64 protein-coding genes, 1 tRNA gene and 1 riboswitch (2 of these 66 running past the window's edge) are annotated in these 56420 nt (G+C 30.7%); of the genes, 39 read left to right on the top strand and 26 right to left on the bottom strand.

Annotation, left to right across the window (positions count from 1 at the left end):
- The 7 genes from E4J94_RS08915 to E4J94_RS08885 all read left to right on the top strand — a co-directional run.
- Positions 1 to 794: the 3' portion of a S66 peptidase family protein gene (locus E4J94_RS08915; RefSeq protein WP_135835465.1), read on the top strand. It extends 145 nt beyond the left edge of the window; only the last 794 of its 939 coding nucleotides appear in the window; its start codon lies beyond the left edge, outside the window; the stop codon is at positions 792 to 794.
- A gap of 4 nt (positions 795 to 798) precedes the next feature.
- The gene (gene upp / locus E4J94_RS08910) at positions 799 to 1434 is read left to right on the top strand and encodes a uracil phosphoribosyltransferase (RefSeq protein WP_135835464.1); all 636 of its coding nucleotides are present in this window, start codon (positions 799 to 801) and stop codon (positions 1432 to 1434) included.
- Between the two features lie 10 nt (positions 1435 to 1444).
- Positions 1445 to 1810 carry a YraN family protein gene (locus E4J94_RS08905; RefSeq protein WP_135835463.1) on the top strand — a complete coding sequence of 122 codons (366 nt, stop codon included), beginning with the start codon at positions 1445 to 1447 and terminating at the stop codon, positions 1808 to 1810.
- An 8-nt stretch (positions 1811 to 1818) separates the two neighbouring features.
- A complete protein-coding gene (locus E4J94_RS08900) occupies positions 1819 to 2484 on the top strand; it encodes a DedA family protein (protein WP_185145636.1) in 666 nt (221 codons plus the stop codon).
- A 56-nt stretch (positions 2485 to 2540) separates the two neighbouring features.
- Positions 2541 to 3176: a VTT domain-containing protein gene (locus tag E4J94_RS08895; protein ID WP_135835462.1), complete on the top strand. Its 636-nt coding sequence runs from the start codon at positions 2541 to 2543 to the stop codon at positions 3174 to 3176.
- Positions 3177 to 3336: 160 nt separating this feature from the next.
- Entirely contained in the window at positions 3337 to 3858 is a 522-nt protein-coding gene (locus E4J94_RS08890; RefSeq protein ID WP_135835461.1) for a DUF4833 domain-containing protein, read from the top strand.
- A 44-nt stretch (positions 3859 to 3902) separates the two neighbouring features.
- Positions 3903 to 5027, top strand: a complete 1125-nt coding sequence (locus tag E4J94_RS08885; RefSeq protein WP_135835460.1) for an N-acetyltransferase — start codon at positions 3903 to 3905, stop codon at positions 5025 to 5027.
- 42 nt (positions 5028 to 5069) lie between these two features.
- Here the strand turns inward: E4J94_RS08885 and E4J94_RS08880 are convergent, their stop codons facing one another.
- Together E4J94_RS08880 and E4J94_RS08875 are read right to left on the bottom strand one after the other, a co-directional pair.
- Positions 5070 to 5309 (bottom strand): CsbD family protein, encoded by a 240-nt coding sequence (locus E4J94_RS08880; RefSeq protein WP_135835459.1) that lies wholly within the window; start codon positions 5307 to 5309, stop codon positions 5070 to 5072.
- A gap of 346 nt (positions 5310 to 5655) precedes the next feature.
- Positions 5656 to 5737 (bottom strand) — tRNA-Leu (locus E4J94_RS08875).
- Positions 5738 to 5854: 117 nt separating this feature from the next.
- Here E4J94_RS08875 and E4J94_RS08870 point away from each other — a divergent pair.
- The 3 genes from E4J94_RS08870 (at position 5855) to E4J94_RS08860 (ending at position 7352) form a co-directional block, all read left to right on the top strand.
- Positions 5855 to 6226 carry a DUF3127 domain-containing protein gene (locus E4J94_RS08870; RefSeq protein WP_019976879.1) on the top strand — a complete coding sequence of 124 codons (372 nt, stop codon included), beginning with the start codon at positions 5855 to 5857 and terminating at the stop codon, positions 6224 to 6226.
- An 84-nt stretch (positions 6227 to 6310) separates the two neighbouring features.
- Positions 6311 to 6955: a leucyl/phenylalanyl-tRNA--protein transferase gene (aat, locus tag E4J94_RS08865; protein ID WP_135835458.1), complete on the top strand. Its 645-nt coding sequence runs from the start codon at positions 6311 to 6313 to the stop codon at positions 6953 to 6955.
- 1 nt (position 6956) lies between these two features.
- The gene (locus tag E4J94_RS08860) at positions 6957 to 7352 is read left to right on the top strand and encodes a DUF1398 domain-containing protein (protein ID WP_135835457.1); all 396 of its coding nucleotides are present in this window, start codon (positions 6957 to 6959) and stop codon (positions 7350 to 7352) included.
- Positions 7353 to 7383: 31 nt separating this feature from the next.
- On the opposite strand, the gene E4J94_RS08855 is transcribed toward E4J94_RS08860, so the two are convergent.
- From E4J94_RS08855 to E4J94_RS08845, 3 genes are all read right to left on the bottom strand, one after another.
- On the bottom strand, positions 7384 to 8154 hold the full coding sequence (locus tag E4J94_RS08855) for a DUF3108 domain-containing protein (protein ID WP_135835456.1): 771 nt from the start codon (positions 8152 to 8154) through the stop codon (positions 7384 to 7386).
- Between the two features lie 113 nt (positions 8155 to 8267).
- Positions 8268 to 8558, bottom strand: coding sequence for a NifU family protein (locus E4J94_RS08850; RefSeq protein WP_135835455.1), 291 nt, complete (start codon positions 8556 to 8558; stop codon positions 8268 to 8270).
- Between the two features lie 14 nt (positions 8559 to 8572).
- Positions 8573 to 9673 (bottom strand): Mrp/NBP35 family ATP-binding protein, encoded by a 1101-nt coding sequence (locus tag E4J94_RS08845; RefSeq protein ID WP_135835454.1) that lies wholly within the window; start codon positions 9671 to 9673, stop codon positions 8573 to 8575.
- A gap of 134 nt (positions 9674 to 9807) precedes the next feature.
- Between E4J94_RS08845 and E4J94_RS08840 the strand changes: the two genes are divergently transcribed.
- Complete coding sequence (locus E4J94_RS08840; protein WP_135835453.1) at positions 9808 to 10269, top strand: DinB family protein; 462 nt, start codon at positions 9808 to 9810, stop codon at positions 10267 to 10269.
- A 49-nt stretch (positions 10270 to 10318) separates the two neighbouring features.
- Here the strand turns inward: E4J94_RS08840 and E4J94_RS08835 are convergent, their stop codons facing one another.
- The 3 genes from E4J94_RS08835 to E4J94_RS08825 form a co-directional block, all read right to left on the bottom strand.
- The gene (locus E4J94_RS08835; RefSeq protein WP_135835452.1) at positions 10319 to 11143 is read right to left on the bottom strand and encodes an alpha/beta hydrolase; all 825 of its coding nucleotides are present in this window, start codon (positions 11141 to 11143) and stop codon (positions 10319 to 10321) included.
- Between the two features lie 112 nt (positions 11144 to 11255).
- Positions 11256 to 11864 carry an alpha-ketoglutarate-dependent dioxygenase AlkB family protein gene (locus E4J94_RS08830; protein ID WP_135835451.1) on the bottom strand — a complete coding sequence of 203 codons (609 nt, stop codon included), beginning with the start codon at positions 11862 to 11864 and terminating at the stop codon, positions 11256 to 11258.
- 75 nt (positions 11865 to 11939) lie between these two features.
- Positions 11940 to 12512: a nitroreductase family protein gene (locus E4J94_RS08825; protein WP_135835450.1), complete on the bottom strand. Its 573-nt coding sequence runs from the start codon at positions 12510 to 12512 to the stop codon at positions 11940 to 11942.
- Between the two features lie 72 nt (positions 12513 to 12584).
- On the opposite strand from E4J94_RS08825, the gene E4J94_RS08820 reads away from it, so the two are divergent.
- The 7 genes from E4J94_RS08820 (at position 12585) to E4J94_RS08790 (ending at position 22450) form a co-directional block, all read left to right on the top strand.
- Complete coding sequence (locus tag E4J94_RS08820; protein ID WP_135835449.1) at positions 12585 to 13346, top strand: DUF2189 domain-containing protein; 762 nt, start codon at positions 12585 to 12587, stop codon at positions 13344 to 13346.
- Positions 13347 to 13361: 15 nt separating this feature from the next.
- A complete protein-coding gene (locus E4J94_RS08815) occupies positions 13362 to 14321 on the top strand; it encodes an aminodeoxychorismate synthase component I (RefSeq protein ID WP_135835448.1) in 960 nt (319 codons plus the stop codon).
- On the top strand, positions 14305 to 14904 hold the full coding sequence (locus tag E4J94_RS08810) for an aminotransferase class IV (protein WP_135835447.1): 600 nt from the start codon (positions 14305 to 14307) through the stop codon (positions 14902 to 14904). The genes E4J94_RS08815 and E4J94_RS08810 overlap by 17 nt, the downstream gene beginning before the upstream one ends.
- Positions 14905 to 14962: 58 nt before the next feature.
- A riboswitch (SAM riboswitch) is annotated at positions 14963 to 15066 on the top strand.
- A gap of 53 nt (positions 15067 to 15119) precedes the next feature.
- Positions 15120 to 17507: a TonB-dependent receptor plug domain-containing protein gene (locus tag E4J94_RS08805; RefSeq protein ID WP_135835446.1), complete on the top strand. Its 2388-nt coding sequence runs from the start codon at positions 15120 to 15122 to the stop codon at positions 17505 to 17507.
- 69 nt (positions 17508 to 17576) lie between these two features.
- Complete coding sequence (locus E4J94_RS08800) at positions 17577 to 18863, top strand: APC family permease (RefSeq protein ID WP_135835445.1); 1287 nt, start codon at positions 17577 to 17579, stop codon at positions 18861 to 18863.
- 201 nt (positions 18864 to 19064) lie between these two features.
- Complete coding sequence (locus E4J94_RS08795; protein WP_135835444.1) at positions 19065 to 22223, top strand: GEVED domain-containing protein; 3159 nt, start codon at positions 19065 to 19067, stop codon at positions 22221 to 22223.
- Positions 22223 to 22450 (top strand): hypothetical protein, encoded by a 228-nt coding sequence (locus E4J94_RS08790; protein WP_135835443.1) that lies wholly within the window; start codon positions 22223 to 22225, stop codon positions 22448 to 22450. The genes E4J94_RS08795 and E4J94_RS08790 overlap by 1 nt, the downstream gene beginning before the upstream one ends.
- Before the next feature lie 27 nt (positions 22451 to 22477).
- Here the strand turns inward: E4J94_RS08790 and E4J94_RS08785 are convergent, their stop codons facing one another.
- On the bottom strand, positions 22478 to 23017 hold the full coding sequence (locus E4J94_RS08785) for a hypothetical protein (protein ID WP_135835442.1): 540 nt from the start codon (positions 23015 to 23017) through the stop codon (positions 22478 to 22480).
- Positions 23018 to 23190: 173 nt separating this feature from the next.
- Here E4J94_RS08785 and E4J94_RS08780 point away from each other — a divergent pair, with 173 nt between their 5' ends.
- Together E4J94_RS08780 and E4J94_RS08775 are read left to right on the top strand one after the other, a co-directional pair.
- On the top strand, positions 23191 to 23607 hold the full coding sequence (locus E4J94_RS08780) for a nucleoside-diphosphate kinase (RefSeq protein ID WP_038330990.1): 417 nt from the start codon (positions 23191 to 23193) through the stop codon (positions 23605 to 23607).
- 100 nt (positions 23608 to 23707) lie between these two features.
- Positions 23708 to 24163, top strand: a complete 456-nt coding sequence (locus tag E4J94_RS08775; protein ID WP_135835441.1) for a copper resistance protein NlpE N-terminal domain-containing protein — start codon at positions 23708 to 23710, stop codon at positions 24161 to 24163.
- Positions 24164 to 24267: 104 nt separating this feature from the next.
- On the opposite strand, the gene E4J94_RS08770 is transcribed toward E4J94_RS08775, so the two are convergent.
- From E4J94_RS08770 to E4J94_RS08745, 6 genes are all read right to left on the bottom strand, one after another.
- The gene (locus tag E4J94_RS08770; protein ID WP_135835440.1) at positions 24268 to 25008 is read right to left on the bottom strand and encodes an acyl-[acyl-carrier-protein] thioesterase; all 741 of its coding nucleotides are present in this window, start codon (positions 25006 to 25008) and stop codon (positions 24268 to 24270) included.
- Positions 25009 to 25038: 30 nt separating this feature from the next.
- Positions 25039 to 25536 (bottom strand): 6,7-dimethyl-8-ribityllumazine synthase, encoded by a 498-nt coding sequence (gene ribH, locus E4J94_RS08765; protein ID WP_135835439.1) that lies wholly within the window; start codon positions 25534 to 25536, stop codon positions 25039 to 25041.
- Positions 25537 to 25651: 115 nt separating this feature from the next.
- Complete coding sequence (locus E4J94_RS08760) at positions 25652 to 26359, bottom strand: tetratricopeptide repeat protein (protein ID WP_135835438.1); 708 nt, start codon at positions 26357 to 26359, stop codon at positions 25652 to 25654.
- Between the two features lie 74 nt (positions 26360 to 26433).
- A complete protein-coding gene (locus E4J94_RS08755; protein ID WP_135835437.1) occupies positions 26434 to 27057 on the bottom strand; it encodes a porin family protein in 624 nt (207 codons plus the stop codon).
- 22 nt (positions 27058 to 27079) lie between these two features.
- The gene (locus E4J94_RS08750; RefSeq protein ID WP_135835436.1) at positions 27080 to 27850 is read right to left on the bottom strand and encodes an ABC transporter ATP-binding protein; all 771 of its coding nucleotides are present in this window, start codon (positions 27848 to 27850) and stop codon (positions 27080 to 27082) included.
- The gene (locus tag E4J94_RS08745) at positions 27850 to 28596 is read right to left on the bottom strand and encodes an MlaE family ABC transporter permease (RefSeq protein ID WP_135835435.1); all 747 of its coding nucleotides are present in this window, start codon (positions 28594 to 28596) and stop codon (positions 27850 to 27852) included. The genes E4J94_RS08750 and E4J94_RS08745 overlap by 1 nt, the downstream gene beginning before the upstream one ends.
- A 53-nt stretch (positions 28597 to 28649) precedes the next feature.
- Here E4J94_RS08745 and E4J94_RS08740 point away from each other — a divergent pair, with 53 nt between their 5' ends.
- Positions 28650 to 29240 carry a SprT-like domain-containing protein gene (locus tag E4J94_RS08740; RefSeq protein ID WP_168801848.1) on the top strand — a complete coding sequence of 197 codons (591 nt, stop codon included), beginning with the start codon at positions 28650 to 28652 and terminating at the stop codon, positions 29238 to 29240.
- Between the two features lie 8 nt (positions 29241 to 29248).
- Positions 29249 to 30343, top strand: a complete 1095-nt coding sequence (locus tag E4J94_RS08735) for a mannose-1-phosphate guanylyltransferase (RefSeq protein WP_135835433.1) — start codon at positions 29249 to 29251, stop codon at positions 30341 to 30343.
- Positions 30344 to 30390: 47 nt separating this feature from the next.
- Here the strand turns inward: E4J94_RS08735 and E4J94_RS08730 are convergent, their stop codons facing one another.
- Together E4J94_RS08730 and E4J94_RS08725 are read right to left on the bottom strand one after the other, a co-directional pair.
- On the bottom strand, positions 30391 to 31365 hold the full coding sequence (locus tag E4J94_RS08730) for a hypothetical protein (RefSeq protein WP_135835432.1): 975 nt from the start codon (positions 31363 to 31365) through the stop codon (positions 30391 to 30393).
- 123 nt (positions 31366 to 31488) lie between these two features.
- Positions 31489 to 31920, bottom strand: coding sequence for a hypothetical protein (locus E4J94_RS08725; protein ID WP_135835431.1), 432 nt, complete (start codon positions 31918 to 31920; stop codon positions 31489 to 31491).
- Positions 31921 to 32006: 86 nt separating this feature from the next.
- On the opposite strand from E4J94_RS08725, the gene E4J94_RS08720 reads away from it, so the two are divergent.
- From E4J94_RS08720 to E4J94_RS08705, 4 genes are all read left to right on the top strand, one after another.
- Positions 32007 to 32903, top strand: coding sequence for a glycerophosphodiester phosphodiesterase family protein (locus tag E4J94_RS08720; RefSeq protein WP_135835430.1), 897 nt, complete (start codon positions 32007 to 32009; stop codon positions 32901 to 32903).
- Positions 32904 to 34502: a bacillithiol biosynthesis cysteine-adding enzyme BshC gene (gene bshC, locus E4J94_RS08715; RefSeq protein WP_135835429.1), complete on the top strand. Its 1599-nt coding sequence runs from the start codon at positions 32904 to 32906 to the stop codon at positions 34500 to 34502. It begins immediately after the preceding gene.
- A gap of 42 nt (positions 34503 to 34544) precedes the next feature.
- Entirely contained in the window at positions 34545 to 36392 is a 1848-nt protein-coding gene (locus E4J94_RS08710; RefSeq protein ID WP_135835428.1) for a LysM peptidoglycan-binding domain-containing protein, read from the top strand.
- A 114-nt stretch (positions 36393 to 36506) separates the two neighbouring features.
- Positions 36507 to 37676, top strand: a complete 1170-nt coding sequence (locus tag E4J94_RS08705) for a dicarboxylate/amino acid:cation symporter (RefSeq protein ID WP_135835427.1) — start codon at positions 36507 to 36509, stop codon at positions 37674 to 37676.
- A 101-nt stretch (positions 37677 to 37777) separates the two neighbouring features.
- Here the strand turns inward: E4J94_RS08705 and E4J94_RS08700 are convergent, their stop codons facing one another.
- On the bottom strand, positions 37778 to 40180 hold the full coding sequence (locus tag E4J94_RS08700; RefSeq protein ID WP_135835426.1) for a TonB-dependent receptor: 2403 nt from the start codon (positions 40178 to 40180) through the stop codon (positions 37778 to 37780).
- 293 nt (positions 40181 to 40473) lie between these two features.
- Between E4J94_RS08700 and E4J94_RS08695 the strand changes: the two genes are divergently transcribed.
- The 7 genes from E4J94_RS08695 to E4J94_RS08665 all read left to right on the top strand — a co-directional run bounded on the left by E4J94_RS08695 (position 40474) and on the right by E4J94_RS08665 (position 44278).
- Positions 40474 to 41238, top strand: coding sequence for a Rossmann-like and DUF2520 domain-containing protein (locus tag E4J94_RS08695; RefSeq protein WP_135835425.1), 765 nt, complete (start codon positions 40474 to 40476; stop codon positions 41236 to 41238).
- Positions 41235 to 41759 (top strand): KdsC family phosphatase, encoded by a 525-nt coding sequence (locus E4J94_RS08690; protein ID WP_135835424.1) that lies wholly within the window; start codon positions 41235 to 41237, stop codon positions 41757 to 41759. The genes E4J94_RS08695 and E4J94_RS08690 overlap by 4 nt, the downstream gene beginning before the upstream one ends.
- An 11-nt stretch (positions 41760 to 41770) precedes the next feature.
- A complete protein-coding gene (locus E4J94_RS08685; RefSeq protein WP_135835423.1) occupies positions 41771 to 42355 on the top strand; it encodes a Maf family nucleotide pyrophosphatase in 585 nt (194 codons plus the stop codon).
- Between the two features lie 75 nt (positions 42356 to 42430).
- A complete protein-coding gene (gene nadD, locus E4J94_RS08680) occupies positions 42431 to 42997 on the top strand; it encodes a nicotinate (nicotinamide) nucleotide adenylyltransferase (RefSeq protein ID WP_135835422.1) in 567 nt (188 codons plus the stop codon).
- A gap of 24 nt (positions 42998 to 43021) precedes the next feature.
- Positions 43022 to 43378 (top strand): hypothetical protein, encoded by a 357-nt coding sequence (locus E4J94_RS08675; protein ID WP_135835421.1) that lies wholly within the window; start codon positions 43022 to 43024, stop codon positions 43376 to 43378.
- Entirely contained in the window at positions 43375 to 43818 is a 444-nt protein-coding gene (locus tag E4J94_RS08670; protein ID WP_135835420.1) for a GNAT family N-acetyltransferase, read from the top strand. Before E4J94_RS08675 ends, E4J94_RS08670 begins: the two co-directional genes overlap by 4 nt.
- Positions 43819 to 43825: 7 nt before the next feature.
- Positions 43826 to 44278: a GNAT family N-acetyltransferase gene (locus E4J94_RS08665; RefSeq protein WP_135835419.1), complete on the top strand. Its 453-nt coding sequence runs from the start codon at positions 43826 to 43828 to the stop codon at positions 44276 to 44278.
- On the opposite strand, the gene E4J94_RS08660 is transcribed toward E4J94_RS08665, so the two are convergent.
- Genes E4J94_RS08660 through pth form a run of 3 tightly spaced genes read right to left on the bottom strand, consistent with a single transcriptional unit; the run spans position 44275 to position 45474 of the window.
- Positions 44275 to 44505, bottom strand: a complete 231-nt coding sequence (locus E4J94_RS08660) for a DUF3820 family protein (RefSeq protein WP_135835418.1) — start codon at positions 44503 to 44505, stop codon at positions 44275 to 44277. The two genes, E4J94_RS08665 and E4J94_RS08660, sit on opposite strands and share 4 nt — an antisense overlap.
- Positions 44505 to 44918 (bottom strand): rhodanese-like domain-containing protein, encoded by a 414-nt coding sequence (locus E4J94_RS08655; RefSeq protein ID WP_246034288.1) that lies wholly within the window; start codon positions 44916 to 44918, stop codon positions 44505 to 44507. Before E4J94_RS08655 ends, E4J94_RS08660 begins: the two co-directional genes overlap by 1 nt.
- Positions 44908 to 45474 carry an aminoacyl-tRNA hydrolase gene (gene pth / locus E4J94_RS08650; protein ID WP_135835417.1) on the bottom strand — a complete coding sequence of 189 codons (567 nt, stop codon included), beginning with the start codon at positions 45472 to 45474 and terminating at the stop codon, positions 44908 to 44910. The genes E4J94_RS08655 and pth overlap by 11 nt, the downstream gene beginning before the upstream one ends.
- 112 nt (positions 45475 to 45586) lie before the next feature.
- On the opposite strand from pth, the gene E4J94_RS08645 reads away from it, so the two are divergent.
- The 3 genes from E4J94_RS08645 (at position 45587) to E4J94_RS08635 (ending at position 49270) form a co-directional block, all read left to right on the top strand.
- Positions 45587 to 46102 carry a TlpA family protein disulfide reductase gene (locus E4J94_RS08645; protein WP_135835416.1) on the top strand — a complete coding sequence of 172 codons (516 nt, stop codon included), beginning with the start codon at positions 45587 to 45589 and terminating at the stop codon, positions 46100 to 46102.
- Positions 46103 to 46286: 184 nt separating this feature from the next.
- Complete coding sequence (gene gshB / locus E4J94_RS08640; protein ID WP_135835415.1) at positions 46287 to 47267, top strand: glutathione synthase; 981 nt, start codon at positions 46287 to 46289, stop codon at positions 47265 to 47267.
- Positions 47264 to 49270: a flavohemoglobin expression-modulating QEGLA motif protein gene (locus E4J94_RS08635; protein WP_135835414.1), complete on the top strand. Its 2007-nt coding sequence runs from the start codon at positions 47264 to 47266 to the stop codon at positions 49268 to 49270. The genes gshB and E4J94_RS08635 overlap by 4 nt, the downstream gene beginning before the upstream one ends.
- Positions 49271 to 49311: 41 nt before the next feature.
- Here E4J94_RS08635 and E4J94_RS08630 read toward each other — a convergent pair whose 3' ends face one another.
- Both E4J94_RS08630 and alaS read right to left on the bottom strand, forming a co-directional pair.
- Positions 49312 to 50217, bottom strand: a complete 906-nt coding sequence (locus E4J94_RS08630; protein WP_135835413.1) for a DMT family transporter — start codon at positions 50215 to 50217, stop codon at positions 49312 to 49314.
- Positions 50218 to 50318: 101 nt separating this feature from the next.
- Positions 50319 to 52928: an alanine--tRNA ligase gene (gene alaS, locus E4J94_RS08625; protein WP_135835412.1), complete on the bottom strand. Its 2610-nt coding sequence runs from the start codon at positions 52926 to 52928 to the stop codon at positions 50319 to 50321.
- Positions 52929 to 53027: 99 nt separating this feature from the next.
- Between alaS and E4J94_RS08620 the strand changes: the two genes are divergently transcribed.
- Together E4J94_RS08620 and E4J94_RS08615 are read left to right on the top strand one after the other, a co-directional pair.
- Positions 53028 to 53978 carry a M23 family metallopeptidase gene (locus E4J94_RS08620; protein WP_135835411.1) on the top strand — a complete coding sequence of 317 codons (951 nt, stop codon included), beginning with the start codon at positions 53028 to 53030 and terminating at the stop codon, positions 53976 to 53978.
- A gap of 9 nt (positions 53979 to 53987) precedes the next feature.
- Positions 53988 to 54356, top strand: coding sequence for a MerR family transcriptional regulator (locus tag E4J94_RS08615; protein WP_135835410.1), 369 nt, complete (start codon positions 53988 to 53990; stop codon positions 54354 to 54356).
- Positions 54357 to 54372: 16 nt separating this feature from the next.
- Here E4J94_RS08615 and E4J94_RS08610 read toward each other — a convergent pair whose 3' ends face one another.
- From E4J94_RS08610 to E4J94_RS08600, 3 genes are read right to left on the bottom strand one after another with little or no spacing between them, the layout of a single operon-like run.
- Positions 54373 to 54738: a DUF7674 family protein gene (locus E4J94_RS08610; RefSeq protein ID WP_135835409.1), complete on the bottom strand. Its 366-nt coding sequence runs from the start codon at positions 54736 to 54738 to the stop codon at positions 54373 to 54375.
- A 9-nt stretch (positions 54739 to 54747) separates the two neighbouring features.
- Entirely contained in the window at positions 54748 to 55251 is a 504-nt protein-coding gene (locus E4J94_RS08605) for a hypothetical protein (protein ID WP_135835408.1), read from the bottom strand.
- Between the two features lies 1 nt (position 55252).
- Positions 55253 to 55777: an NADPH-dependent FMN reductase gene (locus E4J94_RS08600; protein ID WP_135835407.1), complete on the bottom strand. Its 525-nt coding sequence runs from the start codon at positions 55775 to 55777 to the stop codon at positions 55253 to 55255.
- A 102-nt stretch (positions 55778 to 55879) separates the two neighbouring features.
- On the opposite strand from E4J94_RS08600, the gene dnaE reads away from it, so the two are divergent.
- Positions 55880 to 56420: the 5' end (the start) of a DNA polymerase III subunit alpha gene (dnaE, locus tag E4J94_RS08595; RefSeq protein WP_135835406.1), read on the top strand. 3860 nt of this gene lie beyond the right edge of the window; 541 of the gene's 4401 nt are visible here — the first part of the coding sequence; the start codon lies at positions 55880 to 55882; the stop codon falls past the right edge of the window.

The raw sequence follows: 56420 nt of genomic DNA, 5'->3' as shown, positions 1-56420 counted from the left end.
CTGAATATGATTTTGGCTACAAATATGCTGGAACAGATGAAATTAGAATCGAAGATTTTCAATGGGCAATAGATGATTCTGAAATTAAAGCGATTTGGTGCGCTCGAGGAGGATATGGTTCTGTAAAAATTATAGATGAATTAGACTTGACGAACTTCAGAAAGAAGCCAAAATGGATTATTGGTTATTCAGATATAACCGTTTTTCATAATCATTTTAACCGTTTAGGATTTCAAACTTTGCATGGAGTTACTGCAAAAAAGTTAGCAGATGTTGATTATCACCCCGATTCTTATCAAAGTGTTTGTAACGCGTTATTTGGAAGTGAAATTCAGTATAAAATTCAATCTCATAGCTATAATAATTTAGGAGAAGCAAAAGGAGAATTGATTGGAGGAAATCTTTCGATTGTTTATTCCCTTCTTGGAAGTGAATCTTCGATTAAAAATCCTTCAGATAAAATTCTATTTTTAGAAGATTGGTTCGAGAACTGGTATGCGGTTGATAGAATGTTTATGAATTTGAAACGTAATGGAATCCTCAATCAAGTTAAAGGAGTAATATTAGGTAGCTTTACGCATATGGATACAGAAGAAGAAAATGGCGAAAATTTTAATCATCCATATGATCCAAAAACATATGAAGTTATTCATAGTTTTACTCAAAAGTTAGAGATTCCAATTTCTTTTGGTTTTCCAGCTGGTCATACAGGTCATAATTTAGCATTAAAAATGGGTGCAAAAGTTCATCTAAATGTTTCTTCAAATAATGTAAATTTGCACTTTATAGATTAAATATATGAAACAAGATAATTTAACAGTTATTACTCATCCTTTAGTAAAAGCAAAAATTACGCAAATGCGTGATAAAAGAACAACCACAAAAGAATTTGGAGAGTTAGTTGATGAGATTTCAGGCTTGATGTGCTATGAAATTACACGAAATATTGAGCTAGAGGAAATTGAAGTTGAAACTCCAATTACGAAAACAATTGGGTATAAAATGAAAGGGAATGATATGGCAATTGTTCCTATTTTACGTGCTGGATTAGGAATGGTAAAAGGAATTCATCAGTTAATTCCAACTGCTAAAGTAGGTCATATAGGGCTTTATCGAGATCATGATACATTGCAACCTGTTGAGTATTTATGTAAACTTCCTTCTGATCTAAGTTCTCGTGATGTTATTTTGGTTGATCCAATGTTAGCAACTGGAGGTTCTGCGATTAAAGCGATTGAAATTTTAAAAGAGAAGGGAGCAAAAACAGTTCGCTTAGCTTGTTTGGTGGGTTGTCCAGAAGGTGTTGAAGCTGTTCAAAATATTTATCCAGAAGTTCCTATTTTCTTAGCAGCTTTAGACGAGAGATTGAATGAAAACGGTTATATCGTACCAGGTTTAGGTGATGCAGGTGACCGTTTGTATGGAACAATGTAAAAAGGATTAGATGAGTGTTAGTTACGACTTTGGGAGAGAAGCAGAAGAATTTGCAGTTAATTATCTAATGGAAAAAGGATATAAAATTCTTGCACGAAATTACTTCTATAGAAAAGCCGAAATCGATATTATCGCTCAGTTAGAAACAGAAATTATTATTATAGAAGTAAAAGCTAGAACATCAAATTATATTTCTGAACCAGAAACAGCTGTTAATATGAATAAAAAGAAATTGTTAATTCTTGCCGCAGATGATTTTATTCAGAAAAATAATTTTATTAGTGATGTAAGATTTGATATTTTAGCACTTTTAAAAAAACAACAATCGTGGAGTGTTAAGCATATTATAAATGCTTTTAATGCATCAGAAATTTAATCAACTTTATGGAAGTATTCATGAGTCTTTTCGACTTTATTATGCATATCGACCAACATTTAGCAGAGTTTGCAAATGAATATGGTTTGTGGCTTTATGCAATTTTATTTTTAATCATTTTTGTGGAAACAGGTGTGGTTGTGATGCCTTTTTTACCAGGAGATTCATTGTTATTTGCCGCAGGTATGTTGGCTGCACAAGAAACAAATGATATGAATGTATGGATTATGATTGCAATTCTTTTGGTGGCCGCCATACTTGGTGATACGTTAAATTATACCATCGGAAAGGAAGTTGGTTACAAAGCAACTAAAGTTAAGATTTTTGGTAAAAATTTCATCCAAGAAGAGCATATTAATAAAACGCACGAATTCTATGAAAAATATGGTTCAAAAACCATTGTAATTGCACGTTTTGTACCAATCGTAAGAACTTTAGCACCTTTCGTTGCAGGAATTGGACGAATGGGATACTCTATTTTCATTACATATAATGTGATTGGAGCCGTGTTATGGGTTGTTGGTTTAACACTTATTGGATACTTTTTAGGAAATATAGAATGGGTTCAAAATAATTTTTCTAAAGTAATTTTAGGAATAACAATCGTTTCAATACTTCCAATTTTTGTGGAAATTATCAAAGAAAAGTTCGGCAAAAAAAAGATTGCTGAATAAGAATAGCAATAAAAATTTAACTCGACTTCGGTCGAGTTTTTTTATACCTTTAAATCATGGAAATTTTAGATTATATTCTACATATCGATAAATATTTAGAGACCATTTTGAATGATTATCAAAACTGGTTTTACTTGATTTTGTTTTTGTTGATTTTTATAGAAACTGGGTTAGTTATTATGCCATTTTTGCCTGGAGATTCATTGTTGTTTGCGGCTGGAATGCTGGCAGCAGCTTTTCCTGAACAATTGAATATTTATGTCGTATTAGGATTACTTTGGGTGGCTGCTATACTTGGTGATACGATAAATTATACCATTGGAAAAACCTTAGGAACGAAATTGGTAACAACCAAAATTTTTGGTAAACGAATTATTAAAGATTCTGCAATACAAAAGACGGAAGATTTTTTTACAAAATATGGATCAAAAACAATTGTGATATCTCGTTTTGTTCCTATTGTTAGAACTTTAGCACCTTTTGTAGCAGGAGTTTCTAAAATGCATTATGGCACATTTATTAAATATAATTTTATCGGAGGAACAATTTGGGTTTTCGGGATTACATTGGCTGGATATTTCCTAGGAACAATTCCATTTATAAAAAATAATTTTGAGATTGTTGTAATGACAATTATTGCTTTTTCACTTCTACCTATCTTAATTGAATTTATAAAAGAAAAAAGTAAGTAATAAAACTATGAGTAGAGAAAATAGTGTATTTATTTGTTTTCTTCTATAAGGAAAATAATATTTTATTAATTGTAAAAAAGTTGAAGAAATTAAACTTTTTATTTGGATTTAGATTTTCGTTCAAATATTTTCATATCTTCTTACTTTAAAATAACAACCAATGAAAAACTTTTTAATTTTTTCCTTTTTTCTTTTTTCTTTTCTTGTTAACGCTCAAGAAGGCTATCCAACACCACCAAAATCAGCTAATAGACTTTTCTATATTCAACATAATGAGAATAAAAACACATTTGTTTATGATGCTATTTTTTCTTCTAAAGATATTTTGGATGAAGTTAATCCAGTTGATATTTATCGAATTCTGTATGCTGAAGATGGATCAAAGAAACCTTTAACTTCAATTCAAAAGAAATTAGCATATGGATTAGATATAAAAAAGATAGACAAAAACGTTTATCAATTAAGCTTAGTTTCTTATCCAAAGCAAAAACTTACTTTAAAACTTGATCAGCAGAAAAATCCAATTGTTCAAACAACTGTTAATAACAAGTTGATAACATTGAATCGTGTATTCTTAAAACAGAAAAAAGGAACAACAGGAATTTCTGTAAAACTTGATTATATCTTATTTTATGGAAAGGATAAAAATGGAAAATCTCTACATGAGAAAATTGTTCTATAAAAAAATCTTCATAAATTAGAATTTGTAAGTCAATTTAATATTATATGATCGAAGTAAGAGAGGTGAATTCGCCAAAGGAAATGAAAAAATTTGTCGATTTACCTTTTGAAGTATATAAAGATAATCCATATTGGGTTCCTTCTTTAAAGAGAGATGAACTCGAAAGTTCTGATAAAAAAAATCCAATTTTCAAAACAGTAGAAGCTAAATACTTTTTAGCATATAAAGACAAAGAAGTGGTTGGGCGAATTGTTTCAATTATTAATTGGGCTGAAGTTAATGAGTTGTGTAAATCCAAAATTCGCTTTGGATGGATAGTTTTTAAAGATGATATTAACATTTTGAAAGCATTATTAACAACTGTTGAAAATATTGCTAAAGAAAAAGAATTGAGTTATATAGAAGGTCCAATGGGATTTTCAAATATGGATAAAGCTGGTTTATTAACAGAAGGTTTTGATAAAATAGCAACATTAATAGGTTTATATAATTACGAATATTATCCAAAATATTTACAAGAATTAGGTTATCAACCAAAGGCAGAATGGTTAGAATATTCTATTGATATTGCAAATTTGGGTAAGGTAAAACAAATGGATAAATTGTGCGAAATGCTCAAAAAACGTTACGAAATTGATACCTACAAATTTGATACAATTGACGAAATGTTACCTTATGTCGATGAAATGTTTGATTTATTGAATGTGACGTATGCAGAATTGCAAAGTTTTGTCCCGATAGAAAAATTTCAGGTTGAACATTACAAAAAGAAGTATCTAAAATTTATTCATCCTGATTTTATTTCATGTGTAAAAGATAAAAACAACAAAATGATTGCTTTTGCGATTACGATGCCTTCATTTTCGAGAGCTTTTCAAAAAACGAAAGGAAAGTTATTTCCATTTGGTTGGTGGCATTTGATGCAAGCACAAAAGAAGAACGATCATGTCGAATTTTATTTGATAGGAATTGATCCTCATTATCAAAATAAAGGTGTAAACGCCTTGATTTTTAAAGAACTTTATGATCGATTTGTTGCAAGAGGAATTAAGACTTTAGAAACAAATCCTTTGCTTGAGGAAAATACAAAGGTGCAACAATTATGGAAAAACTTTGATCCAGTTATCCATAAACGTAGAAAAACATTTTATAAAGGTATAGAAGCATAAAAAAATGGTTAGAATCTAAATTCTAACCATTTTCTATATCTACTAAGCTTGTGGCTGATTATTTTTAGCATTATCCTCTGCATCATCACCTGTGTCAACCCAATCTCTAATTGTACTTTCAATTTCTTCGATTGTTTTTCCTGTTTTTTCTTGAATTTTTCCAACGATATCGTCAAATTTTCCATTCAAAAAAGTATCATCATCATCAAACCAATCTCCAAATTTTTGTTTAACAGATCCTTTGATTTGATTCCATTTTCCTTCTAATTGTAATTTGTCCATAATTTTTGTTTTATAAGTTGTTAATAGATTTGTTATCTATAACGAACAAATATTAAACCACAGATAATGAAATAATTATAAATTAATGTTAAAAAAATGAAGAATAATTTTCTTAGAAAACTGCGAAGTAAATCAAAATAATGATGATAATTACTACCACTATAAATTCAAAAATAGGGATAGTTCTCCCTCCAGATTTCAAATTTCTTTTTCTTTTCGAATACATACCAAACCAACTTATAACTAAATAATGATCTAAATTTATGAAAAATATTATAAATAGTTAGAAAACAATAAATCATAAAAAAAAGACTTTGAAAAATATTTTCAAAGTCTTTTGCTGTTGTACGGGCGGGGAGACTCGAACTCCCACACCTTGCGGCACTAGATCCTAAGTCTAGCGTGTCTACCAATTCCACCACGCCCGCTAAAATCTCACTGATTTGGATTGCAAATATACACAAGTTTTCTTTCTAACAAAATTTCGAAATAAAATTTTTTTAATCTTTTTTTACATTCTAAATTTGTACAAAGCTTTTACAAAAATGGAAATTACAGGAAGAATTAAAAAAGTATTTGAAACTCAAAATATTACTGCAAGTTTCAAGAAAAGAGAATTCGTTGTTACAACGCAAGAACAATATCCACAAGATATTTTAATTGAGCTTACGCAAGATAAGACAGATGTATTAAATGCTTACAAACCTGGTGATGAAGTGAAAGTTTCTATCAACATTCGTGGTCGCGAATGGATTAATCCAGAAGGTGTAGCAAGATATTTCAATACAATCCAAGCATGGAGAATTGAGAATATGGCAAATGCAGCTGCACAAGCACCTCAAGGTTACGATAATTTTGCACCAGCGCCTCCAGTAGATACTTTTTCTAACGGAGATGATGATGATTTACCATTCTAAGGAAAACAAAACATCAATTAATACTAAACGTGTTCTTTATTGGACACGTTTTTTTAATTTTATATAAATTATACACAAAACGATATGTATTGGTTAAGTTCTGATTTAATCTTTCCTGATTACGATGAGGTGAATAGTGAAGGAATAATAGCAATTGGAGGAGATCTTTCGCCAGAACGCTTAATTTTGGCTTATCAGAAAGGAATATTTCCTTGGTTTAATGAAGAAGATCCAATTATTTGGTGGTTTCCTCAAGATCGATTTGTTTTGTTTCCAGAAAATTTACATGTTTCGAAATCGATGAAGAAAGTTTTTCGAGATCAAACATTTACCTATTCAGAGAATAAAGCGTTTCGAGAAGTGATTACAAATTGTTCGCAAGCCTATAGAAAAGATCAGGACGGAACGTGGATTACAAATGATATGATCGAAGCATATTGTACGTTACATGAAATGGGAATCGCTAAAAGTATTGAAGTTTGGCAAAACGACGAATTGGTTGGTGGTTTTTATGGAATTGGTATGGGCGATGTTTTTTGTGGAGAAAGTATGTTTGCGAAAGTGAGCAATGCTTCCAAGGCTGGTTTTATACAATTTGTTGCAAAATATCACAAGAAATATAAATTGATCGATTGTCAAGTTTATACCGAACATTTGGCGAGTTTGGGCGCAATGGAAATTCCAAGTGATGTTTTTTTGGAATATTTAGAACATAATCAATCAAAATAATATGAAAAAATTTACAGTTGCCGATATAGAAAAAGCACATGAAAAAGTGAAATCTGGAGCAGATTTTCCGAATTATATCAAAGAGATTAAATCTTTAGGCGTTATAGCTTTTGAGACTTGGGTGGTAGATAGTCATACTAATTATTTTGGTACAGATGATTTTAAAACGACATCTGATGCACACTATGATGATTTAATGATTGTAGATGATGTAAATATTGAAAAGTTTACAGCGTATCTAAAAAATCATCAAAAAGGTGAAACAGATTATTTTACGTTTTGCAAGCATTGTGCAGAAACAGGCGTAGAGAAATGGATTGTTTCTTTAGAAGATTATACTTGTACTTATTTTGACAAAAATGGAAACACAATATTAAATGAAAAAATCCCGCATTAATAGCGAGATTTTTTATGATTTACTCATCAATTTACTTCGTAAAAGTAATAGGATATTTTAGATTTTTATACTCGTTAAGATCTGCATTTAAAGATCCAACTAATAAACCAGCTTTTATTTTTAGCGGAACTAAGTTATCATCGTCAGAAATCCACATTGTAACCGATTCTGATTCTTTGAAAACACGACCAGATTGTACGTACGGACGAATTTTGATTGCTGCAATTTTTCCGAATTTTGTTTTTAAGGTTTCACGTCCCAAAACTTTCAATCGAAATTTAAGCGTTTCGTCACCAAGAAAAATATTTTCGTTCAAATAATCTCCTGTTTTAAGAGTAGCATGATTGGCATTACGTAAGCTATAGAAAGCAGAAAGCAAATCTTGTGCATCGTAAGGAATAGTTTCTGTTTTTGTTGTACCATCTCTCTTATTTTCAACTTTTGCTTTTTTGTTTGCATGGTCAAAATAATAGATTTGATGACGTTTATAACTTCCTTCTACAACATTTCGAATAAATTTTGTTGGTTTTAAATCTGTTTTATCAATAAAAGATTCGTAGTTATCATCTACCTTAAAAAAAGCACGTACTGCACCTGTAGAATTTCCTTTTCCTACAATATGATAATGACTTTTTCCATTTAAAGTGGCTTCTTTCACATCAATTGTTGCAAAACCAGCATTTAATCCGGAATAATGAACTCTAAATTTTAGATTTTCTCCAACTTTGTAATTGTTTTGAGCGTTTAATGGTAATGCGAATGAAAGGACAATAAAAGTAAAAAATAAAATATATTTTTTCATTTTCAATTTTTTCGTTTTGTGGTTAAGATTCAAATTGTTTGCCAAAAATAATAAAACGCCTTTATAAATTGATATAAAGGCGTTCTAATTATTTTATTCTGAATTAGAATACTCTAATTTTCTTCTTTGATAGAAGTCACATGATCAGCTTCAGTTGAAGTTTCAAAATCTGAAACATTGATAACCGAAACGATTTCAGGAACATATTTTTTAATGGTCATTTCAACACCTGACTTTAACGTCATTTGGTTGACAGAACATGCTATACATGCACCTGTAAGGCGAACTTTTACAATATTATCTTCTACAGATACTAATTCGATATCGCCTCCATCTGAATTTAAGAATGGTCTAATTTCAGTTAAGGCCTTTTCAACTTCTGAATATTTTTCTTCTGGAGTCATGATCTTTTTTTTTTTTAATTTTTAGCCGAACAACCTGCCATTGTTGTAATACGAACGGCTTCTGTTGGAGGCAAAGTATTGTTACGTTCTACTAAACTTTGTACTGTGTTACGTGCTATTTCTTTATAAACATTAGCTACAACAGTATCTTCTTGCATTGCAGCTGGACGACCAACGTCAGCAGCTTCGCGAATAGATTGTACAATTGGAATTTCTCCTAAGAAAGGAACCCCAATTTGTTCTGCTAAGTTCTTTGCACCATTTTGTCCAAAGATATAATATTTGTTGTTAGGTAATTCTTCTGGTGTAAAATACGCCATATTTTCTACAATTCCTAAAACTGGAACATTAATCGCTTCCATTTGGAACATACCAACTCCTTTTTTCGCATCTGCTAATGCAATATTTTGAGGTGTAGAAACCACAACTGCTCCTGTAATTGGAACTTGTTGAACGATAGATAAATGAATATCACCTGTTCCCGGAGGTAAATCGATTAATAAGAAATCTAAATCTCCCCAATGTGCATCACGAATCATTTGATTCAATGCTTTTGCAGCCATCGGCCCTCGCCAAACAATTGCTTGATCTGTATCAGCAAAGAAACCAATCGATAAGATTTTGATTCCATAAGCTTCTACTGGTTTTATTTTTGTTTTTCCATTAACTTCTACAGAATATGGACGAGCATCTTGACAATCGAACATAATTGGCATAGAAGGTCCGTAGATATCAGCATCTAATAAACCAACTTTGAATCCCATGTTTGCTAAACTTATGGCTAAGTTTGATGAAACAGTAGATTTTCCAACACCACCTTTTCCTGATGCTACAGCAATAATATTTTTAACACCTGGTAATTCTGAACCTTTGATTTCGTTCGGATTTTTTTCTTCAACTTCAACAGAAATGTTTAGTTTAAGATTTGACTCAGGTAAATTTTCTTTAAATGCATTTTTTAATGCAATTTCCAAACGCTTGCGTTCGTGCATTGCAGGCGAAGGAGAAACAATATCCAAAATAATATCATTTCCCATCACTTGAGCATTACGCATCCAATTGCGAATACCCAATTCTTCTAATACTTGATATATTTGATCTCTAGTGTAAGCCATTTTTTATTTTTAATCGTACAAAATTACGAAGAATCGAAGACTTTAAATAATCTAAAAACGTGATTTTAATTGTTTTGCTTTATAATTTGATAAATAGACTTAATTTAATGTATATTTAAACTTTAAATCTGACTATGGAAGAGCATATTATTTATCTGACGAATATAAGAAAACAGATTATTGATGAGCTTGAACAACACTCTCTGAAACAACTACTTTATATACCTGTAGGCTATAAAAATAATTTGTTTTGGAATGCTGCTCATGTTTTGGCAACACAGCAATTGATACATTATTATTTAACCGATAATAGGATGTTGGTCGATATCCAGTTTATTCAGAAGTATAAAAAAGGAACAATTGGAACTACGGAAGTAACGGAAGATGATGTGCAAGAATTGAAGGAAATGTTGGAAAGCACTCCAATGCAAATGTTCAAAGATTATCGTTCAGAAAAATTATCATATTACCGTTCATATAAAACAAGTTTTGGAATGACATTAGAGTCTATTGAAGACGCTATTTTGTATAACAACATTCATGAAGCAATGCATTTAGGATATATGATGGCAATGAAAAAGAATATTCCTTTTTAGGAAGTTATAAAACTTCAAAGTTTTACTTTGAAGTTTTATAACTAAATATTTATTGATTAAAACTCCAAATTAGCGCTTTTTCTTTAGTCGCTCTGTAAATTGTAGCATGTTCTTCTTTCGGTTCTGGAGAATAATTCCATTGTAGATTTTGAAGTTTTTCTTGTGTTAAAATATTTTTCAAATCATCTGTATAAGGCAAAATATCACTTGCTCCCGATCCTGCAAACCATAACTTTTTTGGAGTTGAAGGCAACTTAGCTAAATCATTTTTTGCATTCAATAACATTTTATGATCGTTCCACCAAAGCGAAGGATCAATTGCAATGTAATAATCAAACATTTCTGGCTGTTTCAAAAAAGTTTCAACAATAAATAAACCAGCTAAAGATTCTCCTATAATTCCTTTTTTCTCCGTTGTTCTATAACGCTTAGTAATTTCTGGAAATAATTCATTATTGATAAAACTTCTAAATTCAGAAGAACCACCAACAATTGGTGCTATTTTTTTATCTTCTTCGTTTTCTGTTAAAGGGCTTAAATCTTTACGACGCTGAATATTTTCAATTCCAACAAGAATCATTGGTGGAATTTTTTTAGTTTTTATTAATTCATTTAATGTATTGGCAATATGTGGAAAATCTTCCTTTGTACCACCATCAGGCATATACATAACTATAAATGAATCTTTTGAGGTAGAATAATAATCAGGTTTCCAAACATTAATAGTACGTGTTTCATTTAGACTGTTAGAACGAATAGTAAATGAATCATGTTCAGGGATAGGATCATTGTATTCAGGATAATTCGATGTTTTACAATTCCATAAAAAAAATGGTAATAGAACAAGGAATAATAATTTAAAAAATAATTTCATAAATATAATTTAATGTTAACTCTTCAAAAATACTTTTTTTTGATGAATTTAACTTTAATATAAAATGGTTAAATCTGAAAAAAATGAAAAGTAATTTTCAGTTTTATATTAATTATTCTATAATTGTTCGAAATGTAAGATTAATACGTGGTGTTTTTACTTTTTTGGTTGGTGGTAAGCGGTGCAGCCAATATGTTTGAGTAGTATCTTTCATAACCAAAAGACTTCCATGATCTAAAATAAGTTCAACTTTAATTTTTGACTCTTTATGTTTAAAGAAAAACTTACGAACAGCTCCAAAAGTTAAAGAAGCAATTGCTCCATCTTTTTTTAGATCTGTTTCTCCATCACTATGCCAAGCCATTCCTTCATCTCCATTATGATAAAGATTTAATAGACATGAATTGTAAGTTTCTCCTGTTTTTTCCTCAACGATTGCTTTTAATTCTAGTAATTCTTTAGTCCATGTTAATGCATGTTTAGTAATATTAGAATAAGAGTATTCAAATTTTTTATCGCCATACCAAGCTACTTTTCGTTTGGTTATTATTTTCTTACCAAAAATAATAGCCTCATCATTTCTCCACTCGATATTTTGCATTAATTGGGTATAATAAAAATCGGATTTATCTTTTGTGAAAACCTGTCCATAATAGTAAACAACACCATCATAAGGAAGATGATTTTCTATAGATTCATTATTTTGATGAAACAAGTCCATTTGTCTAAATATTATATTCAAGTTATTGATTAAAATAAATTAGGTTACTACTATTTAGTAACCTAATTATTATATTTAATATTCTAAAAATCTTACTTTATTTTCGACTGGCTGACGAACAGCTTCTGGCGATTCACCATCAAATTTTCCCATATAGAAAACACCAACACACTTTTCGCCCTCTTCCATAGTTGTAAACTCATCAACATTGGCGATAATGTTTGCTGGAGAAGACCAATATGCACCAATGTTTAGCGCATTTGCCATTAACCACATATTTTGAACAGCCATAGAAGTTGCAGCTAATTCTTCCCATTCAGGATTTTTTTCTGTATTGATAAAGTTAATTAAAACAATTTTATTCGACTTATCACATTTTTCAATTAATGCATTTATTTTGCGATCACTCAACTGATCTGTCGGCGTTCCTTGTACATAAACACGCTTTACATATTCGCGGAAACGGTCTTTTGCAGGTCCTTCTAATACAACAAAACGCCAAGGTTCGGTTTTTTTATGAGAAGGCGCCCAATTTGCAGCCTCAAAAATTTGATTCAATTCTTCACGCGTAATTTCTTCTTGATTGTATTGTGGAGGAAATATAGAGCGTCTATTTTTTATGATTGATAATAAATCGTTTGCATTCATGTTGTAACAATTATTAATTTTATTCTACTAATCAAGCAAATTTACATTAATTTCAATTAAACCAACGTTAAGATGAAAACATTAGATTACAACAAAATTGAGTATTACAAAAACAATAAATTTAAATTTGATATTGGGAAATATTTCAATCAGTCATTAGAACTTTTCCAAAATAATTGGCAGCCATTTGTTATTTATGCACTTGTCGCAGCCATTATTTATATGTTTACTTCGTTCACTGTAATCGGATTATTTTTTGTAATGTATCCTCTTATAATGGGATTTATGATAGGTGCAGAACGTGCCGAAAACAAAATGTCGTTAGAATTAGGTGACTTTTTTGGAGGTTTCAAAAATATAGGAAGCTATTTCCTTTTAACACTTATCGTTATGGGAGTTTCGCTTGTCATTTTATCACCATATATTATATTTTCTTTTTTACCACTTATGTTTAATGATCCCGAAAATGTAAACCCAGCATTGATGATAGGTTCATCGCTTTTTGGTATGTTATACATCTTAGTGGCGACAGTATTTTTATTGTTCTTACAAGCGTGTATTTATCTGGCTCCGTATCTTATTCATTACGGAAATATGAGCGCTATTGATGCAATGAAAACTTCTTATGCAATCGTAAAAAAGAATTTTTGGTGGATGGTTTTAATAGCTATTGTTGTAAGTCTGGTTGCTTCAATAGGTGCTATTGCTTGTTATATAGGTGCGTTAGCAACTTATCCAGTTGGTTATATGATGGTTTATTTTATGTTAAAAGATATGATTTTGACGGATGATGAAAAAACAGAAATTGATCTACTTGGTACAAATCAAGAATAATATTAATTTTATCGAATGTTAGCAAAGCATTCGATTTTTACGAAAATGAATGAATTGGGAGCTGCAAAAGTTCCCTTTTTTTTTATGATCGATTTTTTGAAAGAAAATGGAGAAGTAATTCCGTTAAATGAATTACATGATGAGATAAAATTTGAAATAGATTCACCAAAAAAAGAATCTTTTCAGAAAGATTTTAAATTCAATAAATTCCCGATTTCTTTTGACGAGTATTTGCCAAAATTCAATTATGTTCACGATAATCTTTTGTTCGGAAATTCATATTTAACGAATTTAACGCTTCCAACAAAAATTGAAACTGATTTGTCTTTGAATGAAATTTTTCAGTTTTCTGAAGCAAAATATAAATTGAAATATAAAGACGAATTTGTTTGTTTTTCTCCTGAACGTTTTGTGAAAATTGAAGATCAAAAAATCTTTTCAAATCCAATGAAAGGAACTATTGATGCTTCGATTCCAAATGCAAAACAACTCATTTTAAATGATGAAAAAGAAGCTGCCGAACATGCTACAATTGTCGATTTAATTAGAAATGATTTGAGCCTTGTTTCAGAAAATATTGAGGTGACAAATTATCGATATATCGATGAGGTGAAGACAAATGATAAAACATTATTGCAAGTGAGTTCTGAGATAAAAGGTGATTTGAACGATGATTATTATCGAAACTTAGGAACGATTTTCAATCAGCTTTTACCTGCTGGTTCTATTTGCGGTGCTCCAAAAAAGAAAACCGTCGAAATTATTTTAGAAGCAGAAAAGTATCATCGAAATTTTTATACAGGAATTTTTGGTGTTTTTGATGGCGAAAATCTTGATAGCGCTGTGATGATTCGTTTTATCGAAAATAATCAAGGTGAGATGTTTTTCAAGAGTGGAGGAGGAATAACGGCGAAAAGTAAGGCAAAATTAGAATACGAAGAATTAATTCAGAAAGTATATGTTCCAATTTATTGAATCTATTTGTTGTGTGAATAAACAACTTCGAAATTTAGAATTTCATCAAGCGAGATTTGATCGAACAAGAAATGATAATTTTACTGAAATCAATCCGATTTTATTAAACGAAATTATCAATTTTCCAACAGACTTAACGGACGAAAAATATAAAGTTAGAATTGTTTATGATCGAGAAATTCAATCGGTAGAATTTCAACAGTATCAAATCAAACCAATTGAAAGTATTCAACTTTTTGAAATCGAAAATAAAATTGATTATTCCTACAAATATTTAGATCGTTGGTTTTTTGATGAATATTTAAAAGAATCAAAAACAGATGATTTGGTGTTGGTGAAATCGAATTATATTACCGATTGTATTTATTCAAATATCGTTTTTTTTGATGGATCACAATGGATTACGCCACGAACTTTTTTGTTGAAAGGAACAATGCGAGAAGCTTTGTTGCAATCAGGCGAAATCATTCAGAAAAATATAAAAGTTTCAGATCTAGTTAATTTCAAATCGTTCAAACGAGTTAATGCAATGATGAGTTTAGACGAAAGCCAAGAATTGGATATTTCGTTGTTAATTCAATAACTCTATAAAATTTATAGAGTATTGTTTTCTTTTTCATTTTTTAACATTACCTTTGCATAACTTATCAAGAAAGGTGGAGGGATTGGCCCTGTGAAACCTTAGCAACCAGATGACTTATAATCTAAGGTGCTAAATCCAACCTATTAGAGGGAAAGATGAGTAAAAGTATTTCACTTTTATCTGTTGGTTTCTTGAAAGTTTTATGAAAATTAAAAATGAAAAGAAACAAATTTTTACTTGCTTCATTCGCATTTATTTGCGCATCTACACTTTTCGCTCAAGAAGTTGAAAAGGAGGAAACAAATCTTAACGAAGTTATTTTAATTGGTGGTCGTACATCAGAAAGAACGGTGGTTAATTCGTCAGTTCCTGTCGATATTATCGATGTTGAGAAATTGAAAACGTCTTCTCCTCAATTGAGTGTGAATGATATTTTGAATGTGGTTATTCCTTCTTTTAATTCGGTTCGTCAATCATCTGCAGATGGAACGGAGCATATCGATCCTGTGACATTGCGTGGAATGGGACCAGATCAGGTTTTGGTTTTGATTAATGGAAAACGTCGTCACACAACTTCCTTAGTGAATTATCAAAATACAGTAGGAAATGGTTCTGTTGGAACAGATTTAGGCGCAATTCCGATTTCGGCGATTGATAAAATTGAAGTTTTACGTGATGGTGCAGCTGCGCAATATGGTTCTGATGCGATTGCGGGAGTTGTAAATATTGTTTTGAAATCTAAACCAGGTGGTGACGCGTCTTTAACGTATGGTCAGACTTCTCGAAATGATGGAGAAACATACAATTTTAACGGAAGTTATGGAACGAAATTAGGACAATCAGGCTCAATTGTTTTTTCGGCAGTTGTAAGTGAGCGTAAGAAAACAAATCGTTCAAAAGATCATAATTTAGATATTTTTGGAGATAATTTCGCATACGATTTTGCAGATGATCCAGATGCAGCAAGAGCTGCGGATGATGCTAAAATTGCTGCTTTAGGACTTTCGAGAAAAGATTTTAGATTTCAAATTGGAGATGCGGCAATCAAAAATCAACAATTTTTTGTAAATGCTGAAACGGCGATTAATGATCGATTAGATTTTTATTCATTTGGAGGAGTTTCTTTACGTCAAGGAAATGGATTTGGTTTTAGAAGATTACCAAGCGAATTGTCTGAAGATGCGTTAAAAATTTATCCAAATGGTTTTCAAGCTACCTTAAAATCTAATGTAAATGATTATTCAAATTCGACAGGATTGCGTTATTCATATGATGGATGGAAAGTTGACTTGAGTAATACTTTTGGCTTAAATTCATTCAAATATGATTTAGAAAATTCAATTAATCAATTATTAGGGTTAAATTCTCCAACCGATTTTTATGCAGGGAAACATCAATTTTTACAAAATACAGTTAATTTAGATTTTTCGAAACGAATCAATCAAAATTTTAGTTTAGCGTTTGGAGGAGAATATCGTTTTGAACAATATAAAATAGAAGCTGGAGATGAAGCTTCATATATAGGAAAAGGATCTGAAGCATTTTCAGGATTTTCTCCATTAAATGCTGTAAAAGGTGATCGTCATTCAGTTGCGGCTTATGTAGATGGAGAATTGAAATTTGGAGATTTTACAGCTGATTTAGCTGGGCGATTTGAAAATTATTCAGATTTTGGAAGTACAATCAATGGAAAATTAGCAATGCGATACGAATACGCAAAAGGATATTCGGTTCGTGGAGCGATTTCGACAGGATTTAGAGCACCTTCTTTACAACAAAAATATTTTAGTAATTCTTATTCAGATTTATTTATTGATGATAACGGAAATCAAGTGTTGATAAATAAAGTTATTGTAAGAAATGATTCAGATTTATCTCGAGAAATTGGTTTAGATAAATTAAAAGAAGAAAAATCAATCAATGCAAGTTTAGGTTTAACATTTCGTCCGACTTCTAAATTGTTTATTACACTAGATGGATATTTTATAAAAGTTGATAACCGAATTGTGTTGACTTCTGATATTACAAATCCAGTGTTAGAAGCTAATGGAATAGCTGCAGCTCGTATCTTTACCAATGCAATTGACACAGAAACCAAAGGTTTGGATTTAGTTTTTTCTTATGATACACGTTTAGGTCGAGGAAAATTAAATACAAGTTTGTCAGGGAATATTAACGAAACGAAGATTGTTGGTTATCATTTTCCAACAGCTTTAACAATTCCGACAGAAGAATTTTTTGGTCCTGATCAAGTCAATATTATCGAATCATTAAGTCCAAGAACAAAAGTAACTTTAGGATTGAATTATGCAATTACTGGATTCAATTTTATGGTGCGTAACACATATTTCGGAAAAGTGACAAAAGATGGACATCCTTGGGGAAGTATCCAAGAACACACTGGAAAAGTGGTGACGGATGCTTCGGTTGGTTATGATATTACAAAGAATTTCAACTTTACAATTGGTGCAAATAATTTGTTTGATGTTTTCCCAGACAAACAAGTTTATGAGAATTCTTATTATGGAGTTTTTCCGTATGCACCAGTTCAAATGGGGATGACGGGAGCGTATTATTTTGCGCGTGCAAGTTTTAAATTTTAATCAATAATAAAAATATTCAAAGTGTCAATTTTAATGTAAATTCAACATTCAATTGGCACTTTTTTGTGTATGGCACATTCAAAAATTGGTTGGAAAACCGCAGCAGCATTAGTCATTTCGAATATGATCGGAACAGGTGTTTTTACCAGTTTGGGTTATCAGATTTCTGATCTAAAAAATACAACTTCTATCTTATTATTGTGGTCAATAGGAGGATTGTTAGCGTTGATTGGCGCATTTATTTATTCGGAATTAGCTTCAAAATTTAAACAATCAGGAGGAGATTATATTTATTTATCTCGGACATTTCATCCCGTTTTTGGCTATTTATCAAGTTGGATTTCTTTGTTCGTTGGTTTCTCTGCTCCAATATCTTTAGCAGCTTTGGCAATGGGAAAATACCTCAATGTCTTTGGATTGGATTTAGGAAAAGAATTTGCAATAGCCATGATATTGATTGTAGCTGTTTTTCAATCATTCAGTCTAAATTTGAGTAGTAAATTTCAGAATATTTTTACTATTCTAAAAGTTGTATTTATCATTGTTTTAATTGCTTTAGGTTTTTATTTTGCTCCAGCAGTTGAGCCAAATGCGGTACTTTTTGATTCGACTTGGAAAAATGAATTGCTACTTCCTGCATTTGCGACATCTTTGGTTTATGTTACTTTTGCTTATACAGGTTGGAATTCGGCTTCATATATCGTAGAAGAAATTGAGCAACCAAAACGAAACTTACCAAAAGCATTATTTATAGGTGTTATTTTTGTCACGATTTCTTATGTTTTGCTAAATTATGTTTTCTTGAAACATGCATCATCATCAGCTTTGGCTGGACAAGAAAATGTTGCAAATATTTCTTTTGGTAATCTACTTGGAAATAATGTAAAATGGGTGAGTTGCTTTATTGCTTTACAATTGATTGCGACGATTAGCGGTTATTTATGGATTGGTTCTCGTTTGACACAAGCTACCGCGCGTGAAAATAAATTGTGGAATTTTATGGCGAAAGAGAATAAAAATAGAATTCCGGTTCGTGCAATTTGGGTGCATACAGCAATTAGTATTTTGCTTATTTTTTCAGGAGATTTTGAAGTGATTTTTACTTACACATCTTTTGTTTTACAAATTTTAGCAACATTAGCAGTTTGTACAGCGTTCTTTATCAAACAAGATCAATTAACCATTATCAAAAGTAAATTCTTTTATGTTTTACCTGCGATATTTCTAGCTTTCAGTTTATATATCTGTTATTTCGTTTTAATGCAAAAACCAAAAGAGAGTTTATTTGGTTTAGGAATTATTGCATTAGGAATTGTTTTATTTTATTTTGATAAGCGTATAGAAATAAAAAAATAAAATAATTTATAAAAAAACTCGTGGTTAACGAGTTTTTTTATTTTAGCAAACCTCTTTTTTTTATAAAAAAGAGATTAAAATTACTTGATTTAACTTTTTTAAGAAAGTTATTCGTTTAAGACAAATTAAGTGTTTAATAAGATAATAAATTGATATGTTTTCCTGATTTTTGAGGATAAATGTTAAATTAAAATATCTTACATGATTAAAAAATTACTCTACTTCAATCTCTTGTTACTTGTAAGTATTTCAGGAGGGATTCTTAATGCACAAGAATATTGCTCATTTGATGATGTGAATGAAAGATATTTAGCTCAAAATCCGCAAATAAAACAGATGATAAATATTGCTGAAAAAGAAATGTCTTTAGCAATGGAAAGTGGAAAGTTATTTCATAAAAATACTGGACAAATTTACGAAATACCAGTTGTTGTACATGTTTTTGCAGATGATTCTCCTTTGGGTACTTTAGGTAATCCATCAGATACTCAAATTCAAGAATGGATTAATTTCACAAATCAACTTTATGAAAATTCTTATTATGAAGGAAATAGTAGTACTGTTTTTCCTTTTCGCTTGGTTTTAGCTAAACGTGATCCTAGCTGTGAAAATACAAATGGTATAGAACGATTTGATTTATCGCATAATCAAGACTATAATGAATTTGGACTGATATATACTGGTACAAAAGGAATAACAGAAGCTGAATTGAGAAAAATGAGTAGATGGGATCCTAGAAGTTATTATAATATTTATGTTACGAATAAAATTGATGGATTTGATGGTTCGTCGGGTGGAGGAACTAATGGTTATGCTTATTTGTATGGAGCTGCAGGAAATAGTGTTGATGGTGCTTATCATCATTCAGGAGTTGTAGGAATAAAACCAACTTTGGGACATGAAATAGGACATGCTTTAGGGTTGTATCATACATTTGGTCAAAAATCTTCGACAACAGAATGTCAAACAACTTCTGCTAACAATCCGTATACTACAGGTGATTTAGTCGCAGATACTTCACCTACAATTAACGGTAATTATTATAGACAAGTTTATGGTGTTTCTCAACCAACTAGTGCTATTATTAATGGATGTACAAATGAGCCTTTTGATGATGTAGTAACGAATGTAATGAATTATGGTAGTTATAGAAACAAATTTACTCAAGGACAAGCAGATCGTTCTGTGTCATTATTTTTACAATTTAGATCATCATTACTTAGTTCAAAAGCTTTAGTTCCAGTTGATGAAAATGAATCTCAAATTGTGTTAATAGAATCTTGTATTCCATCTCCATCAACTTTATTGCAAGGTGCATATGGTTACGGAATATCAGGTGTTAAATTTGGTGACATCAACGTAGCTTCTTCACCGAAAGATGGTTCAAATGCTTATTATACTGATTATTCGAAAAAATGTCTTATTAAAAATACTTTTACGGAAGTTTATGAGGGAAGAACTTATGAAATGATTCTTTCTGAAAAAACAGCAAATCCAGTTTCATTTATTGCATATTTAGATTTTAATAATGATGGGGTTTTTACAGAGAATGAAATTATTTTACCAAAAGTTAATATTCCAGCAGAAACGGGAGTTTGGACAGAAAAAACACATACTTTTTCAATTCATATTCCAAAAAATGTTGTAAAAAATAAACCTTTAAGATTGCGTGTTATTGGAGATTCTTCTAATGCTTCTTTTGGTGCTTGTGATACTAGAAGTCGTGGAGAAATAGAAGATTATGCTGTTGTTATAAAGTCTAATACAACAGTTTGGAACGGAGAATCTTGGAGCGAAGGAGTTCCTGATATAACAAAAGAAGCTATAGTTAGAGGAAATTTATTATTGTCAACAGATTTAATTGCTAATAAAATAACATTAGAAACAGGTTCTGTAATAATAAAAACAGGTTCAGTTTTAAAAGTTGAAAATGAGATTTTAAATAATTTAACAGCTGATAAATTTATTATTGAAGATGGAGCAAATATTATTCAGAGAAATTCTGATGCTATAAACACAGGAGAATTTACAGTTATAGTGAATAGTACACCAATGATTTTCAATGATGCAATGTTATGGTCTTCACCAGTTGAAGGACAAAATGTAAGAAGTTTTTCAGTAAATACACTAGAAAAACGTTTTTATATCTATAATGAACAAACAAATAAATTTGCAAGTTTATTTGTAAATGATCCGTTATATCCAAATAGTAATTTACAAAATCCTGCAACGTATAATTTCGAGAATGGATTAGGTTACCATATTCGTGTATCTAACAATCATACGCAAGTTAAACCAGGATCTATTTTTAAAGGAAAATTTATTGGAACATTAAATAATGGAATTATCCAACAAGTTGTCAAAAAAGATAACCTAGGATATAACCTCATAGGGAATCCATATCCTTCTTCAATAGATGCAGTAAAGTTTTTTGATAGTAATCCATCTGTCCAAACAATTTATTTTTGGACACATGAAGCGCCGTTAACATCTTCAGGTTATGCTAGTAATAATTATGCTTCTTTTAATCTAACAGGAGGCACTCAAGCGGCGGCTGGAGGAATAGTTCCTAATGGAATTATAGCGAAAGGGCAGGGGTTTATTGTAGAAACAGATGAAGCAACAATATTATCGTTTGATAATATTCATAGAACAGATGATCTTTCAGCTATTTTATTTAAAAATCAAGATGAGTCAAAACGTATTTGGATTAATTTATTTGAAGGGACGCAAGCTAAAAACCAAATATTAATTGGTTATATAAAAGGAGCCACAAATGGGTTCGATCCAAGAATGGATGCAAAATTAAATCCAAATTATGATGGATCTGTAGTTTATTCACTAATAGATAAATTAGTTGATCGTTTTGTAATTCAAGGTCGTGGATTACCTTTTTCTACAGAAGATGTTGTCAAATTAGGTTTTGAAGCTAAGTCAAATGCTTCATATACCATTGAATTAGATAATACTGAGAATATAGCAGATGATATGGCAATTTTCTTGCATGATAAAGAAGAAAAACAAGTTGTAGACTTAAGAAAACAAGCTTATACATTTAGCTCTCAAATTGGTGTATATAATGAACGCTTTGAAGTAATATACATGAATAAAACCTTAGGAGTAAATGATACTCCTAAAAGAGAAACAATTGTATTTAAAAATAATAATGCTATTGTAATAGAGTCATCAAAAGAAATAAAATCAATTGAAGTTTATGATATTTCTGGACGTTTAATTTTATCTAAATCAACCTCTGGAAAGAAAGTGAGTTTAACTAATCTACCTAAATTGAATGAAGTATTGGTAATAAAAATAATCAATACTGATCAAACAATTACTAGCACTAAAATCTTATTCTAATGAAAAAAATTATCTTACTAACATTATTTTCAGTATCACATTTAGCTTTTGCTAATGATGAAACTACTTTCTTCTCAAGTTCTAATAAGTCAAGTGATATTGGTCTTGTAGATGATCCTGATCCAATTCCAGAAGCGCCAATTAGTGATTATATATTACCTTTAATGGTTTTAGCTTCAGCTATAGGTTTTTATTATTCTAGAAGTAAAATCTTACCAAAAAAATAAATAATATTAAATAATAAAAAGCGAGAATTAATTCTCGCTTTTTATTTGGATTAATTTTGTCCATTGTTTTAGATTGTATCTTCTAAAAATTCCGAAATAACGTTGATTGAAAGAGTTTATCCAAATTGAATTGTCTTCACAATAAATCACTACAGTTTCGATATAATCTCTTCTGCGGAAATTGTATTTGTAAAAAATATTTCGCTCTGAATATTCAAAAAGAAATAATCCTTCTTCATTCAAAGATTCTGTAAAATTTGTTTGACGTTGCGCCAAATATTTAATCAAATCAATATTTTCTCTTAAAGATTTTGATGTTTTAATGTTGATGAAAAATCTGTCTTTTATAGAAACAAAAATTCTAATTATATAAAAAATTATTAGAACAAGGAATAGATAGTTTAGTCTTTCGTTTAAAGGAACAATAATAAAAGTTATGATTATAAAGAATAACAACATTGTTCCAAAATCTAAATAATTCCAAATCTCAAAAGGTAGAAAATACTTATCTCCAATTTTTTTTAGTTTAGTTTTTTGCTGAAATGTGGAAAGATTATTTGTATTCATTGTTTTAGATTCATCTTAAAAATAAGAAATATTATTGAATTGAAATAACCTTAAATGAATAACATTTGGTGTGTTTTATTAAAATAAGAAATTTTAATTATAAAAGATAAACATTCGAATCATTTTTGTAATTTTGCACCTCTAAAAATAAGTAACAAATACAAATCAATAAAATGGCAAACATTACATTTACAATGATTAAGCCTGATGCAGTTGCAAAAGGACACATCGGAGATATTTTAAAAGACATTACTGACGCTGGTTTCAAAATCAAAGCGGCTAAAATGACTCAATTAGCGAAACAAGATGCTGAAGCATTTTACGCTATCCACGCTGAACGTCCTTTCTTCAAGGATTTAGTAGAATTCATGACTTCTGGGCCAATCGTTGCAGCAGTTTTAGAAAAAGACAACGCAGTTGCTGATTTCCGTACTTTAATCGGAGCTACTAATCCAGCTGAGGCTGCAGAAGGTACAATCCGTGCTAAATACGCTGAATCTATTGACGCTAACGCTGTTCACGGTTCTGATTCTGACGAAAACGCTGCTATTGAAGCTGCTTTCCACTTTGCTGCGAAAGAAATTTTCTAATCGAATAAGGTTACAAAACATCATATAAATCCTTCTGAAAATATTCAGAAGGATTTTTTTTGGTTCAAAATTTACTTACCTTTAAATCAAATTCTAAAAAATGAAAAAAATAATTTTAGCCACATTTACAATCGCAGCTTTCGTTGTGTCAAGTTGTAAAAGCGAAACAGAACCTGTAAAAAATGAAGTAGAAAATGTTGAAGATTCGTTGAGGTTAGAAGCTAAAACAGCTGAAAATTCGATTCAATTTGAAGGAACTTATAAAGGAATTTTGCCTTGCTACGAAAAAGATTGTAAAGAGGTTGAAATGGAAATAAAATTATTGCCAAATAAAGGATATGTTTATTCTACAAAGCGTTTGGGGCTAGATGATCATGCAATTATGACGACTGGTATTTTTCAGTTTAAAGAAGATGGAAATACAATTGTTTTTCCGGAAGTTGCAAATGTTCCGAATGCATTTTTGGTTGAAGAAGGGAAAATTACTCAGTTAAATAAAAGTCAGAAAAAAATAGAATCGGCTGATTCTACGAAATTTGTTTTGATAAAAGAATAATAAAAAAGGTTTCATAAAGAAACCTTTTTTATTATTATCTAGAATTATATATAAATTTAATGAGAAGCTGAACTAAATTTAGCCTGAAACATACTCAAAATATTTTACCTCAATTCCAATCGACAAACGAAGTTTACTTTATCTTCATTTACAATTTTAAACTGAATTAAATTCTCAGTTTCTAATTTCTGAATTTTGATTTCGTCGTGTAAACTTAATTCCTTCAAGAAATTCATATCAATCGCTTTGATACGATGTTTGAATATTATTTCAGGATCAATAGTATTCAAACACCAATCCAAATATTTGGTATTATTTGCGTGTTTTACGATATCCAAATCAGAAAACTGAACTTGGTATTGAATAACTTCTGTTGGTTCAAAATCTTTATCTAAAATCGAATTATCGATTTCAGTTGGTTTTAAATCTGGAAAACGTTCAATGTGAGATGAATCAAGTTGAAGAATATCCGGACGACGTTTTTCTGTATTAAAAACTGCCCACAAACTTGAAGCTCCAATTAATTTTTTTCCATTTTTTTCGATTGTAAAATCACGAATAGATTTAGCTCCTTTCAGTACTTCAATCCATGTTTTTACATCAACAAAATCTGTCCAAGAAGGCAATTCATCAATCTCAATTCGAAGTCGATTCATTACCCAAGATTGACTAAATTCTTGTAAATCAAAGAAGCCTAAACCTCCTTTTATAGCGTGTTCCGAAGCTGTTAATTGAAAAAGATTTGCCATTTCAGACAATTTCATTTTACCTGTCGGATCACATTGAGAAAAATAAATTTCCCAATTTTTCGTATAAATTGATTTAAAATCTTCTGCTATTGGCATCGATAAAGTTTTGAATCTATTATTCTGAAATTATTTACCTAATTTCTTTTTCATATCCGCCATCATAACCGCAGCTACACCAGCTTCCACGCCTTTATTCCCATGTTTTCCACCAGAACGATCAATTGATTGTTGCTCATTTTCGTCCGTTAAAACACAAAAAATAATTGGCATATTATGTTTGATATTCAAATCTTTTACACCTTGTGTCACACCTTGACAAACATAATCGAAATGCGCTGTTGCTCCACGAATCACACATCCAACAACGATAATTCCGTCCAAATCTGGATGAGTTTGCGCTACTTTATCTGCTCCATAAATCAACTCGAAACTACCAGGAACTTCGTGTAATGTAATATCATCGGGATTTGCACCCAAATCAATCAACGTATCTTTTGCTCCATCACGCAAATTAAATGTGATATGATTATTCCATTCAGATGTAATGATTGCAAACTTAGAGCCCGCTACATTTGGTAATTCTGCTTTATTATATTGAGATAAATTTTTATTTTCTGTTGCCATTTTTTTTAAAATTTGAATGGTAAAATTACAAAAATGATTTAGGATAAACTTTGATTTGAATCAATAAAAAAAAGCCGAACAACTTGTTCGGCTTGTAATTATCTTTTGAAGTGAATTATTTCGCTGTTTCAGAAGCGTATTTTAAACGCTCAATAAATTTCGCAGTTTCACCATTATTTGCATTTGGATATTTATCCTCTAAAGCTTGAAAATATTTTAAAGCATCAGCATCTTTACCTAATTCCATTGCAATTTCACCTGCTTTTGTGTAGTAAGTTGATTGTAAAGTTTCAACTTCTGTTGCTTCAGCAGCCTTTACGTAGTAAGGTAAACCTTCTTCCATTTTGTTAGAAGCAACCAATGCATTTCCTAACATACCATATTTTTGCGCTAACATTACGTTATCATCTGTATCGAAATCTTCTAACAATTTTACAGCAGATGCGTAATCTCCTAATTTATAATAAGAACTTGCCGCTTTGAAACGTGCTAAATTACCAGCATCAGTATTTCCATATTCATCAACAATTTGTTGTAAACCTTGGAAACTTCCTGCACTACCATTAAGCGCTACATTGATAGAATCTTGATCGAAAAGACGTTCTGCTTGAACCATTTCTTTGAAAGCGTCTTCAGATTTAGGTTCTACGACTAATTTTAAGTAAGCAAAATAACCTAAAACAGCTACAATAATTACGCCTAAACCAATACCAATTGCTTTAGCATATTTTTCAACAAAGAACTCTACGTTGAAAGCTGTTCTATCTAATTTTTCTACGAATTGCTCTGTAGCGAATTCTTCTTTTTTATTATTTTTTGCCATTTTAATAATTTACGAGGTTGCAAAAATACAATTTGGAACAAATATATCCAATAAATTTATTTACAAACAACCTTTTAGAATAAATATGCCACTGATAAGTTTAACATTTGTGGACGATTTTCTGTTCTATATTGTCCATTTGATCCGTTCAAAATGTCAGATCCAACTTTTCCTAAACCGAATTCGTAACGTAAATCGAATAATAATTTAGACACTTCTACACCTGCACCAATTTGCATTCCGACATTAAATTCGTCTTGTTTTGCAGTTGTAAAATCTTTTACAGATAATTTATCATCAAAATAGTAAGAGAAAACTGGACCAGCTTGAATGTGTCCGATTCCTAAAAATCTTTTTCCAACATTTACAGGAATATCCAAACGTTTTTTAGTTACGCCTACATTTGTTTCCATACTATTTGTATCATTTCCTCCTGGGATAGTATACTCATTTTTGAATTGCGTATACAATAACTCTGGCTGAATATAAATTCCTGCTAAAGAGACACGAGCTAAAGCACCAGCTTGAAACCCTGCGGAAGCTTTCCCATCTTTCTTGAAAATATTTCCAGCATCTTGCCAAACTTTTCCTTTATCTGTATTGAAAACAGCTCCTCCTTTGATACCAAAATTGATATTTTGTGCTGTTGCAAAATTTGCAGCTAAACCTACAATTGCAGTTAAAATTAATTTTTTCATAGAATTTTTTATTTTTATTGATTTATTGTTGCTCTTTTAATAACGCTTCTCTTAGTTTCTTGAAAAGATTTGACGAATATACAAAATCAATAACATTTGGATTATCAGCCACCAAAATCTCCTCTTTTGTCCCTTCCCATTCCAAGAAACCATTTTTCAGGAAAACAATATGATCTCCAATTTCCATTACCGAGTTCATATCGTGTGTATTCACAACTGTTGTAGTATTATATTCTTTTGTAATGTCATAAATTAACTGGTCGATAACCAAAGCCGTTTTAGGATCTAAACCAGAATTTGGTTCATCGGCAAACAAATATTTCGGATTGTTTACAATAGCACGGGCAATAGCAACACGTTTCTGCATTCCCCCTGAGATTTCTGACGGATATTTTTTAAGTGCTGTACGGGCAATTTCTACACGATCTAACACTTCACGAGCTCTTTTTTCTGCATCAGCATTTGACATCTCCGAAAACATTTGCAAAGGAAATTTTACATTTTCTACAATATTCATCGTGTCATACAAAGCTGAACCTTGGAAAACTACTCCAATCTCTGAACGTAAACGTTGTTTTTCTTTGTAATCAAATTCGAGCATATTATCGCCTTCGTATAAAATCTGACCTGAAGTTGGTGTTAATAATCCAATCAAATTTTTCAAGAAAACAGTTTTTCCAGAACCACTTTGACCAATAATCAAACTAACTTTTCCTTTTTCGAAAGTGACAGAAAAACCTTTTAGTACTTCTACTGCATCAAATGATTTTCTAATATCTTTTACTTCAATCATTAGCTTAAAATTGTTTGCGTTAATATTAAGTTGATTACAATAATTGCTACTGATGTCCAAACAACTGCAGTTGTTGCAGAACGTCCAACTTCTAATGAACCTCCTTTTACTTTGTAACCATAATAAGCTGGAATTGTTGCAATAACAAAAGCAAAAACCATTGTTTTAACAAAGGTATAGACAAATAGTTTTGTTGCCATATTCATTTGCAAACCTGTAATAAAGTCAGCTGCAGACCATAATTTTGTAAAAACGCCAATGTAATAACCTCCTAATAATCCAAATCCGATAGATATCATGACTAATAATGGATTAAAGAAAACACAAGCAATTATTTTTGGTAAAATTAAGAAGTTTGCAGAATTAATTCCCATTACATCTAAAGCATCAATTTGTTCGGTAACTCGCATAGTTCCTATACTCGAAGCTATGTACGAACCAACTTTTCCAACTAAAATTAGTGACATAATAGTTGGAGCAAATTCTAATACTAGCACTACTTTAGTTGCATAACCAATGTAAGCGTCTGGTACAGGAATAGCTGCTCCTTGAAAGTTTTGAGCCATTTGTATTGCTACTACAGCTCCCATAAAAGTTGAAATAAAGGTTACAATTCCTAAAGAATTTACACCTAAATCATATATTTCTCTAACGGTCAATTTCCAGAAAACGCTCAGTTTTTGAGGTTTACTAAATACTTTACCCATAAGCATAAAGTATGACCCTAAATTTTCGATAAGTTTCATTACGACAAAATTAATATTTTTATTGGAAAGGCTTTTTATTTATCTTGCACAATGTGAATTTAGAACATTTAATTTCTTATCTCCCTCATAATGCAGACTTGTATGTGAGAAAATGGCTAGAAAATCATTTTATTACGTTAAAAATTACAAAAAGAAGAGAAACGAAGCTTGGAGATTATCGCAAATTGGTCGAAAATGATCGTCATCAAATTACAGTAAATGGTGATCTTAATCCTCATGCTTTCTTTTTTGTTTTAACACATGAAGTAGCACATCTCAAAACTTTTGTCCAGTTTGATTCTCGTAAAATAAATCCGCATGGAAAAGAGTGGAAAACTATTTTTGGACATCTATTATTAGAATCTATTCATGTTTATCCAGAAGAGTTACAGCCTTATATTCTTCATCATGCCAGACATCCGAAAGCAAGTTTGGGCGCAGATGTTAATATCTCAAAATATATTATAGATGATAAAAATCCTGCTCAAATTTATCTTGAAGATCTGGAGGATGGCACAATATTTTCGATTGGAAAAAGAATTTTTAAAAAAGAATCTAAACGAAAATTAAGGTATCTTTGTTTAGAGTTGAAAACCAAGAAAAAATATTTGATTAACGCAACTGCAACTGTAAATAAACTTTAATAGAAGACATGAATAATAAAGATAACTATGCTGTTATCCTTGCCAGTGGTACGGGAGTGAGATTATGGCCTTTGAGTACAATAAAGAAACCTAAACAATTTCATGATTTGTTGGGAATTGGAAAAACATTTATTCAATTAACTTATAATCGTTTAAAAAAAGTTGTTCCTCAAGAGAATATTTTCGTCGTAACTATTCAAGATTATAAAGAAATTGTAAAGGAACAACTTCCAGAGTTTAATGAGAAAAATTTCATTATAGAACCAAGAGTAATGAATACAGCAGCATGTAATTTGTTGGCAGCAATGACAATTCAACAAATTAATCCAAATGCAAAATTGATTATTTCTCCTTCTGATCATTTTATTTTTGATGAAGCAGAATTTGCTGAAAAAGTAAAAGTAGCCTTTGAAGATGCAGATAATGATAGATTAATTTCTTTAGGAGTAGCACCTACACGACCAGATGTTAATTATAGTTACATTCAATTTATAGAGAATCCGACATCAATTAAAAAGGTAAAATCTTATATTGATAAACCAGATTTAGAATTTGCAGAGTCATTCATAACAAGTGGAGAGTTTATTTGGAATTCAGGAATTCTTATTTGGTCTGTAGAGAGTATTATAAAGGCTTTTCAACAACATTTACCTTCGATGAGCGAAACATTGAAAGGATATTTCGAACTTGATAAAACCTTACAAAATACAGAAACTTTAAAACCAATTTATACAACGTTGGATGTTACTTCTATAAACAAAGGAATTTTAGAACAAGCAGATAACGTTTATGTTATTCCTACAACTTTTGGCTGGAGTGATATAGGTACTTGGTCTGCAATCAATGAAAAGTATAAATATACTGGAGAAGATCAAGATGAAAATCAGAATACATTATTGTGCAAGCATTTTTCAGGTTATAATGCGAAGAATAATTTTATTTATTCTACAGAAGATAAAGCAATTATTATTGATGGATTGGATAGTTATGTTATCATCAATTCCGAAAAAGGATTATTAATTTGTCCAAGAAGTAATGTGCAAAATATCAAGACGTACGTAAGTGATTTAAAATTACAAAAGAACGGAGATAAATATTGTTAAATAAAAAAAGCTACTCAACTGAGTAGCTTTTTTTTAATTAATTTCGATTATTTTAATGTAATTACATTCTGACCAACTTTATATCCATTTTGATAAATATCAATTTTATATTCTCCTTTCGGAAAATCATAATCAATCCAATCAAAAGTTACTCTAGAGCCAGACATATTATTATAATTTACTTTCACACGATCCGAATAATCAATGGAAGATCCAGAACGTAAAGTCGTTTCACCAGAATTAGCTCCTTTAAATTTTCCAACCTCTCCATCAGGTTTATAAACCGTAACATAAAGTTCTTTTATTTCAGAAGTCGCATTCAAGTTTTTATCCAAATCGAAAGAAACTCTTACTTTATCAATTCTCTTAGCTCTTGTAGTTTCAACTTCTTTTCCACTTGATTTTACACGCAATCCTTTAATTGTATAATTGGAAATAGACAATGTAGAATTAGTTTCTTTTATTAAGTTTTGATGACTTTCTTTTTCTTCATTTAAATTAGTTTCAACAACTCTTTTTTGAGAAGTTAAATCAGAATTTTGAGAAGTTAATTCTGTGTTTTTATTCGATAGTTTTTTATTTTCGTCTTTTAAACGAACGATTTCTTCTTTATAAACTTTAATATCAGCTTGTAAAGAAGTAATTAAGCGTTTTGCACGATTTAATTCACTATTAGTAATTCCATCTTTATTAAGAATTGCTTGAATTTCTTTTTGTTTTTCTAAAATTAATCGATCTTGATAACTTAAAGAAGAGTCTTTTTTTACAACACGAGTTTTAGCATCATCAAAATCTGCTCTTACGATACGTAATTCTTGTTTTAAAATTTCTCTAGAACGTTCCAAATCATTAATATCAGTTTGCATTTCTATAGAGTTTTTTGCATTAGCTTCCTTAGAGTAAACAATATAGCCTACAGCAAATAGTAAAGCAACAGCAAGAATAGCTATAATAATGTTTTTAACGAACTCTTTTTTATGTTTTGGATCAGTAGAGGGTTCGAGATCTTTATATTCAGTCATTTTAATAAATTCGGAAATAAAAAATTACTCGCAAAAACTAAACCGTTTTTGAAAAAAATAAAAAATTATTCTAAAAATTAACAGAAATAACATTTATTACACGAAATTTTTGCTGGATAATTTTTAATTATTTTCTTTCTTGATGTCATCAGAAATTTCATTCAACTTGTTTTCGGCTTCAATTTTCAAATCATCGGCTTTTTCTTCCAATTCTGTTTTTTCATTTTTAAAAGTATCTTTCAAATCCGAAACTTTCTCTTTCACGAAAGCACTTGTTTCTTTCATTTGCTTTTCCGCAATATCTTTTACATCATTATAATCTTGTTTCGATCTTTCTTTAAAATCTTTTGTGGCTTCTTTCGATTGCTCTTTCAATTCTCCAGAAGCTTCTTTCAAGTTATTAATTGTTTTGCGTGCAAAATCCGATGCATCATCTGCAATCAATGTTCCTGTTTTCTTTACAGTTGCCGAAACATCGTCAAATTTATCTCCCGCAACATCAATCGCAGTTTCAGTTTTTCCTAAAATTCTTTTCAAAAAAGTTCTAAGTCCCATAATAATTTATTTTGTTGATTATTTTCAGTTTAAATTTACACCTTCATTCGATATTTTAGAATGAATTTAATTTTTTATTTAAAAATATGAATTTCAACTATTTTAAACGATATTATTTCGGAATTTTAATTCTTAGTTTACTAACTATTTTTAGTTGTAATCCGAATAAAAATAAATCCGAAATACATCAAAATACTTCATCCGAAGAAATATCCTTCAAATATTCGACCAAAAATAAAAATTTTGTCAGTGCGCATCGTGGAGGAAGTGGGATACATGGTTTTCCTGAAAATTGTGTCGAAACCTTTGAACATCTTTATCAAAAAGGAATTCAAATTTTTGAGATTGATATTGCCGAAACAAAAGATAATCAACTTATTTTAATGCATGATAATTCGTTGCAACGAACAAGCAATGGCCGACAAGATGTCAATCAAGTTGACTTAAAAAACATAAAGGAATACTTTTTGGTAGATGATTTTGGACAACAAACGTCATACAAAATTCCGACTTTTGCAGAAGCGCTAAATTGGGGAAAAATTAAACCAATTTATTTTATGGTTGACATCAAAAAAGGTGTTGATTATCGTGATATTGTAAAGACAATAGAACAAGAAAACATGCAAAAACAGGTTGTTTTGGTGACGTATACAGTTGGTCAAGCGAAAAAGTTACATCAACTTGCGCCAAATATGTTATTGTCTGTTTCGATGCGGAACGAACGTGAATTTAATGAAATGATGAACAGCGGAATTCCGACTGACAAAATGGTTGCGTTTACAGGAACTCGACGCAATGACAAATCATTTTTAAACAAAATTCATGACAAGGACATTTTGGTCATTTTTGGAACGTTAGGAAACTTAGACAAAAGTGCTTCGGCGAGAAATGGACAACTTTATCGCGATTTAGAAAAAGATGGTGTCGACATTTTTGCAACGGACAGAGCAATGGATGTACATCAAACGATTAATAAAAATTAAATGGAAACAATATCACTTAAGAATTCAAATTATTTCTCAAAATTGATGTTAAATTATATCAATCAAGACGAGAATTTGAAAGACTTCTACAACCTATTTCCAATCAAAGAAAACTATATAAAACAAGCTCAAAATAAGCTTGAACATTATAAAAATAGAGAAATTCTTGTTGACCAAATTTCGAAACAGTTAGGTCATTTGGAACTATCGAAAAAACAACAAAAAAATCTCAAAAAATTATCAGAAAATAATACCGTAACCATAACAACTGGACATCAATTAAATTTATTTACAGGTCCAATTTTCTTTTTTTATAAAATTTTGCAAGTCATCAAAGCTTGTAAAGAGCTAAATAAAGAACAAAGTGAAATTAATTTTGTTCCGATGTTTTGGATGGCTACAGAAGATCACGATTTCGAAGAAATTAATCATTTCAAATTTGGAGATCGAATTATTCATTGGGATAAAGAGTTTGGCGGACCAGTTGGCCGTTTATCAACAGATGGTTTACAAAAAGTTTTTGATTCTTTTTTGTCACTTCTTCCAAATGGAAAAAAGAAAACTGAATTGCAAAATTTAATTGAAGTTTCTTATTTATCGAATGAAAATTTGACCAATGCAACACGAAAATTGGTTCATTTATTATTCAAAGATCTTGGATTGTTGATGATTGATGGAGATGATAAAGAATTGAAAAAACTAATGATTCCGACTTTTGAGGAAGAATTAATTGAGTCAACATCGTTCAAAAAAGTGATTCCTCAGAATGAGAAATTAGAACAATTAGGTTATTCTATTCAAGTAAATCCTCGTGAGATAAACTTGTTTTATATCAATCAAAATAATTCTCGTGAACGTATTATTGAACAAAATGGAACGTATTTTGTCAATAACACTTCAATCAAATTTTCTAAAGAAGAAATTATTGCCGATTTACATCAAAATCCAGATAAATTTAGTCCAAATGTGATTTTGAGACCTTTGTACCAAGAAACAATTTTACCAAATGTTGCCTATGTTGGTGGCGGTGGCGAAATGGCTTATTGGTTACAACTGAAAGAAATGTTCAATAAATTTGAAGTTGATTTTCCACTTTTAGTTTTGAGAAATTCATTATTAATCCGAACTGAAAAACAACACGAAAAACAACAAAAATTAGATTTATCAAACGAAGATTTATTTTCGAATAGTTTAGCAATCACAAAAAAACGTTCGATAAAATCGTCAAAAATTGCTCCAAAAATTCCTGAATTAGAAGAAGAATTAAAAAGCATTTTTGAACGTTTGGAACATTTGAGTTCGTTAACAGAATCTTCTTTTGCGGATATGATACAAGCGCAACGTACAAAACAATTGAAAGGTTTTGAGAAAATAAAACAACGTTTGGTGCATGCAGAAGTGAAAAAAAATGAGGATTTATTGAAGAGAATCGAGCAATTACTGAATGATCTTTCTCAACAAAATGGTTTGCAAGAACGTGTGAAGAATTTTGCTGATTTTGATTACATTAACATTCAGTATTTCATTGATTTTATTGAAGATAGTCTTCGACCTTTTGATTTTGAGTTCATCATAAATACATTGAAAGAGGAACTCTAAACAAAACATAATTTGTATATTTGACCACGAAAATTCATCTAAATGAAAAAAATATTAGCTTTATTGTTATTTGTTGGTGCATCAGCACTTTATGCTCAACAAAAAACGCATACAGTTCAAGCAAAAGAAACCGTTTACGGAATTTCGAAACAATATGGTGTTTCGCAAGAAGAATTGTATAAAGCCAATCCTAAAATTGAAAAAAATGGGATTCATCCAGGTGATTTGATTGTGATTCCAGGTAAAGGAACTACGACAACCAAACCAACTGAAACCAATACACAAACGACTCCGTCAAACGTAAAAACTTCAGACGATAATTATCAATATATTACAATTGAGCCGAAAGAAACGGTTTACAATTTGACAAAAAAATATAAAATTTCGGAAGAAACATTGAACTCATTAAACCCTCAAATCAAAGAAAGAGGTTTGGAAATAGGGGATGTTATTAAGCTTCCTAAGGATGTTACTAACAAAGTTTTTTCTGTTCCAAAAGGAATGCATTTAATCAAAAAAGGAGAAACTTTATACACTTTAGCAAAACAGTATAATGTAAGCGTTGACGATTTATATGCAGAAAATCCAGCTTTACAAACAGGTGTGAAAGAAGGAATGGTAATTACGATTCCTAAAAAATCTGGCTCTGTTGTGATTGAAGAAAACACAATCAATTATGTTGTTCAGAATGGAGATTCAGCTTACGGAATTTTAGAAAAATATAATACGAATTTAGATGAGTTATTGCGCTTAAATCCTGATTTAATCAACGGTTTAAAAGCTGGAATGACACTTAAAATTCCATTGCAAAAAAATGCTAAAATCATCAAATATGGAACTGCAGGAAAGTTGAAACGTGCTAACGACAACGAAATTAATGTTGCGATTATGCTACCTTTTGATGTTGCAAATAATCCGCAATTGAAAAATTCTCAAGCGATGCAATTTTTTACTGGAGCTAAATTGGCGTTGACTCGTTTGGCTAAAAAAGGTAAAAATGTAAATGTAAAAGTGATCGACACGAAAAACGGAAACTTGCAAGATATTTTATCAACAACAGATTTCAGTAAAACGGATGCCGTTATTGGTCCGTTGAATACTTCTGATGTTACGGAAGTTGCGAATTTCTTTAGCAATTCTGGTATCGCTGTGATTTCGCCTTATGCAAATGATGATTCGTTAAATTCTTTCAATGATTTATTGATTTCTAATCCAAAAGATGAAGTAATTGCAGATCAAATTATCGAAGAAATTGGGAAAAACTTTGCTGGAGAACAAGTTTATTTGTTAACAAATCGTGACGATCAAGAGTTGGCAAGCTATACGAAAAAACAATTAGAAAAACAGTTGAAAGCAAATGTTGTGATTGTAGATAGCGCAGCAAAAATTGTTCAACCACACGACAAAGTGAACGGTGAAGATTATTATACACCAATTATCACGGTTTTAGTTGGTGATGATGATAATTTAGGAAAACAATATTTAGAGAAATTAAAAACATTTAACAAAGATAATATTAAAGCTTTTGGAATAAAATCGGTTTCGGTTTATGATGTTTATAATGCAGATAATGCAAAAAATATCGATGCTTTCCGAGAATTCGGTTTTGTATTTAGTACAGCTCGTTTAATCAATACTAGAGATACGGAAGTGCAAAGTGTGATTAAAGATTTTAAAGATGTTTATTGTGAATTTCCTACGCGTTATGAACAATTAGGATATGATGTAACCTATGATATTGTTGATAGAATGAATAATAAAGGAGATGTTACAAATAATATTAGTTCTGAAAATACGCGTTTAGCTTCTAAATTTGCATATAAAAAAGTAAGTGGAAATAAGGCCTATACAAATGATGCAAGTCGTATTGTACGTTTACCTAAGAAATAGTTTTATCTAAAAATTTATATCAAAAAGCGAGGCTTAATTAAAGCTTCGCTTTTTCTTTTTATCAAGATTTAGAATTATAACCTTGAATTGAACGGATTTTTTCTAAATTTGAAAATGCACAAACTTAAAGACAATTTACTCGTAAAAGTTATTCTAGCCATTGTACTTGGAATTGTACTCGGCGGAATAATACCAGAAGCTATTGGTCGTGTTTTTATGACATTTAATGATTTTTTTAGCGAACTACTTAACTTTTTAATTCCATTGATTATTGTTGGATTAATCGTTCCATCGATTGGAAGACTAGGACAAACAGCAGGAAAATTATTATTATCAACCGTTTTAATTGCGTACGGATCAACCATTTTTTCAGGATTATTAGGTTACTCAGCGAGTATGTCTATTTTTCCACAATTATTAGAACATCAAACTGGACAAATTAATTTAGCAGAAAAAGCCAAAGAATTCGTACCTTATTTTTCAATAGAATTCCCTCCATTATTTGATGTAATGCCCGCTTTGGTATTTTCATTTCTTTTCGGAATTGGATTATCACGATTAAAAGATTCGAATTTTGGAAAATTTGCAGATGATTTCGAATCAATTATTACGTATTTGATTCAAAATTTAATCATTCCATTATTACCAATTTTTATTTTCGGAATCTTCTTGAACATGTCATATTCAGGACAAGTCGTAACAATTATGAATGTATTCTTGAAAATAATCGGTGTAATTTTCGTGCTACACGTTTTATTATTGGTTATTCAGTTTACAATTGCTGGAGTTGTCTCAAAAAAGAATCCATTTACTATGTTGAAATTGATGTTACCTGCTTATTTTACAGCTTTAGGAACACAATCTTCTGCTGCAACAATACCTGTAACAATTGCGCAAGTAAAGAAAATTGGAGTTCGCGATGAAATTGCCAATTTTGCAGTGCCTTTGTGTGCAACAATTCACCTATCTGGTTCGATGTTAAAAATTGTTTGTTGTTGTTTAGCATTGATGTTAATTCAAGGTATGGAGATTGATTTTGTTCAATTTTTAGGATTTATGATGATGCTTGGGATTGCAATGGTTGCAGCTCCTGGAGTTCCTGGTGGAGCTATTATGGCAGCAATTGGTATTATTGCATCGATGTTAGGATTTAATGCAGAAAATCAAGCTTTGATGATTGCACTTTATATTGCAATGGATAGTTTTGGAACAGCAGGAAATGTCACTGGAGACGGTGCGATTGCTGTAACATTGAATAAATTATTCAAGAAAGATGTTCAATAAAAAAATAAAATATTAATCCCATTTAAAAAAAAGAGTTCCAAAAAATATTGGAACTCTTTTTCGTTTTAAGAATATTTAAATAAATGAAGAATGTTTTTAATTTATTGTAATCCTATTCCACCACCATTTTGCTCAGTTTTATTCTGTTGAGCTTCGGCTCTTGATTTTACCTTACCACCGAAGTTGTAATTAAATCCTAAATAAAATGTTCTTGATTCCCATTTGAATTTTGCAAAACCTTCGTATGGATTATCCATATTAACACGTGCTTTCATTGTATTGAAAATATCATTTACACGAGCTGAAAATGATGCTTTTCCTTGCATAAAACTATATTTTATTCCTAAGTCCATACGCCACATATCTAACATTTCTCCTTGTAAAAATTTATTTTTACCTCTGAAGAATCCAAATTGTTGTAAACTTAATTGTTTTGTTAATGTATAAGTATTATTCATTCTCAATGACAATGTATTCGCTGTAATTTTCTTAACAACAGGATTATTATTTTCATCCTCTATAACACTTTGCATTTCTGATGAAGTAAAATCTCCGGCAAGATAAGTACTCATCCATTTAGTTAATTTATAGTTCCAGCTTGCTTCAACTCCATAACTATTCACTTTATCATAGTTCATATTATATTGTATAAAAGCTGATTCTACTTCTGGATCTTTTTTGAAAGTCTGAATAATATTATCAGTTACATGACGGTAAAATAAATTTCCTGAAATTGATCCTTTTTTCAATTGTTTCAAATACCCTAATTCAATTGAGTTTGTGTATTCTGGATTAAGTTCTGGATTACCTTTACTTGACATTAAAGCTGTCGTAAACTGAGGTACAGGTGTTAACTGATACATTCCTGGACGATCAATTCTTCTACTATAGTTAAATGATAATTGATCCTTTTCTGTCAAATCATATGTTAAGAAAGCAGATGGAAATAAATCTGTATAATCTTTTTTCAAAGTTCCAGAGTTATTAGGCGCAAATAACCAATTTCCATCATCCTCTACACGTTCTAATCTCAATCCTATTTGAGCTCCGAATTTGTTAAATTTTTGTTTATAATTCGCGTAACCCGAGAAGAATTTACGCTCAAATTCAAAATCAACATTTGGATTAAAGTTTACAGCATTTTCAGTAATTACATCTGTAGATCTTAAAATATTATCATTCGTTTCTCTTCTGAATTGTAAACCTGCTTCTAATTTTCCAGCATCTTTTATTTGATTCGTATAATCTAAATTGATTCGAGTATTCGTTGTTTTATCATTTCGATATTCTTGATAGAACTTACTTTTTGGGTATGTGTTTGTGTAATCTCTATCATCATCTTCTTTACTTGTCGAATAAAATGCATCCAAAATAATATTATGATCTTCTTTTTTGAAATCATGTTTGAAGTTTAAACTATAATCCGAACTTTTTGAATCTGACCAAATATCATTTCTATTCAAATCATTTTTTACACCTTGTAAAATATTTGTATTAATTAACGCATTATGATCTCCATTCCATTGATTTGTATAAACTGTCAATGCATTTTGATCATTAATAAACCAGTCAAAACCTGCTTTATAAGATAAATTTCTATTTTTATTATTCTGAATATCAAACAACTGATCTATATTATCAGAATAATTCTGACCAATACCATTTTGTTTAGATGGACGATCTGCATAATTTACATTACCAAATAAATTGAACTTTCCTACATTTACGTTTGCATTAACAGATGAATTGAAACGTGATTTTTTACCTTGCTCGTATCCAGCAATCAAACCAACATTATACCCTTTTTTCTGCCCTTTTACCAATACGATATTAATGATTCCAGATTTTCCATCAGCTTCATATTTAGCAGACGGATTTGTGATAATTTCTATACGTTGAATTTGATTAGAAGGAATTTGTTTCAGTAATTGAGCTGCAGATTGAGACGACGGCTTACCATCTACATAAACTTTTACATTTTCATTTCCTCTCAACGATAAAGCACCTGATTGTTGATCAACATTAACTGAAGGAATATTATTCAGAACCGATGCAGCATCTGTACCAGAAGAAACTAAATCGTTCCCCACTTCTACAACACGTTTATCTATTTCATTACGATATTGTGAAGTTTGCGCACGAACAAATGCTCCTTTCAGTTCAACTGTTTCGGCTTTTTCTGCTTGTAAAATGATGTTACCTAAATTTAACTCACCTCCTTTTACTTCTGCAGTTGTTACAGATTGTTGATAACCAAATTCTGTAATCACCAAACGATAACTTCCGTCTTCTAAATCTGGAATCTCGAATGTTCCGTCTGCGTTCGCATACACTTCATCGAATAATTCTTTTGAATCTGCTTTATAAATCTGAATCGCAGCCATACCTACTGCTTCATTTTTTACATTTTCAATTTTTCCTTTCACAGGATGTTGTTCTTGTGAGAATCCGTAAATAGAGCAAACGGAGAAAAGAATAGCTAAAGTAAATTTGTTTAATCTCATAGTTTATATTTTTTAATAGTACTATGTTTTACATAATACATAATAAGAGTTGTCCTTATTTTTTTCCTTATTAGACGTTATAAAAAATGTTTTGTTACAAATATTTAAACTTTTTTCATAAAGTACTATGTTTTACATAATACGTAAACCTAATTGTTGAATGATTTTACTAATAAGACGCAACAGTTTCAAAAATGTTACAAGAATTTTTAATTTTTTTTTAAATTTTTTTCCTCGACTGAAAAACTTACTTTTATAATTCAATTAATATTAATCAAAAAATTGCTAAAACATTGAGTTCAATTGTCATATTAGGTGCAGGGAATGTTGCATTTCACTTAACTCGTGCATTAATCGAAAACACTTGCAATGTTCGACAAATATTCAATAGAACATTAGAACACGCTAGAGAAATCGGAGAAGCAAATAGAATTTCGTACACAGATAAAATTTCTGAAATAGAAAAAGCAGATATTTATATTATTGCGAGTGCCGATTCTGGTATCGAAGAATTTTCACATTATATTCCGTACGATGATGTTTTGGTTGTCCATACTTCTGGTTCGTCTCCAATGTCTGTTCTTAAAGGCGATTATCGAAAAGGCGTTTTTTATCCGTTGCAAACTTTTTCCAAAGAAAGAACGATGCGATATGATAATATTCCGTTTTTTATCGAAGCCGAAAATCCTGAAGATTTGAAGAAATTAAATGAATTAGGAAATCGTATTTCAAATGAAGTTCACGAGCTTAATTTTGCAAGTAGAATGCAAGTGCATATGACAGGTGTTTGGGCAAATAATTTTGTCAATCATTTATATTATATCGCTGGAAATGTTTGTGAGGAAAATAATGTTCCGTTTGATGTTTTGTTGCCTCTTATTCAGGAAACAGCGAATAAAGTGATCGAAATGAATCCAAAAGATGCACAAACTGGTCCTGCAAAACGTGGAGATCAAGTCATTATTGATCGTCATTTAGAAGCCTTACAAGATGATTCGAGATTATTACAGATTTACCAAATATTGACAGATTCAATCAAACGAGTTTACGAAAAATGATAAGTTATAAAGAAAAACTAAATAACATTAAAACCGTTATTTTAGATGTAGATGGAGTTTTGACAGATGGAAATTTAATTTTATTACCAACTGGCGAAATGGTTAGAACAATGAATACGCGTGATGGTTATGCAATGCAATTAGCCATCAAACAAGGAATACGAATCGTCGTTATTACAGGCGGAAGGGATGAAGCTGTCGTTAATCGTTTAAAATATTTAGGCTTAACAGATATTTATGTAAACAAACGTGATAAAGTAGAAGCTTTCGAAGATTTACTTTTTTCTTATGGATTAGATCCTGATGAAATTGCTTATATGGGTGATGATTATCCAGATTTAGCCGTGATGAATTTAGTAGGATTATCTGCTTGTCCAAACGATGCGTGTATGGATGTTCGCAAAGCTTCGGAATATATTTCACCAGAAAACGGAGGAAAAGGTTGTGTTCGCGATTTATTAGAACAAATTTTGAAAGTTCAAAACAAATGGTATAATGCAGAAGAAGTAGCTTCTGTATAAAAGAATTTGAAATGTTATTAACAGAAAAATTAAAAGATACCAATATCATTTTGGCATCACAATCGCCAAGAAGAAAAGAACTTTTAGCTGGATTAGGATTGCAATTTTCGACAATTTCATTGAATATTGACGAAACATTTGATCGCAACGAATTCAAAAAAGAACAAATCACTGAATACCTATCTGCTAAAAAAGCAAAAGCTTATACGGATATTCAATCAAATGATTTGATTATTACATCGGACACAACTGTTTGGGTTGATGATGAATCGTTAGAAAAAGCTTCGAATAGAGAAGAAGCGTACGAAATGATTAAAAAATTAAGCGGAAAAAGACATTCTGTTTATACATCAGTTACGATTCGTTCTTTAGAGAAAGAAGTTACTTTTTCGGACGAAACGCAGGTTACTTTCGCAGATTTAACAGACGATGAAATTTATTTCTATATCGATAATTATAAACCTTTCGATAAAGCGGGTGCTTATGGCGTTCAGGAATGGATTGGTTACATTGGTGTGGACAATATGAATGGAAGTTATTTCAATGTAATGGGACTTCCTACACATAAGCTATATAAAGAATTAGTGAAGTTCTAAAGATACAATCCAGCTTCGGCTGGATTTTTTTATTCTACAATTATCGTATTTTTGTTTTTCTAAAAAATCAATTTTATGAAAGTCGGTTTATATTTTGGATCATTCAATCCTATTCATGTCGGACATTTAATTATTGCCAATCATTTTCAACAATTCACCGATTTGGATCAGGTTTGGTTTGTGGTTTCACCTCAAAACCCGTTGAAGAAAAAAAGTTCTTTGGCAAATGAATATGATCGATTAGAAATGGTAGAATTAGCAATTAAAGATTATCCTAATCTTCGTGCATCTAATATCGAGTTTACGTTACCGAAACCGTCGTATACAATTGATACATTAATTCATCTAAACGAAAAATTTCCTGAGCATGACTTTGCGTTGATTATGGGTTCTGATAATTTAGATGGAATTTCGAAATGGAAAAACGCAGAGATTTTAATGCGCGATTATCAATTGTATGTTTATCCGCGTCCTGGTTATTCGCAAGAAGAAAATTTGGATAATGTCGAAATGGTGGAAGCGCCTTTGATGGAAATTTCTTCTACATTTATCAGAAATGCAATAAAAGATGGAAAAAATATAAAACCTATGTTACCTCCAAAAGTTTGGGAATATTTGGATGGAAGTAATTTGTATGGATGAATTTAATTTGAGAATTTGTAAATTATGTATTGGGAAAATTTCATAGAATATGAATCATTAAAAATTCAAAAACAATTTGCTGGAGAAATTCGGTTTGGTCCAACTTTTTTCTCGCTTAATTCTAATCCAGTAATTAAAGAATTGAATAATAAAATCTTTGGAGATTGGTTTTATAAACACAATTCAACGATATATTTACAACAATGGAATTCTACTAAAAATCCAGATATAAATCTTATTTCAATAAATATATTTACACTTGAATATAAAATTGTATTAGAAAATATAAAATCTGTTTTTGGGGAAATGAGATGCAGAAATAATCAATTATATTTTGTAGATAAATACAATAAAAAAGAATATTTAATCACAGAATCATGACAAAACAAGCTACTATAAATAATTTAGAAGAATTGGTTCCTTTATTTGATGCGTATCGTCAATTTTATGATAAAAAATCTGATGTAAAAGCAGCGGAAGAATTTCTAGAAGCCAGAATTGTAAATGATGAATCGGTTATCTTTTTAGCCTATAATAAAGACGAAAAAGCAGTTGGTTTCGTACAATTATTTCCTTCATTTTCATCTACTCGAATGAAACGTTTCTGGATTTTGAATGATTTATTTGTTTCTCCGGAATTTCGCGGACAAGGTTTTTCAAGAGAATTGATTGAAGAAGCAAAAAATTTATGTCGCAAAACAGATGCTTGCGCGATGTTGTTAGAAACTAGTGTAACAAATGATATAGGAAATTCGTTATATCCAAGTGCAGGGTTTCAATTGCGTGATGATGCAAATTTTTATGAATGGGAAACTAAATAAAAGAATTATGCTAAAAGTTATTTCAGTAAGAGAGGAAAAAGGTTATTTAAAGCAAGCAATTGCTTTTTTACAAGAAAGTTGGAGTGAAGTTTCTCCGATTATTTACGAAGATTGTATCACACATGCTGTTCATGCTGAGAATCCTTTGCCGCAGTGGTATTTATTGTTAAAAGAAAATGAAATTATTGGATGTGCAGGATTAATTACAAACGATTTTATCAGTAGAATGGATCTTTATCCATGGATTTGCGCAGTTTATATTAATGAAGAAGAAAGGGGGAATAATTACGCTTCTCTTTTAATTAATAAAGCTAAAGAAGATACCAAAAATTTTGAATTCAAGTATTTAAATCTTTGCACAGATCATGTAGGATATTACGAAAAGTTAGGTTTTGAATATATTGGACAAGGTTATCATCCGTGGGAAGAAGAATCGAGAATCTATCAAATAGAAGTTTAACCAAATTGACGTTTCAATTCGTAGATAATATCTTCTAAACCATTTAATTTAATTTCGTAAACAGTTGATAATGAAACACCTAATTTTCCTTTCGGAAAACCACCTTTACCAACAAACCATTCCAAATAAGAAACAGGCAAATCGCACAACAATCGCCCTTCGTATTTACCGAAAGGCATTTTTGTTGTGACAATTTCTTTTAATATTTCGAGACGAAATCCTTCCATTATTTTGTTACAGTTCCTTTGTACGTTGACATTCCATCTTTGAAATTCTTCGCTTTTTTGAAACCTTTTTCTTGCATTTTTTCTGTTGCTAATTTTGCTCTAACACCAGATTTGCAATAAATGAAATAATTCTTTTTTGTATCTAATTTCTGAATCTCTTCTTCGAAATTTGGATTTTTTACATCAATGTTAACCGCTCCAGGAACATGACCTTCAGCAAATTCTTCAGGAGTACGAACGTCTAACAAAACATTCTTTTTGTTCTTGAAATTAATTTCATTTACATTGTCTAATGTCGAAGTTACTTCTTCTATTTTAGCGGCATTACCTTCTGAGTTTGATGAATTGCTTGCACAAGAACCTAAAAAAAGTGTTCCTGCAATCATTGCGACTCCTAAAATTTTATTTACCATTATATTGATTCATTGTATTCCCTAATCCTTGAAAAATAAACGATAAAGCAGCATCAGCAGCTAAGCTTAGTCGTTCATTCATTTTTTCATTTTCTTCTGCCGACCAATCGCCTAATACGTAATCCACTTGTTTTCCTTCCGAAAATTCGTTTCCTACACCAAAGCGTAATCGCGCATAATTTTGTCCGCCAACTTTATTCTGAATATCCTTCAAACCATTGTGTCCACCGTCACTACCTTTTCCACGCATACGAATTGTTCCGAAAGGCAAGTTCAAATCATCAGTAATGACAAAAATATTTTCTAACGAAATATTTTCTTTTTTCATCCAAAAACGAACCGCATCTCCACTCAAATTCATGTATGTATTTGGTTTTAATAACGTAACTGGACGCGCTTTATATTTAAACTGTGCTACTTCACCAAAATTTGATGGCGAAAATTTAGCATCAACTTTTTTAGCAACTTCTTCAACAACCTTGAAGCCAATATTATGACGAGTATTTTCGTATTGAGCACCAATATTACCAAGCCCAATAATCAGATATTTTTGCATGAAACAAAATTACATCTTTTTGCAATGATTAGAAATAAATATTTACCTTCGTCTTAAAATCTACTAAATTGGTATAGATTTTGAAAATTAAAGAAATCGATAAAAATTTATCATGAAAAAAATAATTAGCGTTTTTATATTATTTATTGGAATGAATGCATTTTCGCAAAAAATTCCGTCGGTGATGAAAACTGAATTTCCAGCTGCTGCTTTGCAAGATAGTGTAGTTGATTTTGATGGAAATTCGGCAACCATAGAAAAAGTTTTTTCGAATTATAAAGGAAAAATTGTTCTATTAGATTTATGGGCAACTTGGTGTGGTGATTGTATCAAAAACATGCCAGCTTTGAAATCTTTGCACGAAAAAAATCCTGATGTAACCTTTGTTTACCTTTCAATGGACAAGAATGAGGAAGCTTGGAAAAATGGTATTGAAAAATATCAAATTGAGGGTCAACACTTTTACTTAGGAAACAACTGGAAAGGCAATTTTGGCACAGGGATTGATTTAAATTGGATACCGAGATATTTGGTTCTTGATCAGAATGGAAAAATTGCAGATTACTACAGCGTAAAAGCTGATGATCCTAAAGTTCAAGAAACAATTGATCGTTTAAGAAATAAATAGTTTATAGTTTACCAACCAAATGGTGATTGAAATTGAAAAATCAATCACCATTTTCTTTTATTAATCATTAGAAATCAATATATTTCATAGAATAAAAATAAATATTCTATAATTTTTTATAGATCATTTTTTGTATCAAACTTTTAGTTATTATTGCATTGATTTTAATACCCTTTTTATTTATATGAAAATATGCTTCGTAATGTATCCTTGGGACAAGGTTGAACCAGGTAAAGATACCACAATGCGAATTATCAAAGAATGCGTAGACCGTGGTTTTGAAGTATCCTATTTAACAAAAAAAGATATCTCTATAGCCAAAGGGAAAGTTGTAGGTAATTGCAAAAAGATGATTACTACAGAAACAAATGATTGTGTTGAGTTTTACCACACGATGAAATTTGAAAGTAGTATAAAAGATTTGGCTGAATTTGATATGATTTTTATGAGAGCTGATCCTCCAATTGATCCTCTTTTGTTAAACATGTTAGAATTAATCGAAGATAAAGTTTTCTTCGTGAATAAAATTTCGGGATTACGTAAAGCAAATAACAAAATATACGCTGCTTCTTTTGATGATGGACAAGAAACAATTGTTCCTCAAACTCTTATTACAAAAGACATCGATTTGATAAAATCGTTTGTAGAGGAAAATAATTTCGAGAAATTTATCATCAAACCACTAGACGGAATGGGTGGTAAAGGTGTTATACTTTTCGAACGAAAAAATATTGGTAACTTAAGCTCGATTTGCGATTTTTATATCAATCATACTGGAAATTCTCAGCCTATTATTTGTCAAAATTATATAGAAGGTGCAGAAAAAGGTGATGTTCGCGCCATTGTGATTAATGGAGAACCAATTGGTGCAATCATGCGTGTTCCTGCAGAAGGCGATCACCGTTCTAATATTTCGGCTGGAGGTTCTGCGATTAGACATGACATGAGTGAACATGAGTTAGAATTGTGCCGTAAAATAGGAAAACAACTAAATGAAGATGGAATTTATTTTTGCGGAATCGATTTGATTAACGGGAAAATGGTTGAGCTAAATGTCGTAAGTCCTGGAGGAATTGTTCCTCACAATAATGTAAACAATAACAACGATATTCAGAAACAAATCGTGTCGATGTTATTGGATAAATATAAAGAATTTAAAGCATGAAATCCCTAAGTATACAGCAAATTTTAGATAATATTGAGAACGAAATTGTATTTGAAGCTTATGCAGAAGACGAATCATTCAAAATAAAAATTGATGAATACATTCCATACGTTTGTGCGGCTATTCACGATGGTGGACAAATGCGTGACGATATTCGCGAAAAATGTTTATTGAGTAATTACGAGCGTTGGTATGAAGAAGATCCACATACTGCTGAGTTTGTCGAAACGTTTCCTATCGTAATTAAAGGATGTGATTCACGATTTGAATATGATTTAAATCGTGGTCCAGAAACTGCTGTATATGAAGAAGCTTGGGGAAAACAAGTTTGGAAAGAGCCTTTATCAGTTTCTCAAAAACAAAAAAGTATTGCGAAACATCATGCTTTTTATGAAGTTTTAGAGGCTTTAATTAATAAACTTGAAACTAAATTCAAGTCATGTTTGGTTTATGATATTCATTCGTACAATTGGAAACGTTGGGACCGTCCAGTTCCTGTGTTCAATATTGGTGCGGAACGAGTTGATAACGAACGTTACGGAAATTATGTAGAAAGTTGGCGCGATGAATTGGCGAATATTGAGTTAGAAAATATTCACAATTATTCAGCGATTAACGATGTATTTTATGGACGTGGATATTTGTTAGAATTTGTCACAAATCGATTCAAAAATACTTTAGTTTTAGCGACAGAAGTTTCAAAGATTTATTGCGATGAATTAACGGGAGAATCTTTTCCAGAGATTATTAACCAGATTAAAGAAGGTTTCAAATCGGCGATTCTTAACCACGCTTACGAGTTTGTAAAAACGGAAACGACATACAAAGTAGGTTCTAAGCAAGTGAATATTTTGCACAATGAATTAGAATCTGATTTGGTCAAAATTGATAAACAATTGTATCAATTGGTTCAGAATTTTGAGCTGTTAAGTGTTATCAATCCGATTAATTTAGAATTTGAAAAAAAGAAATTCTTAGCTTCAAAATATACATACGAACCACAATTTAAGTACAATCCTCTTAACATTGATCCATTTGAATTTAAACGAAAATTATCGAATATTAAGGTTGAAAAGATCAATGATATCAGTATTCAAAATATGTATGTTAACACGATTAACGCTTATTTTGACAAGGTAGACTTGTTGGCGAATCTTGGTACAGATAAATTTTTGTACAATTCGTTGCGTTATTTTGGAGAACCATCTAAAAAAGATATTGAGAATGCAAACTTTATCCTTTATTGTCCTGAGTTTAGAATGGATAAACAAGGAAATTACACAGAGGAAGAAGTCGTTAATCTTTTTAGAAATGCTACAAATGATTACGGTTTTAAATTTGATATAGAAGTTTCGGATGATATTGCATCAAAAGCACTTGTTATTAATAGCAAGAGAAAAGTTGTGATTAAGCGTGGCGTTAAGTTTGACAAACGTTTTACAAATGGTTTAATCGAGCACGAAATTGGAGTTCATATGGTGACAACCATGAATGCTTTGGATCAACCATTAAAGATCTTTAGTATTGGTTTACCTGTAAATACATTGACGCAAGAAGGTTTAGCAATTTTAAGTGAATATTATTCTGATTCTATTAATCATAACCGATTAAGGGAACTAGGTTTACGCGTAATGGCAGTTCATATGTTAACAAGCGGAAAATCGTTCAATGAAACGTTTATGGTTTTGATGGAAGAATACAAAATGCAACCTGAAGATGCTTTTTATCTAACAACTCGTGTTTATCGTGGTGGTGGATTTACAAAAGATGCGCTTTACTTGAAAGGTTTGAAAACGATTTTGAATTATGTTGATCAAGGACGTTCTTTAGATAATTTACTAATTGGAAAAACTTCGGTTGAATACATTGATACGATTGATGAATTAGTAGAACGTAAAATGATTAATAAACCAAAATATTATACTAAAATTTTCAAAAAACATCTTGAAAATCCAGAAATAAATCCGATTTTACAATATATTTTTAACGGAATAAAAGACTAATAAAAAAGCGAGATCAATTTGATCTCGCTTTTTTATTTTAATTAGTTTTTAACGATTTTTCTCAACATTTCGGGCTTATAGTTAATAATAAAAACACCAAGAATAATTAGAATAGTAGCGACAATAAACTTTGATGAAATCTGTTCGTCAAGAACTAACCAACCCAAAATAATTGCGATAATTGTATTGAAATAAGAAAGAATAGAAACTTGTATTGGAGAGATTTTAGTTAACGCATAATGAAATGAGAAAAAGGTAATAACTGAGCCAAAAATTGCTAAGTAAAGCATAGCAGAAATACTTTTTGTACTCCAATTTCCGAAGTTATAATTTTCACTAAAGATGAAAGCAAAAATAATTTGAACAATTCCAGCAAAAATAAATTGATAAAATAAATTCAAGGAAATATTTTTGGATTGAATATTCATTTTTTTAGTAAAAATTGTTCCAGAAGCCCAACCTGTAATTGCACAAAAAAGAAGAATAATTCCTGTTCTAAATTCTGGATTTGCTAATTCTTGTAATCCATCCCAAAAAATAAATAAAACTCCACAAAAGCACATCAAAACACCAATTAATCCTCTGAAACTAAATTTTTGAAGACCAATAAATATACTTCCTAAAAAAACTAAAATTGGAGATGTAGCACTTATCAATGCAGCTAAACTACTTGATAAACTTTCTTCTGCAACAGTAGTTAATCCATTTGCCATTATCAACATTAATGAAGCGAAGATAAGTTGATAAGAAAGGTTTTTCCAGCCAATCCATTTTAATTCCTTTTTCGAAAGTAAAATAATTAGCATAATAATTCCTGCTAAAAATTGACGAATTCCAGCTACAAACCAACCAGGAATGGTTTCTACAGCTACACGAATTCCGAGGAAAGTTGTTCCCCAAACAATAGCAACGATGCTTACGGCAATCAATAATTTGATGTCTTTCAAGATTAAAAAAGTTAAAAGTGTTAATTCAAAATAGAGTTATAAAAATAAAAAAAGCGACTTGATAAACCAAGTCGCTTTTAAAGTATTATAATAGAGATTTGTTATTTAACAAAATCTTCTGCTTGTTTAAGTGCAGCATCTAATCCAGAAACCTCTTTACCACCTGCTGTAGCTAAGAAAGGTTGTCCACCTCCGCCACCGTTGATGTGCTTCGCGATTTCTTTTACAATTTGTCCTGCGCTATAACCTTTTTCATCTACAAGGTTTTTCGCAATAGAAATTGTAATCGATGGTTTTACTGCATCATTAGTACCGACTACGATAAACGCATTTTCTATTTCTTTTGTCAAATCAATTGCATTTTGTTTCGCTGCATTTGTATCTAAATTTGTTTTTACAGCTAAGAAATTAACGCCATTAACCTCTTTAATTGCAGCTTTCCAAGTCGCTTTTTCAGCAGTAGCTTGTTGTGCAACAAAAGATTCTAATTGCTTTTTCAATTCTGCGTTTTCATCTAATAAATGTTGAACCGCTTTTACCGCATCATTTTTCGTTTTAAGTGTAGCTAAAACATCATTGTAGTTTTTCTCAGCATCTTTGTATGCTTCGATTGCTTTGTTTGATGTAATTGCTTCGATACGACGAATACCAGCAGCAGTCGAAGATTCAGATAAAATTCTGAACAAACGAATATCTGCTGTATTTTTTACGTGTGTACCTCCACATAATTCGATTGAAGATCCAAAACGAATAACACGAACTTTATCACCATATTTTTCACCAAATAAAGCCATTGCACCTTCAGCGATAGCTTCGTTGATATCACAATCTCTTTTTTCGATTAATGGTAAAGCTTCTGCAATTTTATCGTTTACTTTTTGCTCAACAATTGCCAATTCTTCATCTGTCATTTTAGAAAAATGAGAAAAGTCAAAACGTAAATAATCATCTCCAACATAAGAACCTTTTTGTTCTACGTGCGTTCCTAAAACTTCGCGTAAAGCTTCGTGCATTAAGTGTGTTGCAGAGTGATTTTTCGTTGTCTCATTACGTTTTTCTGTATCAACTTTTGCATTGAATGTAGCGTTTACATTTTCTGGTAAAGTTTCAACAAAATGAATCACTAAGTTGTTTTCTTTTTTCGTGTCAACAACTTCGATTGTTTCATTCAAAGTAGAAATAGATCCTGTATCACCAATTTGTCCTCCAGATTCTGCATAGAATGGCGTTTGGTTGAATACCAATTGGAAAAATTCTCCTTTTTTATTTTTTACTTTTCTGTAACGTGTAATTTTTACTTCAGCTTCTGTGTTATCATAAGCGATAGAGGTTTCGTTTCCTTTGTCATCTAAAATAACCCAGTCATCCGTTACCAAAGCAGTTGCTTTTTTTGAACGTTCTTTCTGTTTCGCCATTTCAGCTTCAAAACCAGCTTCATCAATTGTGAAACCGTGATCTTCTGCTACAATACGAGATAAATCTGCAGGGAAACCGAATGTATCATATAATTCGAAAATCACATCACCAGGAACAACTTTAGAATCTCCTAATTGCTCGATGATTTGATTTAATCGGTTTAATCCTTGTTCAATTGTACGTAAGAAAGAAGCTTCTTCTTCGCGAATAACTCCAGTTACAATTGTTTCTTGTTTCACTAATTCAGGGAAGAAATCGCCCATTTCAGCTTTCAAGATTGGATATAATTTATAGATAAAAGGCTCTTTTAGACCTAAGAAACGATATCCGTAAGAAATTGCACGACGTAAAATACGACGAATAACATATCCCGCTCCTGTGTTTGATGGTAATTGTCCATCTGCAATTGCAAAAGCAACTGCGCGTAAATGGTCAACTACAACACGAATCGCGATATCTGTTTTTTCTGCTGCGCCATATTTTACACCAGAAATTTCTTCTAATTTTTGAATTGTTGGTTGAAAAACATCTGTATCATAATTAGATGATTTTCCTTGTAAAACCATTGCCAAACGCTCAAATCCCATACCTGTATCGATGTGACGCGCTGGTAAAGATTCTAAAGAACCATCCGCTTTACGTTGATATTGCATAAATACCAAGTTCCAAATTTCGATAACTTGTGGATGATCCATATTAACCAATGTTTTACCATCAACGGTTAAACGATCAGCTTCTGGACGAATATCTACGTGAATTTCAGAACATGGTCCACATGGTCCGATATCACCCATTTCCCAGAAATTATCTTTTTTATTTCCGTAAAGAATTCTGTCTTCAGCAATATGTTGTTTCCAAAGTTCTAACGCTTCTTCATCTAATGATGTTCCGTCACCTTTATCACCTTCAAAAACGGTTACATAAATTTGATCTTTAGAGATTCCGTATTTTTCTGTTAGTAATTCCCATGCCCAAGCGATTGCTTCTTTTTTGAAATAATCACCAAAAGACCAGTTTCCTAACATTTCGAACATCGTGTGGTGGTAAGTGTCTTTTCCTACATCATCCAAATCATTATGTTTACCAGAAACACGAAGACATTTTTGTGTATCCGCGATACGATTACTTTTTGGAGTTCCGTTTCCTAAAAAATATTCTTTGAATTGTGCCATCCCCGAATTATTGAACATTAATGTCGGATCGTCTTTCAAAACAATCGGCGCAGAGTCTACAATTAAGTGGCCTTTTGTCTCAAAAAAATGCAGAAATTCTTTTCTTATATCTTTGGATTTCATTTAATTAAATTATTTTTATCATTTGATTAACAAGTTTACTCGTACAATATTCGTTACTTTGCAAACGTTTTACAAAGATAATAAAAGGTTGGTTAAGTAATGGAAAATAAAAACTATAAGTATAATTCTGTGAAATTTTTAATGAGTTGGGCGAAGAAAAGAGTCCAAAAAACTCCTAAAACAGCATTGTACGTATTACTATTTTTATGTCTATCGACAATATCTGCTGGAATGATTGGTTATCATTTTAATGATTCAGAATACGCATCAAGAGCAGGAAAATTCAAAGACGACAAAAGCAAATTATTGGCTGAGTTGGAAAGAATGGAAAACGAAAATCAAGAATTACATAAAAAATTCAAAGAAGTTGAAGAAGCTTTGACAGAAATCGAAGAAAAAGATCGCAATATTTATCGTACAATTTATGATATGCGTGTCAACGAAAATATAGATTCTGTCAACAAAGAAATTGATAATTATACAGCAGAAGATATCGAAAAATTGATTGATAAAATTGAAATTGAATCTAAATCGTTGGACGAAGTATTTCGTTCGGCTGGTGTTAAAGATGCCAATTTATCATCAATGCCAGTTCTAAAACCTGTTGCAGATAAATATGTAAGTAGATTAGCCTCTGGTTATGGGTCTCGTTTTCACCCAATTTTGAAAGTGAATAAAATGCACAAAGGTTTAGATTTTGCAGCTTCTACGGGAACACCAATCTATGCAACTGGAGATGGTTCTGTAAAAGTTTCTGAATTTAATTCTGGTTACGGAAATATGGTGGTCTTGAAACACGGAAATGGTTACGAAAGTTTGTATGCTCACATGTCTCGTGCGAAAGTTCGTAGCGGACAAAAAGTGAAAAGAGGTGATGTAATTGGTTATGTTGGTTCGACAGGTTTGTCGACAGGAGCGCATTTGCATTACGAAATTCACAAGAATGGAGAACCTGTAGATCCAATTATGTATTTCTACAATGATGTAGATCCAGACGATTTCATTAAAATTTATCAAAACTCTAAAAAATTGTCATTATCTTTGGATTAAACGCTGATAATGAACGTAGACCTGCCTGATAAACTATATTATTCGATTGGCGAAGTTGCCAAAGCCTTTGATGTAAATGCATCGTTGATTCGATTTTGGGAAAAAGAATTTGAAATTATTCAACCAAAAAAGAACAAAAAAGGAAATCGATTATTTACCAAAAATGATATTGATTGTTTTAAGAATATCTATTATTTGGTCAAAATAAAAGGTTATACGTTAGAAGGAGCGAAACAAGCGATTGGTAAAAAAGGAATTGCGATAACAGCAGATGAAATAGATGTTGTGAAGCGATTAGAAAATATAAAAGATGAACTCATCAAACTTAAAATGAGTTTTGAATCGGAAGAAATTTTAGAAAAAGATGAACTGAATTAAGTTTATCTTTTTTGTTTTAATAATAGTATTTTGAAAAACTTCTAAAAATAGGTTTAAGTTTTTCACTCAATAATTCTTCAATTTTTTCTCTTTTTAATTTTTCAGAAGTATATAAAATTTCTAAAACTCCTACTTTAACGATATTTACTATTTCTAGATTATGACTTTCTCCAAGGGAATTAATAAACTCAAAAGAATTATCTATAAATTTATTTGATTGAGATTGTTCTATTTCATCAATTAATGCAGAAGTAAATTCATTCATGAAAAAATAAATACCTGTCTCTTCATTCTCATAGTAAGAATATTCAGGAACCATTTCATAAAGTTTATCTTTAACTATTTTAGATATAAAAATATCTAGTTTTTCAAAATCATTCATTTTTTTGTTTTATAAAACCTTTGTTTTAATAAATTTAAAACCAATTGCAAGTATAAAACTTATGATGATTAAAATCCAGTTTGGTTTTAGTTTAGTTTTTAATTCAAATAGTTTTGAAAAAATTTCAATCACTCTTTCTCGGTCAATAATTAAGATAACAAAGATCAAAACTTGATAAAAAATAGAAGAATTTAGCGCAACAATTTCATAGAAATAATCTTGTAGAATAATATTAACTAAAATTGAAGTTAATAACAAACATCCAAAAATTCTTGTCCTTCTAAAAAGTAATGTAATTGCACCTATCACTTCAAAAATTCCAATGATTATTGGATATCCTTTGGTAAAACTATAAAAACTCCACATCAATCGATGACCTTCAGGAAGATGATTATTAATGTTGTTATCCATATTTGTAAATTGAGTAGGTTTTATAATTCCATACACAAACATTGATATTGAAACTGTAAAAATTGCAGCCCAATAAAGTATATAAATTAGTTTTTGTTTCATTTTAATTGATTAGAACTTGAAATGCTTTTGTGAATTTTTCCAATTGTTGTAAAGTTCCTTCATCAATTATTTTTCCTTCCGAATTTACTTTTCCTTTTACACCTTGAATGAGTAAAGTTGTCTGTTCATTAAAGTTCGTCATCAATGTTTTCATTATCAATTGCAATTCTTCATGTCCTTTTTCTCCATTTGCAGACGCAGTGATAATTCCTAAAGGTTTTCTATCAAAAATAGTTGTCGAAACGCACCATTCTAATGCATTTTTCAATCCACTCGGAATGCTAAAAATATATTCGGGCGTACAAATAATTATTCCATGTGCTTTTTCTATTTCAGTTCTAAAATCAAGTATTTCTTGTGGTGTATTTTCGATAGAACGTTCTGGATCAAAATGAGGAAGAGTTTTTAATTCATCAAAAACAATATATTCTAAATATTGAGATGTAGAAGAAATAAAATTTTCTATTATTTTTTGATTAGATGAATTTTCGCTTGTGCTTCCATTAATAATGAAAATATTTTTCATTTTGGTTGATTTGATTATCTAAAATAGATAATTATTCTTAACTTATCTTAAGAAAATCTTCTGCTAAGATTTCGTAAATTTACAGATTCAAACGAAAACTCAATGTACTTAATATACGATACAGAGACAACTGGTCTTCCGAAAGATTGGAATGCGCCGATTTCTGACTCCGACAACTGGCCACGTTGTATACAAATCGCTTGGCAATTGCACGACGAAATGGGGCAAATTATTGAACATCAAGATTATTTGGTTCGTCCAGATGGTTTTGATATTCCGTACGATTCTGAGCGTATTCACGGAATTTCGACTGATTTGGCTACCGAAAAAGGTGTTCCATTAAAAGAAGTTTTAGATAAATTCAACGAAGTTTTAGGAAAAGCTAAATTCATTGTTGGACAAAATTTAGGTTTCGATATTAACATCATGGGAGCCGAATTTTATCGACTGAATTATGAAAATAATTTAGTCGAAAAACCTGTTTTGGATACCTGTACAGAAGTGACTGCAGAGTTGTTGAAACTTCCTGGTGGTCGTGGTGGTCGTTACAAATTACCAACGTTGACGGAGTTGCACCAATATCTTTTTGGTGTTCCATTTGGTGAAGCGCATAATGCAACTGCCGATGTGGAAGCAACTACGC

Origin of the sequence: Empedobacter tilapiae, assembly GCF_004785645.1 — a bacterium.
GTDB classification, from domain to species: domain Bacteria; phylum Bacteroidota; class Bacteroidia; order Flavobacteriales; family Weeksellaceae; genus Empedobacter; species Empedobacter tilapiae.
The sequence above is the reverse complement of the archived record's forward strand: the minus strand, read 5'-3'. Positions and strand labels throughout refer to the sequence as shown.

What these genes read in the sequence shown, in the direction of transcription:
- E4J94_RS08645 (WP_135835416.1), top strand. Translation starts at nt 45,587, where the DNA reads ATGAAAAAAATAATTAGCGTTTTTATATTATTTATTGGAATGAATGCA.
- E4J94_RS08635 (WP_135835414.1), top strand. Translation starts at nt 47,264, where the DNA reads ATGAAATCCCTAAGTATACAGCAAATTTTAGATAATATTGAGAACGAA.
- E4J94_RS08845 (WP_135835454.1), bottom strand. Translation starts at nt 9,673, where the DNA reads ATGGCTTACACTAGAGATCAAATATATCAAGTATTAGAAGAATTGGGT.
- E4J94_RS08725 (WP_135835431.1), bottom strand. Translation starts at nt 31,920, where the DNA reads ATGGGACTTAGAACTTTTTTGAAAAGAATTTTAGGAAAAACTGAAACT.
- E4J94_RS08610 (WP_135835409.1), bottom strand. Translation starts at nt 54,738, where the DNA reads ATGAATGATTTTGAAAAACTAGATATTTTTATATCTAAAATAGTTAAA.
- E4J94_RS08900 (WP_185145636.1), top strand. Translation starts at nt 1,819, where the DNA reads ATGGAAGTATTCATGAGTCTTTTCGACTTTATTATGCATATCGACCAA.
- E4J94_RS08805 (WP_135835446.1), top strand. Translation starts at nt 15,120, where the DNA reads ATGAAAAGAAACAAATTTTTACTTGCTTCATTCGCATTTATTTGCGCA.
- E4J94_RS08700 (WP_135835426.1), bottom strand. Translation starts at nt 40,180, where the DNA reads ATGAGATTAAACAAATTTACTTTAGCTATTCTTTTCTCCGTTTGCTCT.
- E4J94_RS08850 (WP_135835455.1), bottom strand. Translation starts at nt 8,558, where the DNA reads ATGACTCCAGAAGAAAAATATTCAGAAGTTGAAAAGGCCTTAACTGAA.
- E4J94_RS08660 (WP_135835418.1), bottom strand. Translation starts at nt 44,505, where the DNA reads ATGGAAGGATTTCGTCTCGAAATATTAAAAGAAATTGTCACAACAAAA.
- E4J94_RS08730 (WP_135835432.1), bottom strand. Translation starts at nt 31,365, where the DNA reads ATGACTGAATATAAAGATCTCGAACCCTCTACTGATCCAAAACATAAA.
- E4J94_RS08620 (WP_135835411.1), top strand. Translation starts at nt 53,028, where the DNA reads ATGGAAAATAAAAACTATAAGTATAATTCTGTGAAATTTTTAATGAGT.
- E4J94_RS08760 (WP_135835438.1), bottom strand. Translation starts at nt 26,359, where the DNA reads ATGGCAAAAAATAATAAAAAAGAAGAATTCGCTACAGAGCAATTCGTA.
- upp (WP_135835464.1), top strand. Translation starts at nt 799, where the DNA reads ATGAAACAAGATAATTTAACAGTTATTACTCATCCTTTAGTAAAAGCA.
- E4J94_RS08795 (WP_135835444.1), top strand. Translation starts at nt 19,065, where the DNA reads ATGATTAAAAAATTACTCTACTTCAATCTCTTGTTACTTGTAAGTATT.
- E4J94_RS08860 (WP_135835457.1), top strand. Translation starts at nt 6,957, where the DNA reads ATGAAAAAATTTACAGTTGCCGATATAGAAAAAGCACATGAAAAAGTG.
- E4J94_RS08790 (WP_135835443.1), top strand. Translation starts at nt 22,223, where the DNA reads ATGAAAAAAATTATCTTACTAACATTATTTTCAGTATCACATTTAGCT.
- E4J94_RS08840 (WP_135835453.1), top strand. Translation starts at nt 9,808, where the DNA reads ATGGAAGAGCATATTATTTATCTGACGAATATAAGAAAACAGATTATT.
- alaS (WP_135835412.1), bottom strand. Translation starts at nt 52,928, where the DNA reads ATGAAATCCAAAGATATAAGAAAAGAATTTCTGCATTTTTTTGAGACA.
- E4J94_RS08870 (WP_019976879.1), top strand. Translation starts at nt 5,855, where the DNA reads ATGGAAATTACAGGAAGAATTAAAAAAGTATTTGAAACTCAAAATATT.
- nadD (WP_135835422.1), top strand. Translation starts at nt 42,431, where the DNA reads ATGAAAGTCGGTTTATATTTTGGATCATTCAATCCTATTCATGTCGGA.
- E4J94_RS08905 (WP_135835463.1), top strand. Translation starts at nt 1,445, where the DNA reads ATGAGTGTTAGTTACGACTTTGGGAGAGAAGCAGAAGAATTTGCAGTT.
- E4J94_RS08755 (WP_135835437.1), bottom strand. Translation starts at nt 27,057, where the DNA reads ATGAAAAAATTAATTTTAACTGCAATTGTAGGTTTAGCTGCAAATTTT.
- pth (WP_135835417.1), bottom strand. Translation starts at nt 45,474, where the DNA reads ATGCAAAAATATCTGATTATTGGGCTTGGTAATATTGGTGCTCAATAC.
- ribH (WP_135835439.1), bottom strand. Translation starts at nt 25,536, where the DNA reads ATGGCAACAGAAAATAAAAATTTATCTCAATATAATAAAGCAGAATTA.
- E4J94_RS08825 (WP_135835450.1), bottom strand. Translation starts at nt 12,512, where the DNA reads ATGAATGCAAACGATTTATTATCAATCATAAAAAATAGACGCTCTATA.
- E4J94_RS08600 (WP_135835407.1), bottom strand. Translation starts at nt 55,777, where the DNA reads ATGAAAAATATTTTCATTATTAATGGAAGCACAAGCGAAAATTCATCT.
- E4J94_RS08655 (WP_246034288.1), bottom strand. Translation starts at nt 44,918, where the DNA reads ATGGTAAATAAAATTTTAGGAGTCGCAATGATTGCAGGAACACTTTTT.
- E4J94_RS08780 (WP_038330990.1), top strand. Translation starts at nt 23,191, where the DNA reads ATGGCAAACATTACATTTACAATGATTAAGCCTGATGCAGTTGCAAAA.
- E4J94_RS08675 (WP_135835421.1), top strand. Translation starts at nt 43,022, where the DNA reads ATGTATTGGGAAAATTTCATAGAATATGAATCATTAAAAATTCAAAAA.
- E4J94_RS08855 (WP_135835456.1), bottom strand. Translation starts at nt 8,154, where the DNA reads ATGAAAAAATATATTTTATTTTTTACTTTTATTGTCCTTTCATTCGCA.
- E4J94_RS08820 (WP_135835449.1), top strand. Translation starts at nt 12,585, where the DNA reads ATGAAAACATTAGATTACAACAAAATTGAGTATTACAAAAACAATAAA.
- E4J94_RS08835 (WP_135835452.1), bottom strand. Translation starts at nt 11,143, where the DNA reads ATGAAATTATTTTTTAAATTATTATTCCTTGTTCTATTACCATTTTTT.
- E4J94_RS08745 (WP_135835435.1), bottom strand. Translation starts at nt 28,596, where the DNA reads ATGAAACTTATCGAAAATTTAGGGTCATACTTTATGCTTATGGGTAAA.
- E4J94_RS08665 (WP_135835419.1), top strand. Translation starts at nt 43,826, where the DNA reads ATGCTAAAAGTTATTTCAGTAAGAGAGGAAAAAGGTTATTTAAAGCAA.
- E4J94_RS08670 (WP_135835420.1), top strand. Translation starts at nt 43,375, where the DNA reads ATGACAAAACAAGCTACTATAAATAATTTAGAAGAATTGGTTCCTTTA.
- E4J94_RS08615 (WP_135835410.1), top strand. Translation starts at nt 53,988, where the DNA reads ATGAACGTAGACCTGCCTGATAAACTATATTATTCGATTGGCGAAGTT.
- E4J94_RS08785 (WP_135835442.1), bottom strand. Translation starts at nt 23,017, where the DNA reads ATGAATACAAATAATCTTTCCACATTTCAGCAAAAAACTAAACTAAAA.
- E4J94_RS08735 (WP_135835433.1), top strand. Translation starts at nt 29,249, where the DNA reads ATGAATAATAAAGATAACTATGCTGTTATCCTTGCCAGTGGTACGGGA.
- E4J94_RS08800 (WP_135835445.1), top strand. Translation starts at nt 17,577, where the DNA reads ATGGCACATTCAAAAATTGGTTGGAAAACCGCAGCAGCATTAGTCATT.
- E4J94_RS08885 (WP_135835460.1), top strand. Translation starts at nt 3,903, where the DNA reads ATGATCGAAGTAAGAGAGGTGAATTCGCCAAAGGAAATGAAAAAATTT.
- E4J94_RS08750 (WP_135835436.1), bottom strand. Translation starts at nt 27,850, where the DNA reads ATGATTGAAGTAAAAGATATTAGAAAATCATTTGATGCAGTAGAAGTA.
- E4J94_RS08685 (WP_135835423.1), top strand. Translation starts at nt 41,771, where the DNA reads ATGTTATTAACAGAAAAATTAAAAGATACCAATATCATTTTGGCATCA.
- gshB (WP_135835415.1), top strand. Translation starts at nt 46,287, where the DNA reads ATGAAAATATGCTTCGTAATGTATCCTTGGGACAAGGTTGAACCAGGT.
- E4J94_RS08770 (WP_135835440.1), bottom strand. Translation starts at nt 25,008, where the DNA reads ATGCCAATAGCAGAAGATTTTAAATCAATTTATACGAAAAATTGGGAA.
- E4J94_RS08705 (WP_135835427.1), top strand. Translation starts at nt 36,507, where the DNA reads ATGCACAAACTTAAAGACAATTTACTCGTAAAAGTTATTCTAGCCATT.
- E4J94_RS08895 (WP_135835462.1), top strand. Translation starts at nt 2,541, where the DNA reads ATGGAAATTTTAGATTATATTCTACATATCGATAAATATTTAGAGACC.
- E4J94_RS08815 (WP_135835448.1), top strand. Translation starts at nt 13,362, where the DNA reads ATGTTAGCAAAGCATTCGATTTTTACGAAAATGAATGAATTGGGAGCT.
- E4J94_RS08605 (WP_135835408.1), bottom strand. Translation starts at nt 55,251, where the DNA reads ATGAAACAAAAACTAATTTATATACTTTATTGGGCTGCAATTTTTACA.
- E4J94_RS08810 (WP_135835447.1), top strand. Translation starts at nt 14,305, where the DNA reads ATGTTCCAATTTATTGAATCTATTTGTTGTGTGAATAAACAACTTCGA.
- E4J94_RS08890 (WP_135835461.1), top strand. Translation starts at nt 3,337, where the DNA reads ATGAAAAACTTTTTAATTTTTTCCTTTTTTCTTTTTTCTTTTCTTGTT.
- bshC (WP_135835429.1), top strand. Translation starts at nt 32,904, where the DNA reads ATGGAAACAATATCACTTAAGAATTCAAATTATTTCTCAAAATTGATG.
- E4J94_RS08720 (WP_135835430.1), top strand. Translation starts at nt 32,007, where the DNA reads ATGAATTTCAACTATTTTAAACGATATTATTTCGGAATTTTAATTCTT.
- E4J94_RS08690 (WP_135835424.1), top strand. Translation starts at nt 41,235, where the DNA reads ATGATAAGTTATAAAGAAAAACTAAATAACATTAAAACCGTTATTTTA.
- E4J94_RS08830 (WP_135835451.1), bottom strand. Translation starts at nt 11,864, where the DNA reads ATGGACTTGTTTCATCAAAATAATGAATCTATAGAAAATCATCTTCCT.
- E4J94_RS08880 (WP_135835459.1), bottom strand. Translation starts at nt 5,309, where the DNA reads ATGGACAAATTACAATTAGAAGGAAAATGGAATCAAATCAAAGGATCT.
- E4J94_RS08710 (WP_135835428.1), top strand. Translation starts at nt 34,545, where the DNA reads ATGAAAAAAATATTAGCTTTATTGTTATTTGTTGGTGCATCAGCACTT.
- E4J94_RS08775 (WP_135835441.1), top strand. Translation starts at nt 23,708, where the DNA reads ATGAAAAAAATAATTTTAGCCACATTTACAATCGCAGCTTTCGTTGTG.
- aat (WP_135835458.1), top strand. Translation starts at nt 6,311, where the DNA reads ATGTATTGGTTAAGTTCTGATTTAATCTTTCCTGATTACGATGAGGTG.